The 57671-nt window shown below is 70.5% G+C and carries 39 protein-coding genes and 2 pseudogenes (1 of these 41 running past the window's edge); 17 read left to right on the top strand and 24 right to left on the bottom strand.

Annotated elements, in window-relative coordinates; genetic code table 11:
- Together HPT28_RS15160 and HPT28_RS15165 are read left to right on the top strand one after the other, a co-directional pair.
- Positions 1–556, top strand: a pseudogene (locus HPT28_RS15160) (DNA primase); the annotation flags it as partial.
- A 280-nt stretch (positions 557–836) separates the two neighbouring features.
- Positions 837–1967 carry an RNA polymerase sigma factor gene (locus HPT28_RS15165; RefSeq protein WP_374226968.1) on the top strand — a complete coding sequence of 377 codons (1131 nt, stop codon included), beginning with the start codon at positions 837–839 and terminating at the stop codon, positions 1965–1967.
- A 95-nt stretch (positions 1968–2062) separates the two neighbouring features.
- Here the strand turns inward: HPT28_RS15165 and HPT28_RS15170 are convergent, their stop codons facing one another.
- The 3 genes from HPT28_RS15170 to HPT28_RS15180 all read right to left on the bottom strand — a co-directional run bounded on the left by HPT28_RS15170 (position 2063) and on the right by HPT28_RS15180 (position 5126).
- Complete coding sequence (locus tag HPT28_RS15170; protein WP_219091609.1) at positions 2063–3514, bottom strand: FGGY family carbohydrate kinase; 1452 nt, start codon at positions 3512–3514, stop codon at positions 2063–2065.
- A gap of 184 nt (positions 3515–3698) precedes the next feature.
- Positions 3699–4106 carry a rodlin gene (locus HPT28_RS15175; protein WP_219091610.1) on the bottom strand — a complete coding sequence of 136 codons (408 nt, stop codon included), beginning with the start codon at positions 4104–4106 and terminating at the stop codon, positions 3699–3701.
- A 189-nt stretch (positions 4107–4295) separates the two neighbouring features.
- Complete coding sequence (locus HPT28_RS15180; protein WP_308119258.1) at positions 4296–5126, bottom strand: SAM-dependent methyltransferase; 831 nt, start codon at positions 5124–5126, stop codon at positions 4296–4298.
- 186 nt (positions 5127–5312) lie between these two features.
- Between HPT28_RS15180 and HPT28_RS15185 the strand changes: the two genes are divergently transcribed.
- The 3 genes from HPT28_RS15185 (at position 5313) to HPT28_RS15195 (ending at position 11858) form a co-directional block, all read left to right on the top strand.
- Positions 5313–7481: a SpoIIE family protein phosphatase gene (locus HPT28_RS15185; RefSeq protein ID WP_219091611.1), complete on the top strand. Its 2169-nt coding sequence runs from the start codon at positions 5313–5315 to the stop codon at positions 7479–7481.
- 128 nt (positions 7482–7609) lie between these two features.
- Positions 7610–9367: a SpoIIE family protein phosphatase gene (locus HPT28_RS15190; protein WP_374226969.1), complete on the top strand. Its 1758-nt coding sequence runs from the start codon at positions 7610–7612 to the stop codon at positions 9365–9367.
- 895 nt (positions 9368–10262) lie between these two features.
- A complete protein-coding gene (locus HPT28_RS15195) occupies positions 10263–11858 on the top strand; it encodes a M4 family metallopeptidase (RefSeq protein WP_308119259.1) in 1596 nt (531 codons plus the stop codon).
- A gap of 63 nt (positions 11859–11921) precedes the next feature.
- Here HPT28_RS15195 and HPT28_RS15200 read toward each other — a convergent pair whose 3' ends face one another.
- The 8 genes from HPT28_RS15200 to HPT28_RS15235 form a co-directional block, all read right to left on the bottom strand.
- A complete protein-coding gene (locus tag HPT28_RS15200; protein WP_219091614.1) occupies positions 11922–12671 on the bottom strand; it encodes an endonuclease/exonuclease/phosphatase family protein in 750 nt (249 codons plus the stop codon).
- 107 nt (positions 12672–12778) lie between these two features.
- Complete coding sequence (gene hppD / locus HPT28_RS15205) at positions 12779–13897, bottom strand: 4-hydroxyphenylpyruvate dioxygenase (protein WP_257578663.1); 1119 nt, start codon at positions 13895–13897, stop codon at positions 12779–12781.
- 61 nt (positions 13898–13958) lie between these two features.
- Positions 13959–14798, bottom strand: a complete 840-nt coding sequence (locus HPT28_RS15210) for a phytanoyl-CoA dioxygenase family protein (RefSeq protein WP_219091615.1) — start codon at positions 14796–14798, stop codon at positions 13959–13961.
- Positions 14799–14868: 70 nt separating this feature from the next.
- On the bottom strand, positions 14869–16797 hold the full coding sequence (locus tag HPT28_RS15215; protein WP_219091616.1) for a hypothetical protein: 1929 nt from the start codon (positions 16795–16797) through the stop codon (positions 14869–14871).
- On the bottom strand, positions 16794–18650 hold the full coding sequence (locus tag HPT28_RS15220) for an amino acid adenylation domain-containing protein (RefSeq protein ID WP_219091617.1): 1857 nt from the start codon (positions 18648–18650) through the stop codon (positions 16794–16796). The genes HPT28_RS15215 and HPT28_RS15220 overlap by 4 nt, the downstream gene beginning before the upstream one ends.
- A gap of 118 nt (positions 18651–18768) precedes the next feature.
- On the bottom strand, positions 18769–20256 hold the full coding sequence (locus HPT28_RS15225) for an AMP-binding protein (RefSeq protein WP_219091618.1): 1488 nt from the start codon (positions 20254–20256) through the stop codon (positions 18769–18771).
- Complete coding sequence (locus HPT28_RS15230; RefSeq protein WP_257578672.1) at positions 20253–20507, bottom strand: phosphopantetheine-binding protein; 255 nt, start codon at positions 20505–20507, stop codon at positions 20253–20255. The genes HPT28_RS15225 and HPT28_RS15230 overlap by 4 nt, the downstream gene beginning before the upstream one ends.
- A complete protein-coding gene (locus HPT28_RS15235; protein WP_219091620.1) occupies positions 20507–21475 on the bottom strand; it encodes an LD-carboxypeptidase in 969 nt (322 codons plus the stop codon). Before HPT28_RS15235 ends, HPT28_RS15230 begins: the two co-directional genes overlap by 1 nt.
- A 437-nt stretch (positions 21476–21912) precedes the next feature.
- On the opposite strand from HPT28_RS15235, the gene HPT28_RS15240 reads away from it, so the two are divergent.
- Positions 21913–22788 carry a hypothetical protein gene (locus HPT28_RS15240; protein WP_219091621.1) on the top strand — a complete coding sequence of 292 codons (876 nt, stop codon included), beginning with the start codon at positions 21913–21915 and terminating at the stop codon, positions 22786–22788.
- Positions 22789–22843: 55 nt separating this feature from the next.
- Here HPT28_RS15240 and HPT28_RS15245 read toward each other — a convergent pair whose 3' ends face one another.
- The 8 genes from HPT28_RS15245 to HPT28_RS15280 form a co-directional block, all read right to left on the bottom strand.
- Positions 22844–25060 (bottom strand): lantibiotic dehydratase, encoded by a 2217-nt coding sequence (locus HPT28_RS15245; protein WP_219091622.1) that lies wholly within the window; start codon positions 25058–25060, stop codon positions 22844–22846.
- Between the two features lie 197 nt (positions 25061–25257).
- The gene (locus tag HPT28_RS15250; protein ID WP_219091623.1) at positions 25258–26592 is read right to left on the bottom strand and encodes a PLP-dependent aminotransferase family protein; all 1335 of its coding nucleotides are present in this window, start codon (positions 26590–26592) and stop codon (positions 25258–25260) included.
- Positions 26589–27653, bottom strand: coding sequence for an alpha-hydroxy acid oxidase (locus HPT28_RS15255; protein ID WP_257578665.1), 1065 nt, complete (start codon positions 27651–27653; stop codon positions 26589–26591). Before HPT28_RS15255 ends, HPT28_RS15250 begins: the two co-directional genes overlap by 4 nt.
- A 74-nt stretch (positions 27654–27727) precedes the next feature.
- Positions 27728–29194 carry an amino acid adenylation domain-containing protein gene (locus HPT28_RS15260; RefSeq protein WP_219091625.1) on the bottom strand — a complete coding sequence of 489 codons (1467 nt, stop codon included), beginning with the start codon at positions 29192–29194 and terminating at the stop codon, positions 27728–27730.
- A gap of 170 nt (positions 29195–29364) precedes the next feature.
- Positions 29365–30543 (bottom strand): acyl-CoA dehydrogenase family protein, encoded by a 1179-nt coding sequence (locus HPT28_RS15265; protein WP_219091626.1) that lies wholly within the window; start codon positions 30541–30543, stop codon positions 29365–29367.
- Positions 30537–30821 (bottom strand): phosphopantetheine-binding protein, encoded by a 285-nt coding sequence (locus HPT28_RS15270; RefSeq protein WP_219091627.1) that lies wholly within the window; start codon positions 30819–30821, stop codon positions 30537–30539. Before HPT28_RS15270 ends, HPT28_RS15265 begins: the two co-directional genes overlap by 7 nt.
- On the bottom strand, positions 30821–32116 hold the full coding sequence (locus HPT28_RS15275) for a condensation domain-containing protein (RefSeq protein WP_219091628.1): 1296 nt from the start codon (positions 32114–32116) through the stop codon (positions 30821–30823). Before HPT28_RS15275 ends, HPT28_RS15270 begins: the two co-directional genes overlap by 1 nt.
- Complete coding sequence (locus HPT28_RS15280) at positions 32103–35264, bottom strand: condensation domain-containing protein (protein ID WP_219091629.1); 3162 nt, start codon at positions 35262–35264, stop codon at positions 32103–32105. The genes HPT28_RS15275 and HPT28_RS15280 overlap by 14 nt, the downstream gene beginning before the upstream one ends.
- A gap of 362 nt (positions 35265–35626) precedes the next feature.
- On the opposite strand from HPT28_RS15280, the gene HPT28_RS15285 reads away from it, so the two are divergent.
- The 8 genes and pseudogenes from HPT28_RS15285 to HPT28_RS26950 all read left to right on the top strand — a co-directional run.
- Positions 35627–36916 carry an MFS transporter gene (locus tag HPT28_RS15285; RefSeq protein WP_308119262.1) on the top strand — a complete coding sequence of 430 codons (1290 nt, stop codon included), beginning with the start codon at positions 35627–35629 and terminating at the stop codon, positions 36914–36916.
- 168 nt (positions 36917–37084) lie between these two features.
- Positions 37085–38095 (top strand): ROK family protein, encoded by a 1011-nt coding sequence (locus tag HPT28_RS15290; protein ID WP_308119263.1) that lies wholly within the window; start codon positions 37085–37087, stop codon positions 38093–38095.
- The gene (gene dcd / locus HPT28_RS15295) at positions 38092–38619 is read left to right on the top strand and encodes a dCTP deaminase (protein ID WP_219091630.1); all 528 of its coding nucleotides are present in this window, start codon (positions 38092–38094) and stop codon (positions 38617–38619) included. The genes HPT28_RS15290 and dcd overlap by 4 nt, the downstream gene beginning before the upstream one ends.
- Positions 38616–39140, top strand: a complete 525-nt coding sequence (locus HPT28_RS26945; RefSeq protein WP_257578666.1) for a deoxycytidine triphosphate deaminase — start codon at positions 38616–38618, stop codon at positions 39138–39140. Before dcd ends, HPT28_RS26945 begins: the two co-directional genes overlap by 4 nt.
- Complete coding sequence (locus tag HPT28_RS15300) at positions 39137–40222, top strand: glycosyltransferase family 4 protein (protein ID WP_308119265.1); 1086 nt, start codon at positions 39137–39139, stop codon at positions 40220–40222. The genes HPT28_RS26945 and HPT28_RS15300 overlap by 4 nt, the downstream gene beginning before the upstream one ends.
- Positions 40219–40653 (top strand): HIT family protein, encoded by a 435-nt coding sequence (locus tag HPT28_RS15305; RefSeq protein ID WP_219091632.1) that lies wholly within the window; start codon positions 40219–40221, stop codon positions 40651–40653. Before HPT28_RS15300 ends, HPT28_RS15305 begins: the two co-directional genes overlap by 4 nt.
- 369 nt (positions 40654–41022) lie before the next feature.
- Positions 41023–41841 carry a hypothetical protein gene (locus HPT28_RS15310; RefSeq protein WP_308119267.1) on the top strand — a complete coding sequence of 273 codons (819 nt, stop codon included), beginning with the start codon at positions 41023–41025 and terminating at the stop codon, positions 41839–41841.
- A 77-nt stretch (positions 41842–41918) separates the two neighbouring features.
- Positions 41919–42038: pseudogene (locus tag HPT28_RS26950) on the top strand (HAD family hydrolase); the annotation flags it as partial.
- An 89-nt stretch (positions 42039–42127) separates the two neighbouring features.
- Here the strand turns inward: HPT28_RS26950 and HPT28_RS15315 are convergent.
- Together HPT28_RS15315 and HPT28_RS15320 are read right to left on the bottom strand one after the other, a co-directional pair.
- Positions 42128–43492, bottom strand: a complete 1365-nt coding sequence (locus tag HPT28_RS15315; protein WP_219091633.1) for an NAD(P)/FAD-dependent oxidoreductase — start codon at positions 43490–43492, stop codon at positions 42128–42130.
- A 114-nt stretch (positions 43493–43606) separates the two neighbouring features.
- Positions 43607–44161, bottom strand: a complete 555-nt coding sequence (locus HPT28_RS15320; RefSeq protein WP_219091634.1) for a hypothetical protein — start codon at positions 44159–44161, stop codon at positions 43607–43609.
- Between the two features lie 230 nt (positions 44162–44391).
- Between HPT28_RS15320 and HPT28_RS15325 the strand changes: the two genes are divergently transcribed.
- Complete coding sequence (locus tag HPT28_RS15325) at positions 44392–45318, top strand: NADP-dependent oxidoreductase (protein ID WP_219091635.1); 927 nt, start codon at positions 44392–44394, stop codon at positions 45316–45318.
- A 40-nt stretch (positions 45319–45358) separates the two neighbouring features.
- Here the strand turns inward: HPT28_RS15325 and HPT28_RS15330 are convergent, their stop codons facing one another.
- Complete coding sequence (locus tag HPT28_RS15330; RefSeq protein ID WP_219091636.1) at positions 45359–45757, bottom strand: GNAT family N-acetyltransferase; 399 nt, start codon at positions 45755–45757, stop codon at positions 45359–45361.
- Positions 45758–45834: 77 nt separating this feature from the next.
- Between HPT28_RS15330 and HPT28_RS15335 the strand changes: the two genes are divergently transcribed.
- Positions 45835–46929, top strand: coding sequence for an AraC family transcriptional regulator (locus tag HPT28_RS15335; protein ID WP_219091637.1), 1095 nt, complete (start codon positions 45835–45837; stop codon positions 46927–46929).
- A 134-nt stretch (positions 46930–47063) separates the two neighbouring features.
- Complete coding sequence (locus HPT28_RS15340; protein WP_219091638.1) at positions 47064–47717, top strand: response regulator transcription factor; 654 nt, start codon at positions 47064–47066, stop codon at positions 47715–47717.
- A gap of 381 nt (positions 47718–48098) precedes the next feature.
- Here the strand turns inward: HPT28_RS15340 and HPT28_RS15345 are convergent, their stop codons facing one another.
- The gene (locus HPT28_RS15345; RefSeq protein WP_219091639.1) at positions 48099–55013 is read right to left on the bottom strand and encodes an RHS repeat-associated core domain-containing protein; all 6915 of its coding nucleotides are present in this window, start codon (positions 55011–55013) and stop codon (positions 48099–48101) included.
- A 112-nt stretch (positions 55014–55125) separates the two neighbouring features.
- Positions 55126–57671, bottom strand: partial view of a LamG domain-containing protein gene (locus tag HPT28_RS15350; RefSeq protein ID WP_219091640.1) — the 3' portion only. The gene runs 1039 nt beyond the window's last position; only the last 2546 of its 3585 coding nucleotides appear in the window; its start codon lies off the right edge, out of view; its stop codon occupies positions 55126–55128.

The raw sequence follows: 57671 nt of genomic DNA on the forward strand, positions 1-57671 counted from the left end.
GGGGCGCGGCGGGCCGGTGCCGCCGTCCGCTCCGGCGGCGGCGGGCCGCCCGGCCGGGCCCCGCGGCCCCGCGCTCCATCTGCGCAACCCCGCGCAGCTGGTGGAACGGGAGCTGCTCAAGCTCGCGTTGCAGCATCCGCACCTGGTGGCGCCCGCGTTCGACGCCTACGGGTCCGACGAGTTCACCGCCGAGCCGTACGCCGTCGTGCGCGGCCTCATCGAGACGGCCGGCGGCACCGAGGCGGCCGACGACGGCTATCTGGACCGGGTGCGGGAGGCCGCGCCCGACGACACCGTGCGCAAGTTGATCAACGAGCTGACGGTGGAGCCGCCGCGGAACCCGGGCAACGGGGCGCCGGACGAGGCGTACGCGGGTGAGCAGTTGGTGGCGGTGCGGCTGGCCGCCGTCCGCGCCCGGGTGGCGGAGCTGGAGGGCGGCGCCCGGCGGCTGGACGCGCAGGGCCGTGCCGAGGAGTCGGCGGCGGTCTGGCAGGAGCTGTGGGTGCTGGAGCAGTACGCGACGGCACTGCGCGCCAAGGGCGCGGCGGCCCTCTAGCTTGATCTTCAACCTGTGCGGCGGGGTCGCCCCGCTGTAGTCCTACTGCCGCGTCGCGTAGCGGAAAGCAGAAAAACTGTGCGCAGACCCCTACTGAGCGCAGTGTGTCGTACTCCACACTGTTGACGGTGTCTCAACCCGTTGTCGAGCGCGACGCACGCCGCGGACCGGTCGCGCTCTCTTCCCCGGGGACGGACGGCGGCGTTCGGGCCACCGTTGCCGTCCTCGTCTCGCACGCCGTTCCCGCAACTGGCAGCGATCACTCCTGGAGGTCGCCCTCGTGCAGACCCAGACCCTGACCGGCTCGGCGCGCCCGGCGGCGGCCGCCCGCGCCGTGTCCCCCGGCCGTCCCGCGACGCCGCCCGCGCCCGCCGAGCACGTCCCCGGGCCCGGCGCCCGGCCACCGCTGGAGCTGGTGGAGCCGGTCCCCGCGGAGAGCCCCGGCCCGCCCATGGTGCTCGCGCCGCCGGCCACGGCGGCACCGTCCGGGACGCCGGGCGGCCCGTCGGCGGACCTCTTCCGGCAGTACCTGCGCGAGATCGGGCGCATCCCGCTGCTCACCGCCGCCGAGGAGGTGGAGCTGGCCCGGCGGGTGGAGGCAGGGCTGTTCGCCGAGGAGAAGCTGGCCGACGCCGCCGCCCTGGACACCGAGCTGGCCCTCGACCTGGACCGGCTCGTCGTCCAGGGGCGGCTGGCCAAACGCCGGTTGATCGAGGCGAACCTGCGGCTGGTCGTCTCCGTCGCCAAGCGCTACGTCGGCCGGGGGCTGACCATGCTGGACCTGGTACAGGAGGGCAACCTCGGGCTGATCCGCGCGGTCGAGAAGTTCGACTACGCGCGTGGATTCAAGTTCTCCACGTACGCGACGTGGTGGATACGCCAGGCCATGTCCCGGGCCCTGGCCGACCAGGCGAGGACGATACGGGTGCCCGTGCACGTCGTGGAGCTGATCAACCGCGTGGTGCGGGCCCAGCGCACGATCCTCCAGGAGCGGGGTTACGAGCCCACGCCACAGGAGGTCGCCGCCCTGCTCGGGCTGACCGAGGAGCGGGTGAGCGAGGTGCTGCGGCTCGCACAGGACCCGATCTCCCTGCACGCGCCGGTCGGTGAGGAGGAGGACGTCCACCTCGGCGACCTCATCGAGGACGGCGACGCCCCCTCCCCGGTGGAGTCGGCCGCGTTCCTGCTGCTGCGCCAGCATCTGGAGGCGGTGCTCTCCACGCTGGGCGAGCGCGAGCGCAGGGTCGTGCAGCTCCGGTACGGACTGGTCGACGGGCGCCCGCGCACGCTGGAGGAGATCGGCCGGCTGTTCGGCGTCACCCGGGAGCGCATCCGGCAGATCGAGTCGAAGACGCTCGGGAAGCTGCGCGACCACACCTACGCCGAGCAGCTGCGCGGCTATCTGGACTGACGCGCCGACCTCCGGCGCCCGGCCGACCGGGCGGGCGTGCGGGGCGTGCGGGGCGTGCGGGGCGTGCGGCCCAGCGAAACCGCACGCCCCGGCGGTCAGGCGGGGAAGGCACCGGGGTGGGTCTCGTCCCGCACGGCGGCGTACTGCTGCCGCACGGCCTGGCCGACGGGCAGTTCGTCACCGGGGTCGCAGAGCGTCGCGACGGGGGCGGGCCACTGCGGCGGCGCGGTCGGCGCGGTGTGGCCGTTCGCGACGGCGAGTGCCCAGGCGGCCTGCCGGGCGGCGCCGAGGGTCGTGTAGTCGGCGGGCTCGGGAACGACAACCTGGGCGCCGAAGAGCGCGGGGGCGATGCTCTGCACGGCGGGCAGTTCGGCGGCCTGGCCGAGCAGGAAGACGCGGTGGACGGCCACCCCTCGTCGGCGCAGGACGTCCAGAGCGTCGGCGAGGCCGCAGAGCATGCCCTCGAAGGCGGCCCTGGCCAGGTGCTCGGGCTTCATCGACTCCCGCCGCAGTCCCGCCAGCGTGCCCGCGGTGTGCGGGAGTTCGGGGGTGCGCTCGCCCTCCAGATACGGGAGCAGGACGAGGCCGTAGGAGCCGGGGGACGACTTCAGGGCGAGCGCCGAGAGGCCCTCCAGGTCGCAGCCGAGCAGTTCGGCGGCGCCGCGCAGCACCCGCACGGCGTTGACGGTGCGCACGACGGGCAGGTGCATGCCCGTCGCGTCGGCGTAGGAGGTGATGGTGCCGCTGCCGTCGGCCAGGGGCTCGTGGTGGATGGCGGAGACGGAGCCGGAGGCGCCCAGGGAGACGACGGCGTCCCCGAGGCCGAGACCGAGACCGAAGGCCGCGGCCATGGTCTCCCCGGTGCCGGCGGAGATCAGCAGGCCCTCGGGGGTCTGGCCCGCGGCGTCGGCGGGCCCGAGCACCTCGGGCAGGGCCACGGGCCGGCCGAGGGCCAGCTCGGCGAGGTCGGGCCGCCACGCGCCGGTGGCGGCGGACCAGTAGCCGGTGCCGGAGGCGTCGCCCCGGTCCGTGGTGCGGCGGGCGGGACGGCCGAGGAGCTGCCAGGTGAGCCAGTCGTGCGGCTGGAGGACGGCGGCGGTGCGGGCCGCGGCCTCGGGCTCGGTGCGAGCCAGTCGGCGCAGCTTGGTGATCGGGGTGCCGGACTGCGGGACGAGGCCGACCGCCTGCGCCCAGGCGGCGCGGCCGCCGAGGCCGTCGACCAGGTCGGCGGCCACCGTCTGGGCGGCGGGGTCGTTGCCGATCAGGGCGGGGCGGACCACGTTCCCGGCCTCGTCGAGGAAGACGGCGCCGTGCTGCTGGGCGGAGACGCCGATGGCCTGGACGCCCTCCAGCAGGCCGCCGCCCGCCGCCTCACCCAGGGACAGCAGCCAGGACTGCGGGTCGATCTCGGTGCGGCGCCCGCCGTCCTGCGGGGGCGGGGCGGGATGCGGGGCGTACCCCTGTCGGATGACGGCACCGGTGTCGGCGTCGCAGACGATGATGCGGGTGTACTCGGACGAACTGTCCAGACCGGCTGCTATCCCCATGGGCACGATGATGCCGTATGGCCGGGCGGGCACGACCGAGCCCCCGCCCGTTCCCCGAAGGGACGGGCGGGGGCTGACGGAGGAGAGTCGCGGAGCACCGGTCAGAAGGAGGTAGACCCCGGCCTCCGCTGGTGCTGCGGCTCCGGGTGGCCGGATCTCGTCCGGCCACCCGGCGTCCGGGACCTCAGCCCCTGGCGGACAGAGAAGCGTTCTCCGACAGCAGGGACAGGTCCGACAGGATGTGCGACAGCGGGTCGTCGCCGTCGACCTGCGTGGAGTTCTCGGTGCAGGTCTGGTAGTTCTTGCTGGTGAGGATGTCCTCGACGTTGACACCGACGAGGCCGATGCCCTTGAGGGCGTCGACGTCCGGGACGGCGACACACGGCTTGTTGAGCGAGCCGTTGACCAGGCTCATGTTCGGGCTCATGTAGCCGCCCGTGGTGGTGTTGCCGTAGACCTGCTTCGAGCCGTTGCCGCTGGCGGTCTCGTGGCCCCAGTCGTCCCCGGTCGCGAGGGCGGGGGACGCGGCGACACCGGTAACGCCGACGACGGAAGCCGCCACAGCAGCCGTAGCGAGCACCTTCTTGATCACGAGTTTTCCTTCCGAATCTGGAATGCCCCGCTGCCGGAGCAAACTGGTCAACTCGCGATCCGGGCAGAAGTTCTCTTGCTTCACTCGACCAGAGGATTCATCGGATGCTCTGATTTTTCCGGGCCGTCAGGCGCGTCGCAGGTGGAAACGATTCTTCTGGCACATCCCCACCCCGCGCGCCCAAACGTGTCAGGGCTTGCGGCCTACTCCGCCGTAGGAGTCCACGGCGACCGTCGTGCCGATCTGGGCCGGGTCCGGGCGCCACAACGGGCAGGAGACGACCCCCGGCTCGACGAGCTCGAAGCCGGCGAAGAACTCGGCGATCTCCTCCGGGCTGCGCAGCTGGTACCGCACCTGGCCGCCCTCGTTGTGCTGGGCCTGGGCGGCGTTCAGCGTCTCGTCCGTGTTCGTGCCGTCGCAGACCACCAGGTAGCTGCCCGACGGCAGCGCCGACACCAGCTCGGCGACGATGCCGCGCGCCTCGTCGCCGTCGATGACGTGACCGAGGATGCCGCTGAGGATCAGCGCGATCGGCTGGTCGAAGTCGAGCGTCTCGCGGGCCTTGGCCAGGATGGCGGCGGGCTCGCGGAGGTCGGCGTCCAGGTAGGCCGTCGCACCCTCGGGTGTGCTGGTGAGCAGCGCACGGGCGTGGGCCAGCACCAGCGGGTCGTTGTCGACGTAGACGATGCGCGAGTCCGGGGCCACCCGCTGGGCGATCTCGTGGGTGTTGTCCACCGTCGGCAGGCCCGTGCCGACGTCCAGGAACTGGCGGACCCCCGCCTCCCCGGCCAGGTGGCGGATGGCCCGGGAGAGGAAGGAGCGGAACGCGCGCGCGTTGGCCGCGATGGCGGGGAAGGCCGCGGCGAACTGGTCCGCGGCGATCCGGTCGGCCTCGTAGTTGTCCTTGCCGCCGAGCCAGTAGTTCCACATCCGCGCCGAGTGCGGGACGCTGCTGTCGATGACGGGTGCCGGCTCCGCACCGGACGACTCGCCTGCGGCTATGGGTCCGCCGTCTGCCACGTTCAACTCCTGTACGCCCTGGCCAACGCCACGTGTGATCAACGGGCCCAACGTACCGTCCCGCCCCGCGCCCGGCCAGCGGTGAGACCGCTCCGGCCGGGGCGGACGGCCCCCGGGGCGCCGTGCGGACGGCCGTGATCTGGCGGATCATGGTTCCGCAGGCCGAAGGCGGCGTCAGGACGTGACATGGCACAAGCCCTGAGCGGAAAGTTCGCGGACGCGCTCGTGCGCCTGCTGTCCTGCCCCGACCCGGACAACCTGCTCGCGGAGGCGGCCATCGCGGTCGCCCCCCACCGGCGCCATGCCGCCGGAGTGCTGCACTGGCTGGACCAGGCGGGTTCCCTGACGATCGTCGCCGCGGCCGGGCTGCCCGACGCCTACCTCGACGCCTACCGGGTCGTGCCCGTGGACTCCTGGATCCCGTGCGCACGCGCCGTCCGGGAGAACCGTCCGGTCTACACGACCGTCGCCGACCACCCGCTCCCGGACGTGTACCCCGCCGACCTCGGAATCCAGCCCATGGGGGCCGACGCCGAGTTCGTCTCCGTCCCGCTGCTGCTGGACAGCGTCTGCCTGGGCGCCCTGAGCCTGCGGGTGCCCACGGGCAGCGCGCTCGACTCGGCGAACGAGCAGCGGCTCATGGCCCTGGCCAACGCCTGCGCACACCGCTGGGAGCGCATGCGCCACGGCAGCGGCGGCGTCAGCACCGAGCGCTCCGGGGAACACCGCCTCCCTCCCCCGGCGCTCGCCGTCGGCCAGCAGCGCACCACCATGCTGGAGAAGGCGCTGTCCAACGCCGGTCTCGGCATGTTCGACTGGGACTTCACCTCCGGCCGTGTCGTCTGGGACGAACGCAGCTGCCGTCTCTTCGGGGTGCGGCCCGAGGAGTTCGACGGCCGGATCGAGACCTTCGACGCCCTGGTCCACCCCGACGACCGGGCCCAGGTCGAGGCGGCCGTCGAGGAGAGCTACGAGACCGGGCGGTACGAGGTCACGTACCGGGTCGCCCGCCCCGACGGCGCCGTCCGGTGGATCCATGCCGAGAGCCGCCTCGTCTACGACAGCGAGGGCCGGCCGCTCAGGATGACCGGCATCGTCCAGGACCGGACCGACGAACACGAGCGGGCCGCGGCCCGCAGGGCGCGCAGCGAGTTCATCCTCGCCCTCACCCGCTCGCTGGCCGCCGCGCTGTCCACGGAGGACGTGGTGTCGGCCGTGGCGGCGACGACCCTGCGGGAGCTCGGCGGCGCGACGATGGCCGTGTTCCTGCGGCGGGAGAACGGCGTCATGCGGCTGGCCGGCTCCCGGGGCTACGACCGCGAGCAGGAGGAACGGCTGCGCTCCCTCGGTGAGGTGATGAGCGGCCATCCGCTCTACGACGAGGTCTGGGAGGGCAATCCGCTGTTCCTCGAGTCCCAGCGGGAGTACCGCGAGCGCTTCCCCGACACGGCGCTCGCCTCACCCCGGGGCGGGGCCACGCACGCGTGGGCGATCCTGCCACTGATCTCGGCCCAGGGTCTCGTCGGGACGTGCGTCTTCGGCTACAACCGCCCCCGCGGCTTCTCCCCGGACGACCGGACGGTCTACACCGCGGCGGCCGGCATCATGGCCCAGGCGCTGACCCGCGCCCGGCTCTACGACGCCCGCCGGGAGGACCTCACCGAACTGCAGGAGCTGATGCTCCCGGGCGCGCTGCCCGAGCTGCCGGGGCTGGACGTCGCGGTGCGCTACCGTCCGGGCGACCAGGGGCTGGACGTCGGGGGCGACTGGTACGACGTCCTGCGCCTGCCCGAGGGCCGCGCGGCCCTCATCATCGGCGACGTCCAGGGCCACAGCGCCAGGGCCGCCGCGGTGATGGGGCAGATGCGCACGGCCATGCGCACCCGCGCGACGGAGAACCACATCCCCTCCGAGCTGATGGCGGGGGCGAACCGCACCCTGTGCGAGCTGGACACCGACCTGTTCGCGACCTGCGCCATCGCGGAGGTGGACCCGGCGGCGGGGCGGCTGCGGCTGGTGCGGGCCGGTCATCCCCACCCCATGGTCGTCCGGGCGGACGGCACGGTGCGGGAGGTCGAGGTGCGAGGCGGCATGCCGCTCGGCTGCTTCCCCGACGACGAGTACCCCGTGGCCGAGACGGAGCTGGCGCCCGGGGACGCCCTGCTGCTCTACACCGACGGACTGGTCGAGGTGCCCGGCATCGACTACAGCGCCGGCGTGCGACGCCTGGCCGAGCGGCTGTCCCGCCACCACCGCGGCCCGCTGGAGGAGCTGGCCGACCGCCTGGTCGCCCCCGCCGTCGCCCGCTCCCCCAAGGACGACATCGCGGTGGTGCTGCTGCGCCTGGGCGGCTGAGGAAATCCGCCCGCACTTCCGGAGGCCGTTCCGGCTGTCCGGGGGCAGAATTGGGTAGCGCCGTATTGCGGACAGCGGATGATCGCCTCGGAGGTGGTGCGGTGGCGCACGAGCGCAGACCAGCGGCCTTGCGGAGGTTCTCCGCGACGGCGCGTGGCGCCGCGAAGGCCCTGCGCCGGGGGCGCGCCGCCCTGAGCACGACGCCGGCCTCCCGCGATCGCCTGGCCTGGCTGAACGCGGCCGGCACCAGGATCGGGACGACGCTGGACCTGGAGCGCACCTGTCAGGAGCTGGCCGACTACTGCGTGCCGGAGCTGGCCGACGGCGCCGCCGTGGACCTGCTGGACGCCGTCCTGCGCGGCGAGGACCCCACGCCGGCGCCCGACGGGGAGCTGCCCGTCCTGCGCGCCATCGCCATAGCGGAGGTCCCCGGTCTCGGTCAGCTGGAGCCGGACCCGGTGGGCGACATCGCCGTGAACCGCCCCGGCGGGCTCCTGGAGAACTGCCTGATCACCCGGGAACCCCTGCTCGTCGGCCGCATCGCCCCGCACCAGTTCGAGCTGATCGCCCCCACCCGCAGCGCGGCCCGAGCCATGCGGCGCGCGGGCGTGCACAGCTATCTGGCGGTTCCGCTGGTGGCCCGTGGCGTGCTCCTCGGCATCGCGGACTACATCCGGGTGGGCAGCCGTCCGGGCTTCACCCGGACGGACATGGCCCTGGCGGTGGAACTGGCCGCGAAGGTGGCCGTGGCCGTGGACAACGCCCGGCTCTACGGCCGCGAGCGGCAGGCTGTGGTCTCGCTCCAGCGCAGCCTGCTCCCGCGGGCCACTCCGGAGACGCCGGGGCTGCTGGTGGACACCTGCTACGCGCCCGCGAGTGAGCCGCACGGGGTCGGGGGCGACTGGTTCGACGTCATCGGGCTGCCCGGGGGGCGCACGGCCCTGGTCGTCGGGGACGTGATGAGCCACGGCCTGGCCGCGGCGGCCACCATGGGCCGGCTGCGGGCCGTGTCCCGCACTCTGATGAACCTGGACATCGAGCCCGGACGGATGTTGGCCCGGCTGGACCTGGCCGCCCGCGACCTGGAGGAGGACCAGGTCGCGACCTGCCTGGTCGCCGTCTACGACCCGGTGGAGCGCAGCTACACGATGGCCGCGGCCGGGCAGGTGCCGCCGCTGATGGTGGAGGCGGGCGGGCACACCCGCTATCTGGACCTCCCGGTGGGTGCCCCCCTGGGCTCCGGGGTGATCCCCTACGACTCGGTGACGGTGCGCGTCGAGGACGGGGACCGCCTGGTCCTGTACACCGACGGGCTGATCAAGACCCGCCAGGACGACCTGGACGAGTGCTTGGGCCTGCTGCGGAAGACGGCCGGCGATCTGCTCGCGGCCCATGAACTCGTCGCCGACCAGCTCGTGCGGGCGGCCCCGACAGGGACGCAGCGGTTCGACGAGACCGTCACCGTCGTCTCCGCCTCCCGGCACGACGGGGCCGACGTCCTGCTGCGGCAGTGGGAGCTGCCCGGTGACGGCTCGGCGGCGTCCGCGGCCCGTCGGCTGGTGCGGGATGAGCTGGCGAGCTGGCAGCTGGACGACCTGGTCGACACGATGGAGCTGGTGGTCAGCGAGCTGGTCGGCAACGCGTTGCGGTACGGGGGCGGCCCCGGCACGATGCGGCTGCTGCGGACGAGCCGGCTCGCCGTGGAGATCTCCGACACCGGGCCCGACCTGCCCCAGATCCAGCACGTGTCGTGGAGTGACGAGGGCGGGCGCGGCCTCCAGCTCGTCAACCTGCTGACCCGGCGGTGGGGCTCGTGCCGCACCGGTGGCACCGGCAAAGTGGTCTGGGCCGAGTTGGACGTGCCCCTGCCCCCGGGCGTGGACTGAGGCGGGCGGGGACGGAACCCGGGACACACGAAAGGCCCGGGGCTCCAGACCGCCCCGGACCGCAGACAAAACAGTCCTCGGTAGCCCGCCCTGACGCCATCCGCCCCAGTCGTCGCTGAGGTTCCGACGCCCACGGACTGCCGAGGGCCTAGCCAGAGTCTGCCAAGGGTCTCCTGCCGACGGACGTCTCCGCTGACGGTGCTGGCTCTCCGACTATCCGGCTTATGAACCAATCTGCACCTTTTTCCCGTTTCCGTCAAGCCCCTTCCCCACCCCGGGCGCAGCCGCCGCGCCGACCACCGGACCAGCGCCGGCACAACGCCGAACGACGCGCCGCGCGCCGTCCCGCGCCGCGCCCGCCGCCTTGACCGCCCGCACATCCGGCACCCCGCCGCGGCCACCCGGCCGCCGGCTCAGCACGCACATCCACGGGCACCACCGCACCCGCCGCGCTCGCCCGCACCGCGCGGGGACTCCCGGCCGACAGCGCACCGGCCGCGCTCACCGCCATCCCGCCGGCCACGCCTCCGCCGACCCGCTCCGGCACTCCCGGCCGGGCCCATCAGTCCGAGGACCGGGCAGCGGCCCGACGGACCGTCACTTTTGCGGACTTCCACTCACATCTTCACGACTGATGCCGATGACAGGGCAGTTGAGCTGACTCACCCGGCCTTCCGGACCGCATATCGAACGCTTTCCTTTACTGAACGGTCAAATCCTGGAGTCAACGCGCGTCACTTCGCGCTGACCTAATGACATGAACACGACTGCGTGGCAGTGTTCCCCCGCGCCCCGGACCACAGTTCGAGGGCGCGGCGCACAACCCGTTCTGCCTGGAACCGGCGGCTTCCCGTGCCTCCGGCTTTCCGGCCCCCACGCAGGAGGAGAACACCGGGTGACATTCACCAACAGGAAGCACCGGATATCCGCCCTGGCCGTCACCGCGGCCTTCGTCGCCGCCGGACTGACCGCGGGAACCGCGGGCGCGGAGCCGGGCGGGCCCAACGGGTTGAACAAGGGCGCGATGCCCGCCTCTCTGTCGGCCTCCGCCTACACGGACCTGGTCCGCGCCGCGGACTCCCCGGCCGCCAGGGCGAAGACCGCCAAGGAGATCGGCCTCGGCACGCAGGAGGGGCTCGAGGTCAAGAGCGTCGTGAAGAACCGCGACGGCTCCACCCACACCCGCTACGCCCGCACTTACGCGGGCCTGCCCGTCCTGGGCGGCGACCTCATCGTGCACCGCGACGCGGCCGGCGAGAAGAAGGGCGTGACCAAGGCCGTCTCGGCCCGCATCACGGTGCCCTCCACCCGCGCCGCCGAGGAGCACAAGCCCGCCACCCCGCAGGCCGAGGGCAGCGTCGCCCCGCGCAAGGTCGTCTGGGCCACGGACAAGAAGGCCGTCCTCGCCTGGGAGACGGTCGTCGGCGGCCTGCAGGACGACGGCGCCCCCAGCGAACTGCACGTCATCACCGACGCCCGCACCGGCAAGACGCTCGCCGAGTGGCAGGGCGTCCACAAGAGCACCGGCAGCGGCGACAGCATGTACGTCGGTGAGGTCCCCGTCGACACCGACGGCACGTCAGGCTCCTACACCATGACCGACACCGTGCGCGGCGGCCACCAGACCCAGGACGCGGACAACGGCAACCAGGTCTTCACCGACGCCGACAACCTCTGGGGCGACGGCACCCCGCAACACCCCCAGACCGCCGCCGTGGACGCCCACTACGGCGCCGCGCTCACGTGGGACTACTTCAAGCTGGTCCACGGCCGGGACGGCATCCGTGGCGACGGCGTCGGCGCCTCCAGCCGCGTCCACTACGGCGACGCCTACGTCAACGCCTTCTGGCAGGACTCCTGCTTCTGCATGACCTACGGCGACGGCGAGAACAACGAGAAGCCGCTCACCTCGCTGGACGTCGCCGCCCACGAGATGACCCACGGCGTCACCTCGCACACGGCGGGCCTCGTCTACCGCGGCGAGTCCGGCGGCATCAACGAGGCCACCTCCGACATCTTCGCCGCCGCGGTCGAGTTCTACGCCGCCAACCCCGCCGACCCCGCCGACTACCTGGTCGGCGAGAAGATCGACATCCGCGGCAACGGCACGCCCCTGCGCTACATGGACCAGCCCAGCAAGGACGGCAACTCGCTGGACTACTGGAGCCGTGACGCCAAGCGTGTGGACGTCCACTACTCCTCCGGCATCGGCAACCACTTCTTCTACCTGCTCGCCGAGGGCAGCGGGCAGAAGACCCTCAACGGCGTGACCTACGACAGCCCCACCTACGACGGCTCGACGGTGACCGGCATCGGCATCGACAAGGCCGCCACCATCTGGTTCAAGGCCCTGACCGAGCAGATGACGTCCCGCACGGACTACGCGGACGCCCGCGACGCGACCGTGACCGCCGCCACCGAGCTCTACGGCGCGGGCAGCACCGAGGTCGCCGCCGTCGAGTCCGCCTGGACCGCGGTCAACGTGACGTGACCCCCGCCTCGGGGCGGGCCGGGTCCGGCCCGCCCCGAGGGCTCCTGGCGATCTCGGCCCCGGCTACGCGCCCCGCGCGAGCGGCTGCTCTCCAACCGGGGCGACGACGGCGAGTCTGCTCAGCACCGGCACGTGGTCCGAGGCCAGGAGATCCCGGGTGACGACGCCGGTCCACACCGGTTCCACGCCCGGCCCCGCGAAGACGTAATCGATGCACACGTCCGGCGCGGCGGCTGGAAACGTGGGGATCTCCCCGCTGCCGGAGGCCGTCCAGGCGTCTGTGAAGCCTGCCCTGAGCGTGGCGATCTCGGAGGTCAGCGGGGCCGCGTTGAAATCGCCGAGGAGCACGGCGGGGCGCGTGTCACCGACCAGCTCCACGACCTGCTTCGCCTGCTGGGCTCGATCGGGTTCCGAGAACGCGTCCAGGTGGGTGTTGTAGACGTGCAGCACAACGCCGTCGACGGCGATCTGTGCGTGCAACAGGCCCCGCTGTTCCTCGCCCGGCGAGCACACCAGGTGCGTGTTGTCCCAGCACGTGATCGGATGGCGGGAGAGCAGGGCGGTACCGAACTGGGCACGCCGCCCGCCCGGGGTGGGCGGAACAAGGTCGACATTGACGCCGTAGGCGAGATCGAGGTCCAGGATCTCGGCCAGCCGGGCCGCTTGGTCCTGCCAGTCGCTGCGCGCACCGAAGTGCCGGTCGACTTCCTGCAGCCCCACGATGTCGGCATTGGCCGACTCGATCACCATGGCGATCCGCTCGAGATCGAGCACACCATCGGAACCTTCACCATGACGGATGTTGAACGTCAAGACCGAAACCGTGGCCCTCGGAGACGAGACCTGTGCTCCGCGACGCGTCGGACGCGTTCCTGGCGGGGTGCCGAGAGCGGCGTTCTGCCGTGTCCCTGATGTGGCCATCAGGCGAGACCGGCTCCCGTACGGGCTCTCGTGAGCCGTTCGGTTTCCACGGCCTCGTAGAGAGCCCTGATGTTGGAGCTGCCGAACGTCTCGGCTCCGCATCGCTCGATGACCTCGAAGAAGAGGGTGCGCCGTGCGTGCGTCGAACGCGTGAAGATCTGGAAGAGCTGCCCCCCGTGGTCCTCGTCGACGAGGATGTTCAGCTCCCGCAGCCCTTCCAGCGTGTGCTTGCTCAACGTCACACGCTCTCCGAGGCTCCGGTAGTAGGCGCCCGGCGTGGTCAGGAACTCCACCCCCCGGCCGGACAGCGTTTCCACTGCCTGAACCACGTCCTCGGCCGCGAAGGCGATGTGCTGGACGCCGGCCCCGTCGTGGTTCTTCAGGAACTCGTCGATCTGGCCCGCCTCAGCCGTCGGGTCGGGCTGGATCATCGTGAAGGTGACCGTGCCGTCCCGGCTCTGGACGACTTTCGAGAGCATCGCCTGACTCCCGATGACGATGCGTTCCTCGAAGATCTCACGGAAACCGAACACTGATGTGTAGAAGTCGACGGTCGGGTCCAGCTCGCCGATGTTCAGGCACACCGCGAAGTGATCCATCGCCAGGAGCATCCCCTTCTCACGACGCCGCCCGGCGGCAGGGGCCGCTCCCGGAAGCCAACGGAAGCCCGGCGGGAGCCCGCGGTCGGAGTCCGGCCGCTGCACGAGCGTGTGTACGACGTCTCCGAAACCCGCGACCGTGGCGGTCAGCTCCACGTCCTCGCCCTCGTGAGTCCGGGGTTCCGTCACCGGCCGACACCCCCGCTCGACGGCCTGTGCGAAAGCCCGCCGCACGTCGGAGGTGCGCAGCGTGATGTCTGCAACGCCGTCGCCGTGCGACAGCACGTAGGAAGCCGCCGGATGGCGCTCGTCCGTCGCCTCCGTCAGCACCAGCCGCATCGCGCCCTGGCTCAGCATGACGGACCGGAATCCCTGTTCGGGCGAGCCGCCGACCGCCACCTCCGCGAAGCCGTAGTGATCGCACCAGACGGCCTTCCCCGCCGTCAGGTCATCGACGTACATCTCCACGGAGTCGAGCGTGAAGTCATCTGTCGGGGCCTCATGTTGCAAGGACTTCATTCGATGGGTACCGCCTTTCGGGTCGAACCCGTTGCAGATTCAGTGCGGACGCAGTCGGCCGTTACCAGGGGGAGACCCCGAACAGCTTCCGGCCGAGCGGCGTCATGGCCGCAAGCTGGAGCTCGTTGAACGTGCGGTCCGACGGCCGGTCACCAGGCCGGCTGCCGGCGCTGTACGGCTGGTCGTCGCGCGCATAGCGGAGGAACTGGGCGACCCGGGGCGCGGAACGCCGGTTGTGCGACGCGGCGTGTGGCATGAGATGGTGCATCAGCACGAAGTCGCCGGCCGATCCCGTCACCTCGACGCTCTTGAGGTGGGGGATGTTGCGCCACTTGTCGTGGAGTTGTCGGCCACGGGGAACAGAGGTGGCCTCTGCCTCGACCATGCGGTGCCCGCCTGGCACCACATGAATGGCGCCACCGCCGGGCTCGACGTCCGTGAAGTAGAAGCAACCGCCGATCTCCACCTCCTCGGGCGTGAGGAGGAACTCGTCCACGTCCTCCGGTACCGCGGGGTCGAGGTGAAGGTCCTGGCTGAGCTCAGTCTCGTGCGGTGTGTCGTTGCGCAGCGTGATGGCGAGCGAGCCGTCTCGCACGAGAAGCCGAGGGGACTGGAGCAGCTGCGCCACGATCTCGTAGAGCCGCTCGTTCTGGAAGAGCGGAATGAACGCGGGCGTGTCGAAGGTCTGGTTTCCCGGCGTGTGGAAGGGCTTGAACCGGCCGTCAAAGGCTTCCCAGTGGTCCGGGATGCTCAGATCCCGTGGCAGAAGGTCCATGACCAGTTGAGAGAAGTGGCGAGCCTCAGCTCTCGTCAGCACCTCACGGACCACGAGATACCCCTCTGTCCAGAAGGTGTCCACCTCGTCCTGGCTCAGTGCCGTTCCGGTCTTCGTCACCTGCATGTGAACTCCAAGGGTCAAACCAGTCGCCTGGTGCGAACGGGCTCCTGCCGCGGTGCGGCTCGGGCGGCTGTCAGGCCGGGGTGACGGGACGCCGCAGCCCTCGCGCCAGTTCCCGCAAGGTGTTCATCCCGCTGACGACCGCGAAACCGGGCGGGGAGTATCCCCGTTGACGCAGCCGCCGGGCGAACTCCGGATAGCGGGCCAGGCTTGCACCAGCCCGCACGTAGCAGAGGTCCAGATCCGGCTCAGACACCAGCCGCGCCTCCTCCAGCGCGGACCGGACAGCCCTCTCCTCGTCGGTGACAGCGGGTCGCGGGCCGATGTCTCTGCCGTCACCGCTCGTGCGGCGATGCGCCTGCTTCTCGCCGTCTGCCGCACCGCTGACGATCTCGTACCACTCCGGAACTACGAGGATCTCGGCCTCCGCGACCCCCCGGAGCAACTCCTCCCGCAGGTCGAGCGGGGACAGCGGGGACCCGCAGGCCGTCATGACGCGTGCGACGAGGCCTGGCGTACCGGTGTCACCGACCGGACTGAGCGTCACCTCAGCGGCCTCCACGTCGCGCATCCGCAGCAGCCGCCTCTCGACCGCTGCGAGGTCGACCCACCGGCCGTTCGACCACGCTCCATGGCCACACTGTTCCCGCCGGTGCATTCCGACGTGATGCGCGACCTCACTCACGGCACAGTCCCGGTCCGCGCCGACACACCGCAGCATGAACTCGAGGCCACGGAGCAGGGCCCCGCACTGGACAGGGGCGAGGACATCGGAGTCGCCGTGGACGGACAGCCGTGCTGTCCGCCCGTCCGTCCACCTGACCGACAGACTGGCCCCGTACTCATAGTCGGTCTCGTTCGTCGGCGCGGAAACGATCTCAGCCGCGAGCCCACGGTCGTCCACAACGTCCCGGCGCTCGTCGGACTCGACGAGCGCCGTCCAGCCCTGGGGCGGAGGAACGAAGTTGAACGCCAGGTCACTGCTCAGGCAGAGGCCTCGACGGTGCTGGCTCCGCACCAGCTCACCGATGAGGTCGAAGGGGTCGTACCTGCCGCACACGGGGTATCCCTCGGAGAGCGTCCGCTGCACCTCGGAGGCCGCCGTGAGCAGAGACTCCCCCGGAAGCCGGAACGCCATCGGGACGCGCTGCGCGGTGGCGCACAGCACCCGGCGGAGCTGGCCGTGGTGCCGGTTGTCCATCGATACGTTGACCGACAGCGCGTCTGTCCCGCTCCGCCAGCACATCAGCTGGGAGAAGGCCGCAAGAACCACCGTGGAGGGCAGCAGTCCCGTGCTCGACAGGATGCGGGAGAAGAGATGGTCGGCACCGTGCAGGGTGAGCGTGCTCCGGTAGTACCGGCCTTCGTTCCTGCCGCTGGAAGGGCGTGTGGGATGCAGCCGAGGGGGCGCGGTCGCGAAGTGACGGCGCAGGTAGTCCTCCGCCTCGGCGCGTTCCCGTTCGCCTTCCGGGCCGGTCTCCAGCGCGGCGGCAGCGCTCGGCTGAATGCCGTCCGCCCCTCCCAGCAAGCCCGCGGCTGATTTCGGCTCTCCGGCAAGGAGCCTGGTGGTCTCCTCGTCCAGTACTCGGTGAAATCCTGCGTCCACCGCGACGTTGTCGGCGACGAGCGCCAGCCACTGACGCCCTTCCGTGCGTAGCACCCGGAACTGCACCAGCAGGGCACCGACCCGGCCATGACGATGCTGTCTGAAGTCCTCGACGAACCGGGCCACGTGTTGCGGGAGGTCCGACTCGCTGCCCATCTGGACCGTCGAGAGAGGCGATCCCGAGTCGTGCAGCCTCTGGCACAGGGCACCGTCCACCACGTCGATCGAGGTGCGCAGGATCTCGAATCGTTTCTCCAGCGCCCCCACCAGTCGATGGACCGCTGTCTCGTCCATCGGCTCCGGGAGTGGCCGCACTCCCTCGGCAAGCCCCTTCTCCACGTACCACTGAAACTTCTGTGCCCTCGTCATGGGCGCGGTGGCAGCCGCCTCGGTCATCCGTCACACCTCACTGTGTCCCCGGCGTGGCGCTCCGCGGCTTCGTGCTCGCTGAGCAACCGTGACAGCTGGCGAATCGTGGGGTACTTGAACATGTCCCGCACCGTGATGCGCAGGCCGAGTGTCGTCGTGGTCGCCGCAGCAAGCTGCACGGCCGATATGGAGTCGCCGCCGAGTGCGAAGAAGTCGTCGTCCAGGCCGACCTCGACCGCACCGAGCTTGGCACTCCACAGCTCTGCGAGCGCCGTCTCCAGGTGGGTGGTGGGCCGGACGACAGCTCCCAGTGACGGTCGGCGGTCGGCGACCGGCTCAGGCAGCCTCTCCTGGTCCAGTTTGAGGTTCGCCGTGAGAGGAACGGCCGGGATGACGGTAAGCGACGCGGGGTGCTGATGTTCCGGCAGCACCCCGGACATGTGCTCGCGCAGCCCGGCCACGAGTCGCTGCCGGTCGGCCTCGTCCTGTGCCCGCCTGCCGGAGGCCGGGACCACGTAGGCGTCTAGCCGCTTATCACCGTCACCGTCCTCACGAGCCACGACCACCGCGTCGCTCACCTGCGGGTGTCGGGTCAGCACCGACTCGACCGCGCCGGGCTCGACCCGGTAGCCCCGCACCTTGACCTGACGATCTCCACGCCCCAGGAAGTGCAGGACCCCAAAGTCATCACGGCGTACGAGGTCGCCGGTCCGGTACCACATGGCCCCGGTGCCGTCCGTCTGCGAAACGAACCGCTCGCCCGTCAGTCCGGGCTGGTTCAGATAGCCCCGTGCCACCCCGCGGCCGCCGATGTACAGCTCACCCTGTTCTCCGGGTCCGACGGCGCTTCCGTCCGGCCCGAGAATCCGTACGACGACGTTGTTGACCGGTCTTCCGATCGGTATCACCGCGGCGTTCTCGGCCGTGGAGCCGGCCACGTGGAAGGTGGCGAATCCCGTCGTCTCCGTCGGACCGTACAGATGCACCAGCTCCCCTTGGAACGATTCCCGGGCCAGGGTTTCGAGATCCGACCGCACGGAGTCCCCGCCGAACAGCAGGGTGCGCACCCCGTTGAGGGCCCGGAAGTGCTCCGCCGCCAGCTGCCGGAAGACCGGACTGGTCAGGTGCAGCACCGTGACGCCGTCATCCCGCACTTTCGCGCACAGGCCGGCGAGGTCGTCACCCACGAACGTGTACACAACACAGGTCGCCCCGTTCGCCAGGGGCCCCCAGATCTCGAACGTCGACGCGTCGAAGGCCAGTGTGGCTAGCGCCGCTACCCGGTCCTCCGGCCCGACGGACACGTAGTCCTGCCCCGTGACCAGATTCACCACGCCGTCGTGAGTGACGAGTACCCCTTTGGGCCTGCCGGTGGAGCCGGAGGTGTAGAGGACATAGGCGAGATTACCGGCACCGCACACGGCCGGAGGATTGCCCGTCGGGCATCCGCCGAAGGGATCGGAGTCATCGTCCAGCAGGACGGTGACGGCGTCGTGCTCCGGCAGCGCCGACTCCAGGTCGCGCTGGGTGACCACCACGGACACCCTGCTGTCCCGCAGCATGAACGTCAGCCGGTCAGCCGGGTATCCGGGGTCGAGCGGGACGTAGGCACCACCCGCCTTGAGCACGGCGAGCAGCCCGACGAACATGTCCGGCGAACGTTCGACGCAGATGCCCACCATCGTGTCCGCTCCGACACCCAGCTCCCGCAACCGCCATGCCACCTGGTTCGAGCGGCTGTTCAGTTCGCCGTAGGTCAGGGAGCGGCCCGCCGCGACCACCGCCGTCCTCCCTGGGTCCAGCTCGGCATGCCGCTCGAACAGGGAGTGGACCGTGGCTCCCGGATCAGAGCCGTCGCGTCCGTCGTTCTGCTGCATCATCACCAACTCCGTTTGCACATGGCTTCAGTCCCGATACCGGAGGACACCGCGTCCGGGGGCGCCACCGAACCGCGTACGCGCGCCGTGAGCGGCCCGGGCCGGGGCACCGTCACAGGTCTCAGGTGGAGGTAAGACCGGACCGGGGCCGCCTGAAGAGCCCCGCCAGGACGGCACGATCGGCCTTGCCCGAAGGCGTGCGCGGCAGTTGCGCCTCGACGCTGATGCGTGTCGGAACGAGGGCACGGGGGAGGCGGGCGCCCGCCGAGGCACGCAGCTCGCGGACGGTTACCGGGGAGTCCGGGCCAGCGACGACGGAAACCGCGAGCTCCGCCGGCAGCCCCCGGGCCTCATCCTCGGCCAGAACGACCGCGACAGCTTCGCGGACCTTCGGGTGCGCTTCGAAGGCGGCTTCCACGTCTCCGAGTTCGACGCGATGGCCGCGGATCTTCACCTGCTGGTCGACACGGCCCAGGAACTCGAGGGTGCCGTCGGCCAGCCGCCGGACGCGGTCGCCGGTGCGGTAGCAGCGCCTCACTTCACCCAGGACGACATGGTCGACGAAGTGCGCCGAGGTGAGGCTCTCCCGGTCGAGGTATCCCTCGGCCAGCGTCGGTCCGTACAACAGGACCTCACCCTCCGTCTCCCCTTCACGCAGGGAACCGGGGTCGACGTGGGGATCGGGTTCCAGGTGTATCCGGGTGCCGGGCACGGCCTCGCCCAGGCCCACGGCCGAGGAGTCGCTGACGAGCTGGGCCGTCGACCAGATCGTGGTCTCGGTGGGCCCGTACACGTTCCACAGCTCCTTCGACCGTGACAGCAGTACCTCCGCGAGGGGGCCGGTCATCGCCTCGCCTCCCGACCAGATCCGGCCCGCGGGCAGCCCGCGCCACCCGGCGGCCGTCACCAGCCGCCAGAAACTGGGCGTCGCCTGCACCACATCGGGCCGAAGACGCTCGACGGCTTCGGCGAAGAGGTCCGGGTCGCTGCGGGCCTCTGGGTCGGTGGCGAGTACGGTGCCGCCCACTCGGAGCGGGAGGAGGAGTTCCGCCAGCGAGGGATCGAAGGAGAGGGCCGTGAGCGCCAGCATGGATTCGCCTTCGGCCAGCCCCGGACGCTGGGTCAGCCCGTCAATACGCACCTCAAGGGCCCGGTGCGAGACCGCCACGCCCTTGGGCGTCCCCGTCGAGCCTGACGTGTACATCACGTAGGCCACCTGGTCGAGACCGGTCCTGGGAGGCAGTCCGGCCAGCAGCTCCGCTGGTTCGGTCGCGACCAGCTCGCGGCCCTCGTCCTCCCGCAGGACGACCGCGGGACGTGCGTCACGCAGCACCGCTGCGCGTCTGGTGTCCGGATAGCTGAGATCCACCGGCAGCAGCGCGCGCCGGGAGGCGCCGGCCGCCAGTACGGCGAGCAGCCCGGCCAGCCTGCTGGAGGCCTCCAGCGCGACCAGCGATCCCGCCGGGGACAGTTCCGTGAACCGCGCGGCCAGCCGGTCCACCTGGCTGGCGAGCTCACGGTAGGTGAGGGATCCGCTCGGTGCGACGACCGCGAGGTCGTCGCCGTGCCGGGCTGCTCGTTCTTTGAACTTCGCTGCTATATCGCTCACTTCGGTGCCCCGGGAAGCTCCGCCGAACGTTCCTCTATCACCCCGGCCAGAGCCTCGGGAGTCGGCGCGCGCACCACGTCACGCAACCGCAGTGTGACACCGGCGGCCTTGTTCAGACGCGCGACGAGGGTCAGGCCGGTCAGCGAGGTGCCTCCGATCTCGAACCAGTCGTCGTCCTCGCGCACGTCATCATGGTCGAGCAGTTCACGGAAGACGTCCGCGACGTGTTCCGCAGTAAAGATGGCCGTCATCACCGCACTCCGCTTCGGGGGAAGACCAGGCCCGCGGCCGGGTCCAGGGTCACTTGCTCGCCGAACGGCACGGTCCACGAGGGCGCCGCGTGACTGAGGTCGGCATTGACGAGCACCGGATACGAGGCACCGGGCAGCACCCGGGCCAGCACTGTCCCGACCAGATCCGCCCAGTCCTCCGGGTCCATGTACGGGTTCGCTGCGACGACCATGCCGGCCAGCCGGTTCAGGTCGGTGACGGAGTGGAGCCGCGTCAGCATGTCACCGATGGGCGGATCGCCCCCGGTGTCCCAGTCCAGATCCCAGAAGAGAACCGCGCCGTCGTAGTCCAGGCCGAACTCGTCGACGACGCTGGGAAGCGACCTGATCTCGCCGCCGTAGAAGGGTCCCTCGGCGGAGCCCTCCCTCACCCAGGTCCACCCTCCCGGGTAGTCGCGGTCACGGGGAGCGGCTTCGATCGCGGGGTCGTGCCACGTCGCGAGCGGGCGGGCGCGCCGTCCGACAGGACGGCACTCCAGCGGCCCTTCGGCCGCCAGCGCCCGCCTCAGGTAGCCTGCCGTCTCCGGGAACGGCCCCGGCACGTCGCCGAGATGGACGATCAGCGAACTTCCGTAGTAGCTGCCCACGCCGTGCACGAGCGCGAGATAGTGGTGCAGGTACAGGGTGTCGCAGAAGCCGATCAGGGGCTTACGGACGGCGGTCGGCACCTCGGAGTCCAGCAGCGGCAGCAGTTCCTGGCTGCCGATACCTGAGTCGGAGATGAGCAGCGCGTCCACGCCCGGGTCCGCGAAGGCGTCCCGCAGGTCGCCGGCGCGCTCCTCCGGGCTCCCGGAGGTCAGGCCGTCGTCCGCCATGCCGAAGGCGTGCTTCGAAAAGCTCACCCGGTAGCCGAGGTGCCGCAGTGCCGCCTCCGCCCGCTCACCACGTTCCGGGAGGTGGGCCAGCGTCGGTGCTCCTGGGCTGACCACTCGGATGTGCCCCCCAGGACCTACGGGGTCAGGCGGACGTACTGCGCGTGGCATCTCTCTCCTCGTCGGCTCGATGCGTACCGCCGGTTGCGGTTCATCTTGCATGGCCAGATCAGAGGTAGTGCCCTGACATCTGTGAGGGCCCTGACGCGTCGCCGGACCCGCGGTTCGCCCGACTGAGCCCCCGGCGGTCTCCCCGGCGCCCGCAAAGACCCGGCCGCAGCCACCGCCCGCACCCTGCCCGAGCAGCACGGATCACCGGACGTCGAGGGGTGAGGAACCTTCCGCGTCGTGATATTGGTTTAACTGGCTGGACCCGGACACGGGGGTCCGCACGTAAGCCAGGCATATCCCGAGCCGGTTTACCTTGACAGCCGATTCAGGCCTCAGAGCCGCCAGCGCACAGCGTGCGGCTCAGCACCATCAGCTAAGCGGGGGTGGGCTACACAGTGAATATTGCTATCGCAAACAAGATTAATGACAGGGTCATAGCCTGGAAGAGAAACGGGCAGGTGGGGGCCGCCCTGGGCGATCGATTCCTGAGTCACCCCCCGGAGCCGGACTCCACCGTGATCGTGGCCTGGTCCCAGGCCCGGCCCGATCATTTCGAGGGCCGCACCCACGGAAACCAGTTCAAGATTCCTTTTGGCGAGCACCTGCTCTTCAAGATCAGCGACAACACGGGACTCCTCCAGACCAGGGAGTCAGACGCGGTCGGCCGGATCGACGTCATGTCCGACCACTGGTCCATGTCGAACTTCACCACCACCACGACATTCGTCATCGAGAATCTCGAGGGAGGAGCCGAACTCATCAAAGTGGCACCCCGCCGGATCGGTGCCGTCATTCCCTTCGAGATGTCCAGAGTCCTGATCCCTTCCAGTCAGGGCATGACAGAGCTCAAGATATTCGGCAATCCGCCGACCCTTCTGAATTCCGCGACACACCAGCAGGAGGCGGATGACGGGGTTGGCCGGCTCAACGAGCAGAGCAAGTATTTCCTGGTGCTCGTGGCGTTGTGTGAACCGCGGCTTCGTCTGTCCTCCATGGCCGCCGTCCCTTCGGTCCGGGAGGTGGTGGATCGCCTCAAAACAGTCCCCGGGTTCGCGAACATCAACCGCAGTAGCGTTAATTACCACATAGACTATCTCCGCGAGAGCAAGCTGGCACTGGACGAATGGTCGATGTCAGCGCACGGCGGTCGCATGCACTCCAAGCGGGAAGCGCTGGTGTCCTACGCTCTGCGCTATGACCTCGTCCGGGAGGAGCACCTCGCGCTGCTTCCGCCCTGGAGCGGACAACACGCCGCCTGAACCGTCCGGCCTGGAGCGGCGCCAGTGCACTGCTCCAGGCCGAACCGTCCGCGGGTCATTCGCTCGCGCGCATGTCCTGGACGACGAAGCGGAACTCGCTGGTCACCGGGTTGCCGTCGGCACCGCGCAGCCACAGGTGTTCGACATCGGGAATCATCTCCTGCACCTGGACCAGGGCGTCCGGGTCGGAGACCTTCCGCAGCAGGCGGATGATGCCGTCCACCATCATCGAGCTGTGCGCGTCGCAGAAGACCGGCTTGAGTTCGCCGGGCACACGCACGAACGTGTAGCGGGGAACCCCCCGCGACTCGAACAGTTTCCGGAGGCTCGCGCCCTTCCCGGCGGCCGGCGGCAGCTGCCGGACCGGGAACTGCCACGTCCGACGCTGTACGACGACGTCATCGAGGCTGAGGCGCCTTTGGTGTTCCCCTTTCGGACTCAGGGAGAAGGTGCTGGCGAACGCCAGGGACAGGAACTCCCCGATGAAGTCGCAGAGACGGGCCAGCGGCTCCCCGGTGGCGTCGACGACGAGCACCTCGCCGTCCCGGTCTGCCACGGTCATGCCCACGCAGCTCAGCTTCGGTATCGCGTGGGCCACCACGGAACGGGACCACAGGGTCCAGTACTTCTGCTTGTCTGCGATGTAATGGGCTGGCGGTGGCGCCGTCCGGGGGGTCTTGCGGGGCCAGTAGGCCGGGAAAGCGGGAATGTAGCGCTCGGACGTCGATGCTTCGATCAACTCCTCGATCCTCCCCGGCCTGGGTTGGGTGTCGAGGCAGAACCGGTAGTCGAGCGGGTTGGCCGCCATGTGCAGTTCGCCCAGGACCCACGTGTGCCGCTCACCGTCGCTCGCCAGCATGAAGTCCGGGCTGTGGAGCCGGGCGGCCGACCAGCCGTACCGAGGTGTGGCGAAGACCTCCAGCCAGCGCTCCCGCAGGGCCTGGGTCCGGTAGGTGACGGCTGCGGCCGTGGACTCCCGCGGCTCCGATTCCTCCAGAACGCGCTGGACCTTCGCGTGGACGTCAGCCATCACGCGTCGGGAGAGGACGCTGCTGCCGTCCGGGGCGAGAACGGGGGCCAGCTCGTCGAACACCGCCTCGAAGGAGTGATCGCCCTCGGCGAGTGCCTCTCGTGCCAGGCCGTCGATCTCTTCGGCCACCTTCCACGTCACATACCGGCTGACCGCCATCAGGAGTTCGAGCGGGCCGCTGAGCTCGGCCACGGCCCGGGCTCCCACGACCGCGTCCCAGTCGACCGCGACATCGTGGTACAACAGCGTCCTGCTGTCCGGGTCGACCTCCTTGAGGACCCGTCGCTCGTGGCCGGTGGCTTCTTCGAATGCCTCACCGAGCCGGTTCATCGCCTCGATGGTCTTTCCAGCGTCCCCCAGAACAACGGACACCTCGTCGCGCAGGAGCTGAAGCTTCCGCAAGCTGGCCGTGAGCCGCGAACGGAGTTCGCCCTCCGGAAAGCGGGAGAGCTGAGCCATGACATGGGCCTCAAGACCACGCTCGTTGGGGAGCTCGAACCCCCACCACAGGCAGTCGGCCTTGTGGAGCTGCCGCAGCACCGGCTCGAGACGCTCACGCGTCCAGGGCTCCCCGTCACCCGATGATTCCCGGAGCACCTCCAGCAGCTCCGTAGCGTGGTCCGGGCCGGTGGCGAGGCCCTCCAGCACACTCTTCTGATCCGGTGTCAACCGGAGCGGACGCCGACGCGGTCGGAGAAAGAAGTCCCCGTCGAGCACGCCCACTTCGCTCTCGATGACCGGCAGGTACCACCGCACTTCGGGGTCCGCGGTCCAGCTCTCGGTCAGCGCCGCGATCGCCCAGGGCTCGAACTCCTCGTAGTGGCCGACCCGGGTACCGGTTCCCTCGGCCCGGGCGGTCGTGTCCACGGTTGGGTCGATCTCCGCCCAGCCGGAAGGCCCGTAGAAACCCACCGTCTCGTTCTTCGTGGCGTACCGCTGGACGTACGCGCCGAGAGCGAGCAGCTTGTCACGGTAACGGGCGGGTTTGCGCCGTGCGGGACCGACGCCCTCCACCCCGTACCTGAGCAGCCAAGAGTTGACGATGGTGGGGTTCTGCCAGCTCAGCGCCTCTAGGAGCCAGGGGTCAGCGGAGACGTCCTCCAGCAGCGCACACAGCTTGTCCACGTCACGTCCGGCCTCCTCGGCCGCTTTGATGAACTCCAGGAGCCGGGTCACGGGCAGGCCCGCGGAGCGGAGCATCGCGACCGGCCACAGAGCCCAGTCTTCACTGAGTCTGACCAACGGAATTCCATCGCCCGCACGTGTGTAGCCGTCCGTGCCGTCAGTCTCGGCTGTCATCATCACCCACCTGTGAGAGGTTCATTGAGTTGGCCACGGTCCGAGCTCTGCCGTGTCGGCACAACGCGCCCGTCCCACGGGGACGGGCAGGGGTCCGGCCCGCCGTGCGCAGCCGGAACCGACGAGATCGCCGGTGCTCGCTACCGCTCTTCCACCTGGGCCTGGACCAGGCCGGCGAAGCGATCCAGCCCCTCTTCGATCTGGTCCGTCGTGACGCTGCTCCAGGAGAACCTGATCTGACGATGCCCTCCGCCCCCGGCGTAGAAGTGACGCATCGGCACCCAGGAGATCCCGAACTCGGCGGCGGAACGGCGCAGGAGATCGTCGTCCACCGTGAAGGGCATCGTCAGCACGGCGAAGAAGCCGCCGGCCGGGATGTTCCACGTCACCGGTGCCGGTCCGGCGGCGGAGAACCTCGCCGCCAGCCCCTGAAGCATGCACTCACGGTTGTCGGCGTATCGACGGTTCTCCGCCGCGACCGCGGTCGCCAGGCTGAAGTCGTTCTCGATCAGCTTGCCCGCCACCACCGCCTGCGTGATGGAGGACGTGTTCACGCTGACCATGCTCTTGACGACGGACAGTCTGTCCGCGAGGAGGCCGTCGGGCCGGCCCGCGCGCCAGACCGGCTGGTCCGCCACGACGTAGCCGACGCGTGCCGAGGGCATCACCGTCTTGGCGAAGGAGCCGAAATACACGACGCGCTGGGCCCGGTCCAGACTCTTGAGTGTCGGCAGCCGGGTGTCCGTGCCGAACAGTCCATAGGGGTTGTCCTCCAGAAGGAGCATGTCCTCCGACTCCGCCAAAGCGAGCAGCTCATGGCGCGTTGCAAGGCCGAGGCGCGTACCCGTCGGATTGGAGTAGTCCGGAACCAGATAGCAGCCACGCGGCCGGAGCCCCCGCGATCTCGCTTCCCGTATTCGACGCCGCAGATCCTCCAGGTCGATGCCGTCACTGCCGGTACGCACCGGGAGGACCGGCACGTCCAGGAGCCCTGCCGCACCCGCGAACCCGACGTAGTAGGGCGACGCGGCGAGCATGACGTCCTGCGGGCCGACGCACAGAGTGCGGATGACCAGCAGCATCGCCTCCTGGCAGCCGACGGTGACGACGATCGCCTCCGGGTCGGCCTCGATCTCCTCGTCCACCGCCAGATGCCGGGCGACGATGTCGTGGATCACGCCCTTCGTCCGTCCGTACTGGAAGAGCGTCCGCTGGATCCGTTCAGCCCCGTTCCCGTGGCCCCGCGCTGTCGCAAACCGCCGGTAGGCGGCCAGGTAGCGCTCGATCTGCTCCGGCTCCACGAAGGCGTCGGTCGGACGCCCGGCAGCGAAGGAGATCGCCTCCGGATAGCGTTCCGACACCTCGTTCAGCAGTTCCATGGACGCCATCACCGGGTCCCGCAGGGAGCCGTGCAGGTCCTCCGCGTCGAGCCGGAGCCCGAGCCGGTCGACGGCCTCGGGCGTGCCGGCCGTCATGCGACGACCTTCAGACCGCGGGCGGCGCCGACATCCTTACAGCCGGCCAGGATCATGGTCTCCTCCAGTTCTGTGCGCAGCAGCCCGAGCACCTCCCGCACGCCCGGTGCACCGCCGACACCGAGGCCCCACAGGACCGGTCGGCCCACGAGCACCGCGTCGGCCCCCAGAGCGAGAGCCTTGAGAACGTCTGCACCATGCCGTATCCCGCCGTCCATGAGGACCGCACAGCGGTCCCCCAGGGCCTGGCGGACGGCGGGCAGGGCGGTCGCCGTGGCCACCGCACCGTCGAGCTGACGGCCACCGTGGTTCGACACGACGACGGCGTCCACGCCGGCCTCGGCCGCCCGCACCGCGTCTTCCGGGGCCAGCACCCCCTTCACCACCAGGGGGAGAGACGTACGGGACCGCAGCCAGGCAACATCGTCGAACGACAGGGAGCCGTCGAAGAGGGTCTCGGACTCGGCACGCAGCGGCCCGCCACCCGGCACGCTCCCCTGGTCCCCGGGCGGGAGGTTGACAGCGGAGAGGTGGCCGGGGACCGTCAGACCACGGCGCAGATCACGTAGCCGGCGGGCCATGACCGGCAGGTCGACCGTCAGCATCAGAGCAGCCACGCCGGCGGCCTCGGCCCGCCGCACCAGGTCGAGAGTCACCTCCCGGTCGCGCAACCAGTAGAGCTGAAGCCATGTCGTCGCCCCGGTCTCCGTCACCTCCTCGATCGTCCTGGACCCCATCATGCTGAGAACGAACGGGACGCCGTGCGCGGCCGCCGCCCGGGCGACGGCCAGTTCGCCGTCGGGGTGGAACCACCGCTGGTACGCCATCGGGGCGGTCGCCAGCGGCAAGTCCGCGGGCGAGCCGAGCAGACTGACCGTCATCGCCGGCTCGGTCGAACCGGCCAGGACACGCGGCACGATCCGCACCCGGTCGAGCGCCGTCCGGTTCGCCGCGACGGTCAGCTCCCGGCCGCTGCCTCCGGAGACGAAGTCCCAGGCGTCCGACGCCATCCGCTCTTCGGCCGCACGCTCGAAGTCGTCGAGGGAGTGCATCGAAGCCATCGTCTGTTCCTCACCCATGTCTTTGATCACGGCAAACCCGGCCCGAGCACGTTCCGCGGCTGGCCTGTTGGCCTTCAGGGACGATGCCCGGCTGACAGCCGCGCTCGGTCCACCTTGCCGTTGGCGTTCAACGGCAGCTCGGGGCAGGGACGGATCACGCGCGGAAGCATGTACCCGGGCAGCTTCTCCTCCAGTTCCCGCCGAAGCGCGTTCACGTCGGCTTCCGCCCCGTGGAAGACGACGTGGGCCTCCAGCCGCCGCCCCTCCGCCTCCCCCACGGTGAACACGGCACAGTCGGCGACGGCATCGGACCGGCGGATGACCGTCTCGACCTCACCGAGTTCCACCCGCATCCCGTGCAGCTTCACCTGGTCGTCCAGTCGGCCGAGGAAGTCGATCGTGCCGTCGGCGAGCCAGCGGCCCCGGTCTCCGGTCCGGTAGAACCGTCCGGCCCGACCGGGCAGTTCCACGAAACGCTCACGGTCGAGAGCGGGGCGGTTGTGGTAGCCGATCGCCACCCGCGGCCCACCGATGAAGATCTCCCCGGCACCGCCGCCCTCCACCGGGCGGAACCGCTCGTCCAGGATCAGCACCACGGCTCCGGCGACCGGACGTCCGACAGGGACTCGGGAACCGGAGACCGACTCCTCGTCGATCTCCTGTGCCGTGGAGAACGTCGTGCACTCCGTCGGACCGTACATGTGGAGGACGCGCCGTGGCGCCCCTGCTTCGAGGACCCGCCGCACCAGGGCCGGATCGGCCGCCTCGCCTCCGGTCAGGAGCTGGTCGACACCGCTGAAGACGGCCGGACTGAGCCTCGCGTGGAGATGGAAGACCGCCATGGGCACATGCATGACCGTCACCGAGGCCGCTGCGATGAACTTCTCGAGCTCCGGGGCCGAGAGGAGCTGGTCCTTCGAGATCCCGACGAGACAGGCGCCGTTGGCCAGCGCGCCCCACACCTCGAACGTGGCGGCGTCGAACGCCGTGTTGGCGGCCAGGGGTATGACGTCGCCGGCACCGATCCGACAGTAGTCCTGATCACTCACCAGCCGACGGATCGCCTCGTGGGCCACGACGACGCCCTTGGGTGCTCCAGTCGAACCGGAGGTGTACATGATGTACGCGGCCCGTTGCCCGCTCTCCACCCTGGACAGGCCACCGCGCTCCGAACCCCGCGGGCGCAGCGCGGTGAACTCCAGCGCGGAGGGAAAGAGCTCGTGCGCGGCCTCGTCCCGGACGACGAGCTTCGCACCGGAATCCTCGAGGAGGAACGCGTTCCTGCCCGGCGGATTGTCCAGTGCGAGCGGCAGGTACACAGCGCCGGCCTTGAGTACCCCGAGCATCGCCGTGACCAACGCCGCCGAGGGTGCCATCGCCAGACCGACCACGTCTTCCGCCGCGACGCCCCGCTCCCGGAGCGCCCGGCCGAGGGAATCGGCCTGCTCATCGAGCTCCCCGTAGCTGAGTTCGCCGTCGTGGAAGCGCAGTGCCGGGGCGTCGGGTGCGCGACGGACCTGCTCGTCGAAGACGTCGGTCATGGTCCGTCCGTCCGCCCCCGACATCGCCGAAGACACCGCCGAAGTCCGCTCGGCTCTCATCTGTCGTGCCCTCCTTGGTCTGCTGCACCCCGGTCGGCCGCCTCACATGGCCCGGTGCGGTCATCGGTGCCGGACGCCTGTCGTGCCGTCACACACATCGGACACGCCCATCAGCCCAGCCCGAGGGAGTTGGCGACGATGACCTTCTGGATCTCGGTCGTCCCCTCCACGATCGTGTAGGCACGGACCCGCCGGTACAGGTACTCCAGCGGATGGCCCCGGACCCAGGCCGTGCCACCGTGGACCTGGAACACGTCGTTGACCGTGCGCACAGCGTTCTCCGTGGCGATCCACTTGGCCTGGGCGGCCTCGGCGACGACGTCGGCCCCCTCGTCGAAGGCCTGGGTTGCCGAGTGCGTCAGCAGCCGTGCGGCCTCCAGCATCGCCTGCCCGCGGACGAGGTGCTGCTGCACGTGCTGATGTGCGCCGATGGTTCCCCCGAACGTCTGCCGGGTCTTGGCGAACTCCAGGCCGGCCGCCAGGGCCTGCTGGGCGATCCCGTTCGCGGTCGCGGCCACCATGAGCCGCCCCTTGGCCAGCATTCTGGACGTCAGGAAACCGGCTTCCGCCCATCCGTCGGAACCGCCGAGCAGCGCGCCCTCGTCGAGCTGGACGTCGTCCAGGATCACGTCGTACACAGCGCCGTCGGCCATGCCCTCGTAGCGGTGTCCCACGACGAAGCCGGGCGTGTCCGTCCGCACGATGAAGACGCCCGTGCGCTCCTCGCCGTCGGCGACCGCCACGGAGGCCAGGACCAGCGCGATCCGAGCGTCAGCTGCGTTACTCACGAAGGTCTTGCGGCCGGACAGGGACCATCCGCCCGCTCCGCGGCGCCGCGCCCTGGTCGCGGGGCGCAGCATGTTCGACCCGCCCTCGGGCTCCGTCATGGCAAGACAACGCGTGGTCTCGCCTGCGATCAGCGGGCGCAGGTACCGCTCCTTCTGCTCAGCGGTACCGTGCAGAAGCAGTTCGCTGGGTCCTTCCGCCTGGCACAGCGCGACCGGCGCCAGACGGCAGCCACTGGCTTCGGCCCGCTCGTAGAGAAGCGCCTTGGCCGCGAGGGGAGCCGACTGGCCACCGTACTCGGCAGGGTAATCGCAGGCGTAGAATCCCAGTTCGGCAGATCTGCGGCGAACCATCGCCGCGACCGAGGCCGGTGGTTCGTCCCGCATGCTGTCGCAGGTCTCCGACTCCAGGGGAACCAGCTCTCGTCTGACGAACGACGCGAACGACTCCGCGAAGGGCGCATGCTCGCGGGCATAGCGGTCTCGCAGGGATCCGCTCAGCATTCGGCCTGCTCAGCGTTGCGGTCCCCGCCCTCCTCGGCGGTCTGCGACAGCCGGGCCAGTTCCGTGCGGAGGGCCTCGGACAGTGACCGGCGGGTCGGATGATCCACCAGTGTCCTGAGTCCGACGGCCAGGCCGAGCTCCTCGTTGAGCTCGGCGATCAGGCGAGCCGCCAGGAGCGACGTACCGCCGAGGACGAAGAAGTCGTCATCGTCCCCGATCGCCCCGGTTTCCAGAGCTCGCTCCCAGGCGCTGCGGACCGAGCCGCTGACGTCGACCATCAGGTGTCTCCGATTCTGCTGTAGGACAGGATCTCGCCCAGCCAGTGCCGCCACCGTCTGCCGAGTGCCTCCACGCGGTCGTCCGGCGTCTCACGGCTGGCGGCGATCCGGAGGCGCAGTTCGCCCTCCCTGGCCACGACCGCCGCGGCCACCGGGGCGTTGGGCACCGCGTGTTCCGGTTCGATCTCCTCGGCCGGCACACCCGCGACCGTCCAGCCCGGGTCCGCGGGGGCGTGTTCGAAGATGAGCACGGTGTCGATGTGCCCGCCCCAGGGGCGGCCCGCGAGCGTCGCACCGGAGGCGACGACGGTGGAGAAGGGGACGGCCGCGTGGTCGATTTCCCGCCACCAGCCCCTGCGGAACGCGCGGATGCCGGCGCCAACCGTGCTCCACTCACCGGTCGTGTCAACGGAGAGAACCGTGTTCATGAAGCAGCCGACGACGTCGGCGAACTCGGTGTTGCGCTGTCCCCAGGTGTAGCCGACGACGGTGGGTCCGTCTCCGTCGAGATCGCGCAGGGCCCGATGGAGAGCGGCCAGGACGAGCTGGTAGACCGAGCCCCGGAGATCGTCGGGGATCTCGACCGGCTCGGGTGTGTGCACGGCCGCGACCGTCAGCTGGGCTTCCGACCGGCGCGGAAGGTGCTCACCGGCCTCCTCCAGCCGCGCCCTCCAGAAGGCGGGCCCACCGCCGCGTGACGCCTCGGCCTCGGCCTGTACCCGATCCCGTACGGCGGCCTCGTACCGTCGTAGGCGGGCCGAAGGGTCCGATGTGCGGAATGTACTCGGCGGTGGATCCGAGAGTTGCCGTTTCACCAGCCCCAGTGACTGTTCGTCCACCACCGTGTGGTCGAACATGAGCAGGAGAAGGTCGCCGTCGGCGACGCGGATGAGCCGCGCGGCCATGGGGTCCGGTTCGGTCGACTCCTCAAAGGCCTCGACCGCGTCGGCTACGAGCCGGGACGCTCGCTCGGCGGACGGAGCTTCGCACGTCTCGAACCCGCATCCGCCTCCGTGCCACCGCTGGACCGGGGTGCCGTGGGCGAGATCCACGCGGCAGGACAGGGCGGGGTTGCCCGTCACCATGGCGTCGAGGACGTCCTGGAGAACCGCGGTGGCCACCGCACCCGGCGGCATCCGGAACAACAGCGGGACGCATACCCGGCGCCCGGTGCTCTCCGCGATCACGGCGAAGCGCAGCTGGGCGTCCGTGAGAGGAAACGCCTCATCGCCACCGGGGACCGTGTCCTCTCCTCCGGATCCGTCCGTCAACCGCAGGCCGTCAGGGGTGCTCATCCGGTCCCGATTCCACGGCGGCTGCCTCACGCAGACGCGCTGTCTCGGCCTGTAGTCCGCCCGGCGACGGGTACTCGAACACCAGGCTGGTCGGCGGCCGCCAGCCGGTCAGCTCCTCGTAGCGCGAGAGCAGCCGGAAGACGAGCAGGGAGTGCCCGCCCATCCGGAAGAAGTCCGAGTCAGGTGTGATGTCGTCCCGGCCCAGCACCTCGCGAAACGCCCGCAACCACGGGAACTCGGCCGCTGCCGTCGCGAGCGGCGGCCCCTCGGCCGGCTCCGGTGGGACGGTCAGGGCGGTGAAGTCCACCTTGCCCGTCGCGGCGTGCCGGGGGATGAGGGGCACGGACACCCAACGGCGCGGTACCGCGTAGCGCGGGAGAAGGGCGGCCAGGGCACGTTCCAGCCCGTCGGCCGCATCGTCCTGACCACCGGCCACGAAGCCGACCAGGATGTCGGCCCCGCCTGCGGGCATCACGGTCACGGCACAGTCGCTCCCCGGCCGCACGGTCTTGACCGCGAGCTCGATCTCCTCCAGCTCGATGCGGTGGCCGTTCACCTTCACCTGGCGGTCCAGCCGCCCGAGGAAGTGGAACATGCCGTCGCCATCCTGGAACCCGCGGTCACCCGTGAGGTAGTACAGGCGGTCGGATCGCGAGGGGAGACGCGTGAACCGGTGCTCGTTCGCCTCGGGGTCTTCGACGTACCGCGCGGCCCCGCCCGGGACGGCGATCGCGATGTTGCCGACCATGCCATGCGGCAGGGCGATGCCGCGGGTGTCGACGACGCACACGTCCACCCCGTCCAGCGGCCGTCCGATCGGCACACCGGCCCCGTCCGGTCCGGAACCGTCCGGGGTCGCGTCCTCACCCCACGCGAAGCAGGTTGAGGTGATCACCGCCTCGGTGACGCCGTACGCGTTGAGGACGCGCGGCCCACCGGGAAGTCCGGCAAGGCGCCCCATGTCCGCCGCGGACAACCGTTCGCCCCCCACGACGAGGAGGCGCAGCCGCTGATCGCGTCCCGCCAGCAGCGCGTCCAGCGCGTCGGCCACCGACAGGGCGTAGCTCGTCGGGATGTTGAGCACGCTGATCCCCCGAGCCAGCATGAGCGCCGCGAGCTCCTCGCCGGTCGGCGCTTCGTGACGCGGGATGACGAGCGAGGCTCCCACGCGGAGGGTCGGCAGTACCTCCTCGATGAACACGTCGAAGGCCGGATCGGCGAACTGGAGGACGTGGTCGTCGCCGTCGAGCCGGTACCTCCCGGTCACCGCGGCGACGATCCGGCTCAGGGAATCGGAGGGTACGGCGACCGCCTTGGGCACACCGGTCGATCCGGAGGTGTGGATGACGTACGCCGCCCCCGGCCGCGGCACCCCCTCGCCCCCAGGCCTCAGCACCCGGTCGGGCTGCGAGATGTCACACACCATGCGGTCGGTGTCGGCCAGGTCGACGATGTCTTCCGGCTGCGTCACCACGGCTGCGGGCCTGAGCCGGTCGAGGACCGTGTTCAACAGGTTCCGCGGCAGCGCGGTCGACAGCGGCGCGAAGACGATCCCGCTCCGCAGGCAGGCGAGCAGGTACACGATCGCCTCCACGCCCCGCGGGATGCGGAGCGCGAGCACGTCGCCCTCGCCGAGCCCGGCGCGGTGCAGCTGCCTGATGCGTGCCTCGACCCGTTCGTCCAGGTCCTGGTAGGTGAGGGCCTCAGCCCCGTGGAGCACGGCGGCAGCCGAGGAGTCGGTGGGCAACTCAGCGACCAGGGGTTCGAGGGGCGGGAGCGGGCCAGGGCCGGACGTCGTCGGCGAGGTCGCCGCGTCCACGCCCTCCAGCGACCCGAGCGGCTGGTCGGGGTCGCTCGCGTAGTTCCGCAGCAGGCACGCGAACCGTGCGGCCAACGTCCTGATGTCGTCCTCGGAGAACCGCTGCGTGGAGTAGTCCCACACGACGGTGTACTCCTGGCGTCCGGCGCCCCCGTAGACGGCGTCGGGCGGGAGGACCACGACATCGATGTCAAAGCGGGCGCTGCGCTCGTTCAACCCACCGTGCACCTCCACCGCCAGCCCGGACGGGCCCGTCGTCGGGAGCGGCCGGTCGTGCATGCTGAACATGACGTTGAACAGCTGGTTGTCCAGATCAGCGGAGCTGAGCCCGAGCGCCCGCACCATGTCCTGGACCGGCGCCGACTGGTGGTCCATGGCGTCGTAGACGGAGGCCATCGCCGCCCACGCGCTCTGGTGGCCGGAGGCTCCGGGGGCGGCCGGCATCCGCAACGGGACGCTGTTCACCAGCATGCCGACCGTGTGCTCGAACCGGGGCGGCCGGTTGGGCAGCGCGGTCCCGATCACCAGGTCCTCCTGGCCGCTGTGACGCCTGCACGTCTCGGCGAAGGCGGCCAGCAGGGCCGGGAAGACCGTGTAGCCGCCACCGCGCGCGGTCGACGTCACGGCCGCCATGAGCTCAGCGGGCAGCTTCTGACGATACTGCGCTCCGGTGAAGTCACGACGGTCCGCCCGCTTCGACCCCAGGCCGGGGAAGTCGATTCCGTACGTCGCTCCCTTGAGGGTGTCCACCCACCAGTCCACGGCACGGGACGCATCGGCGACGTACTCGGGGGAACGGGTGAAGGCCACATACTCCTCGTACGTGGGAGCCACCGGAGGCTGATAGGTCGTGCCGTCGAGCCGCGCGGCATACCTGCTGAACACGTCGTCCAGAAAGCCTCCGAAGGACCGGCCGTCGTGGATCAGGTGGTGTTCCGCGTGAACGAGCTGCCAGTGGTCGTCGGCGAGCCGCAGCAGAACCCAGCGTGCCAGCGGTGCCGTGCCCAGGTCGAACTCCCGGGCCGCGTGAACTCTCACCGCGTCGAGCCGACGTTCTTCGCGGTCCGGTACGTGCCGGAGGTCGTGTTCGGGGATCTCGACAGCGACGTCCGGGGCGACTTCCTGAACGGGCATCGTGTCAGGGCCATCACACAGGCGGAGCCGCATCGCGTCATGGTGCCCGACCGCTTCGACGAGAGCGTCGCGCAGGAACCCGACGTCGAGGGTTCCGCGGAGGTCGACGACCGCTGTGAAGTAGTAGGCGCGGCTGCCCGGGGCTATCTGCTCGTGCAGCCAGACCAGTTCTTGCTGCTTGCTGAGTGGGAACACGTGACTCCTCGTGGGCACGACTTCGGTTCATGGTGCACGTCAAGGCCCCCTGTGGCGTCCTGACACCTGTGAGGCTGACAGCCGGCCAGCGGGTCTTGATCATTGCTCCCATGTCTCCCGCGCTCCCCCGACGCCTTCCGATAGGAGTCCGCCGAAGCTGCCACTGCGTTCTTGACTCACCTCAGGTCCGCGTCATCGGCGAACGGCGTCCCGCCCCCGGCTCCCCACGTGCCGCGTTCGTGCCCGCGTGACGACCGGACAGCTGCCGGACGTCTCCGGTTCGGCTTTGACCGTCGGGCCCTTGGACGCCGCGTTCGGACACCCGGCGGTCCTGACCACCTCTCAGAACGGAACGCAAGCCCGTGCCCAAGCAGCGCACCGACCGGCCCAAGTTGCCCGCCGCGTTTCACCGTGTATGGGCCGCCGCCGCCGTGTCCTCGCTCGGCGACGGCGTGTACTACGCGGCGCTGCCCCTGCTCGCGCTCACCCTGACGCGTGACCCCACCATCTTCGGGATCATGGAGGCTGTCACCCTCCTGCCCTGGCTGCTCTTCGGTCTGATCGGCGGCGCGCTCGTGGACCGCTGGGACCGCCGCCGCACGATGATCATCGCCGATCTGTGCCGCTTCGCGCTGCTGGTGCTCGCCCTGTTCGCCCTCGTCGGCGGGTTCCTGAACATCGGTGTCCTGATCGCGATCGGCTTCCTGCTCGGGGTCGGTGGCGTCCTGTTCGAGACCGCGTCGAACGCCTACCTCCCGGAGCTCCTGGACCGTGACCCCGAGTCCCTCCAGCGCGCCAACGCCCGCTTGCAGGGCACCCAGCGCGCACTGGACGGCTTCGTCGGACCGCCTGTCGGCAGCCTCCTGTTCTCCCTCAGCCGCATCGCACCGTTCGTAGCCGAGGCCGTGTCCTTCCTCGTCAGCTCACTGCTGATCCGGTCACTGCCCGTGCGCCCGAAGAAGAAGGCGGAGCCTCAGTCCTCGCTGCTCAAGGAGGCATGGACCGGGGCCTCGTACCTGCTGCACCACAGGCTGCTGCTCGGGCTGGCACTGCGCCCGGCGATCGGCAACTTCGCGTTCTGCGGCGTGGGCGCCGTGCTGGCGCTCTTCGCCCACGAGACGCTACAGCTGGGCTCGGTCGGCTACGGGGTGTTCCTCACCATGGAAGCGGTCGGCGGCCTGACGGGCGCGATCCTTGCCGGATGGCTCAGCGCACGTCTGGGCACCGGTGCGACGCTCACCTTGACCGCGATCGTCGAAGCCGTGGCGCTGTTCGGCATCGGGATGTCGGCGAACCCGTACTTCGCCGGGGCCGGGTTCGCGGTACTGGGAGCGGCCATGGCCACGACGATGACGCTCGGGCCGTCGGTGCGGCAGGCCATCGTGCCGGACGAGCTCATGGGCCGTGTCGGCGCCGCGACACGGCTGACCGCGATGAGCGCGGGCCCGATCGGCGCACTGGCCGGCGGGTGGCTGGCGCACGTCGCCGGGCTGCGCGCACCCTTCCTCGTCGGTTCCGGCGTCCTCGTGGTGATGACGCTGTTCGCAGCCCGCCTGACCAGCAACAAGCGGATCAACGCCGCCCTGGCGGAGGCCGCCCGGATGCGCGAGACGGAGACCGCTGAGGCCGAACTCCAGCCGAAGAGCCCGTGATCCCGCCCCGGGGACGCCCGCGACCCGGCTCGGGCCCGGCGACCCCGTCACCGGCAGCTCCGAGCACCACGGGTGACGCCTCGTCGGACGCAGCGTCGCGCAGCGCGGACCGCGGCCCCGCGCACAGGCCAGCCATCAGCACAGTCACCTGACAGAACCGGAGTCCCCGTGGCGTCAGACACCAGGATCCACCCGACGCCGCACGTCCTTGCCCTGGACGTCGGCGGTACCCGGGTCAAGGCCGCGCTGACGGGGGCCGACGGGAAGGTCCTTCACAGCGTCACCCGGGCCACCGGGCGCGAGCGCGGGCCCGAAGCCGTCGTGGAGTCGATCGTCTCCTCCGCGGCAGCACTGCAGGCCCTCGGCGAACAACGCTTCGGCGAGCCCGCGTCGGCGGCCGGCATCGCGGTTCCCGGCATCGTCGACACGGACAGCGGCACCGCGGTGTACGCCGCCAACCTCGGCTGGCGCGACGTCCCGCTACGCTCGCTCCTCGCGCGGCGGCTCGACGGCATCCCCGTGACCCTGCACCACGACGTGCGCGCCGGGGGGCTCGCTGAGAGCCGGATCGGGGCCGCGAGAGGCGTCGACCGTTTCCTCTTCGTCGCACTCGGTACCGGCATCGCGGGCGCCATCGGGATCGCGGGGCACGTCGAGGCGGGTGCTCATGGTTCCGCCGGCGAGATCGGACACGTCGTCATACGGCCCGGAGGCCCCCGGTGCGCGTGCGGCCAGTTGGGCTGTCTGGAGCAGTTCGCGTCAGCGGCCGCCGTCGGCCGGGCCTGGGCCGAAGCCTGCGGCGCCCCGGGCGCCGACGCGGCGGACTGCGTTGCGGCGATGGCCGCGGGAGACCCCAAGGCACAGCACGTCTGGCAGGACGCCGTGGCCGCGCTCGCTGACGGGCTCCTCACCGTGCTGACGTTGCTGGACCCGCACACGTTGGTCATCGGCGGCGGCCTCGCCGCGGCAGGCGACGCCCTCTTCGCTCCACTGCACGCCGCTCTGGCCCGCCGTGTCACCTTTCAGCAGCTTCCGGAGATCGTCCCGGCAGCTCTGGGCGACACGGCGAGCTGTCTGGGGGCGGGGCTGCTGGCCTGGGACCTCCTCAAGACCGACGACGCGGTGGAACGGCATGTACGCACAGTTCCGCCCAGGGCAGGAAGGCGGTTTCTCCTGTGATCCTCACAGGCCCTGAAATCATCAAGTCAACGAACTCCGGACGCATACGCATCTCCCCCTTCAACACGGATCAGGTGAATCCGAACAGTTACAACGTGTGCCTCGGGGAGGCGCTGGTAACCTATTCCGACCCAGTGATCGACGCGTACCACCCAAATGCCACCGAAGCCGTCAAGATCGACGCCGACGGCTATGTTCTCCAGCCCGGCGAACTCTATCTCGGCCACACGGTCGAGGAAGTGGGTTCCGACCACTACGTCCCCTTGATCTTCGGGCGTTCCTCGGTCGGGCGGCTGGGTCTCTTCGTCGAGATAACCGCTCCCATCGGAGACATCGGGTTCCACGGTCAGTGGACCCTCATGCTCTCCGCCGTTCGGCCGTTGCGCGTCTACCCCGGCATGAAGATCGGTCAGATCATGTTCTTCGACACACTGGGCGACGTCGAACTCTACTCTGGGAAATACCAGGGAGCGGTCGGCCCACAGGAGTCCCGCTACTGGCGAGACAGGCCGGAGCACCCATGATCCTCACCGGGCCGGAAATCGCCAGAGCAATCGAAGTCGGCGACATATCCATCACCCCCTTCGAAGTCCGCAGACTCTCCCCGAACGCATACGACTGGCGACTCGGCGACTCCATACGGGTCTGCGACACCGATCTCGACGCCGCGCGCTCGTCGAAGTTCACCCAGCGCTCCATCCCGCCCACCGGAATGGTCCTGGAACCGGGCAAGCTGTACCTCGGCGTCACGCATGAGCGGACACACTCCGAACGCTACGCACAAATGCTCAACGGCGACCACACGGTGGGGTCGCTCGGCGTGTGGGTGCATGTCTCGGCTCCCCTGGGACATGTGGGCCACGCCATCAGATGGACACTCGAGATCCGCGTGGTCCGCCCCGTCCGGGTCTACGCAGGAATGACGTTCGGCAAGATCATCTTCCTGAGAACCCGCGGAACCGCGGCGAGCTACCAGCATATGGGGCAGAAGTACATGCACAGCAACGGTATCGACACGTCACGCCTCTACGAGGAGCTCACGTGAGGATCCTCACGGGAATCGACCTTCCGTACGGCAGCCCCGGCGGCAGCGTGGAGCTTCTCCGGGACCTCTACCTCGAACCCGGCCCGCTCGTCCCGGCCGACACCTTCATGCTGGCCCCGGCAGACGGCACCGCGGTCCGGACGGACAGCCGTCTGTCCCTCCTCTCCGTGGACGGCAAGGCTCTGTCCGGCGCTGCCTTCCGCGCGTACGTCGACACCCTGAGCACGGCCATCGCCACAACGTTCGGCGACACCGGCTACGACGTCCTTCACCTTCAGCATCTGACGTTCGGTGCCACGCCCGCGCTGGCACGCGCCTTCCCCCGAGCAGCGACCATCGCGCTCGTCCACGGAACGGATCTGCTGTTCGCCGCCGAACACCAGACCCAGGCCCGCGTGCTGCGGGAAACCGCGGCGTCAGCCGACGCCGTCGTGGTGCCCACCACCGCGATGGCGGACCGGCTGCGCCGGATCGCCCCCGTCACAACGGAGCGGATCGTCCACATCCCCTGGGGCGTACCCGATCACCTTCTCGAACAGCCACCGGCCCGATCCGGGGGGCGGCCGGACGCGCTCAGGGTCCTGTACGCCGGACGGCTGACGGCTGAGAAGGCCACGGCGGGCCTCCTCTCCGCGGTAGCCGGACTCGACGGGATCGAACTCGGCGTGGCCGCACCACCTCACGAGTACGCGAAGCTCTCCGAACGCACGGACCTCTCTCACATCCACTACCTCGGCTGGCTCTCACGTGAGCGGCTCTGGCACGAGTTCGGCCGTCACGACCTCCTGATCGCGCCGTCGCTCAAGCTGGAGGCCTTCGGCCTCGTGACGATCGAAGCGCAGGCGTGCGGCCTGCCCGTCGCCTACCAACCGGTTCCCGGCCTGGCCGAGGTTCTGGGAGAGTCGGCGCTCCCGGTGGACTTCGCGGATCTCACGGGGCTCGCGGCCCGGCTGGAGGAACTCCACAGGACGCGAACGCTCCTGGACGATCTGACGGCTGCCGGCCGGGTGAACTCCAGGCGCTTCCCCCTGTCCAGAACGGCCCGGGAACTCACGGAGCTGTCCTCGGAGGTGGCACGTTGACCGAGCCGCCGCGCGCCGGATGCGTCTTCTGCGCCATCGTCGAACGGACACAGCCGGCTCCCATCGTCTTCGAAGACGAGCTGACCGTCGCGTTCCTCGACATCACCGCGGTCATGGACGGGCACACGCTGGTGATCCCGAAGCGACACGCCACCGACCTCTGGGACGTCGCGGTGGAGGACGCGGTAGCTGTGATGAACACGGCTCACCGCATGGCGCGGCGGATCCGGGAGGTGCTGGAGCCGGACGGACTCACGCTCTTCCAGGCCAACCGGGAAGCCGGCTGGCAGGACGTGTTCCACCTCCACCTCCACGTGGTACCCCGGCTGGCCGGAGACCATCTCCACCGGCCGTGGACGGCCGAACCGGTCGCCCTGAGCGAGCTTGAGGCGACTCGTGCTCGGCTCTCCCTGCTGCCCGGAGACGCGTAGGCCCCAGCACTCCGCCGCGACAGTGCCTCCCGCCGGGCCACGCGGCGAGGGCGACCACCGCAACCGGCTCCACAGCACGTGCGGCACGGGGACCGAGCGCACCGAATCCGCCTGGACCGCCGTCACCGGGCAGTGAACCGTGAGGCCCGCGGCCAGGGGAACCTGCGGGCCACGGGGCACCCCTGGCGTCCGGTCCGGTCGCCCGGCCGGAGCACCAGGGGTGGCCCATGCGTCCGCCCCGGCCGAGGATGCCGAGCAGAGCACGGCGGTCACGCGCCTGTGCCACCGCTTCCCCCGAAGGCAGGAGCGCATGCGGGCCAAACCTCCCCTCCCCGCCGACACCGCCCACCGGCCCGGAGCGGCGTTCCGGTGAACCAGGGACACGCCTCGACGCCGGCCGATCCCGCCACGCTCACCGGCGGCCACGGCACGCCCCGTTCCGCAGGCCACAACGGACACAGGGTCAGCTCCGCGCACATCGTGCTGATGTCCCTGGTCGTCGTCGTGCCGATCGTCAAGGTGGCCTACACGATCGGCGGCGGCGACGCGGTCCGCGAGGCGTTCACCGGCATGGAGCTCGGCAACTGGACCGACGTCCTGATCGGCATGGTCCTCACCGATCCGCTCCTGGCGTCCGGGCTCGCCGTCGTGCTCTCGCGCCTCGTGTTCGTCCTCTTCATGGCCCGCGGCACGGTCCCGCTGAGCGGCGGACGGGGACAGGCCGCCCAGCGGAGAACCCTGACCGTCCTCGGCCCCGCGGCCGTCGCGATCGTCATCACGTCCCTGTTCGGCCCCTGGTGGGGCCTGGCCACCGGGCTCGTCGCCTACGCCCTCAACCTCGGCGTCCTGCTCGGACACCGCGTCAGACACGGCGACAGCGGCCGCCGTCCACCCACCTGGCAGCGCCGCACCGCCGCCCTCGAACACCGGGCCGTCCTCGCCCTGGCCCTCGTCGCGCTGCCCCTGCTGGCCTTCGGCTCGGCCCTCGACGGCAGGGCATGGACCACCATCGTCCAGTGCCGGGTCACCGACGGCACCCGGACCGAGAGCGACCGGCTCATCGAGCTGGGCCGCAAGGGCAACGGCGTCGTCGGCTGGAACCTGGACTCCGAGCAGGTCTCCAACGGCACCGGCTGCACCACCGAGGAAAGCCTCCACGTCCGCGACCCCTGGTGGCGCGGCGGCTGAACGCCCCCGCCGCGCGGCGGTCAGAGTACGGCTTCGGCCGAGCCCGACTGCCCAGGACCCGGCGTTAGGGTGCACGAGTGCTCCGTGCCATTGCCCTCGACGTCGGCGAGACCATCGTCCGCGATGACCGCACCTGGGCCTCGTGGGCCGACTGGCTCGACGTCCCCCGGCATACCCTCGCCGCCCACGGCGGCAGTCCGCCAGGAGCCACGGGGGCGCTGTGCTGCGCCGTCTGGCGCACACGGCGCCGGCGGCCGTCCCGTCGTCCCGTCGACGACTCGGCCGCTCAGGAGCCGCGGAGGTCCGCCAGAGCGTCCTCCACCGCGCGGTGGAAGGTGGGGTAGGCGTAGATCATGTGCCGCAGCCGCTCGGTGGGCACCTCGGCCTGGACGGCGACCTGGAGGCCGTAGAGCACCTCGCCCCCGTCGGGCCCGGCGGAGGTTGCGCCCACCAACACCCCGCGGTCGGCGTCCTCCACCAGCTTGATCAGACCCTCGTTGCCCGCCTTGTGGATCCAGCCCCGGGCCGAGGAGGGCACCTGGGCGACCCCGGTACGTACCCGCAGCCCCTCGTCGCGGGCGCGCTGCTCGGTCAGTCCGACCGAGCCGACCTCCGGGTCGGTGAAGGTGACCCGGGGCAGCGCACGGTAGTCCGCCTCCGGGCCCGGTTCACCGAGGATGTCCCGGGCCACGATCTCGGCCTGGTACATCGCCACGTGGGTGAACAGCCCCTTGGCCGTCACGTCGCCCACGCCCCAGACGCCCGGCGCCGCGCGCAGCCGCCCGTCGACGTCCAGCGCCCGGGCCTCGGGGTCGAGGCCCACGCTCTCCAGGCCCAGCCCGGTCAGGACGGGCCGCCGCCCGGTGGCGACCAGCAGCCGCCGCGCGGACACCTCGTCCCCGCCCTCCAGGCCGAGGAGGAACACGTCGTCCGTGTGCCGGACGCCGGTGGCCTTCGCGCCGGTGCGGACCACCACGCCCTCGGCGCCCAGCACCCCGGCGAGCAGCCCACCGACCTCGGGCTCCTCGGCGGGCGCGAGCCGGTCCATCGCCTCCACGACGGTGACCTCGGAGCCGAAGCGGGCGAACACCTGCGCCAGTTCCAGCCCGACGGCCCCGCCGCCCAGCACGATCAGGGACTCTGGGGCCTCCTCCGCCGCGACCGCGTCCCGGTTCGTCCAGTACGGCACCTCGTCCAGCCCGGGGATCGGCGGCGGCTGCGGACGGCTCCCGGTGGCGAGGACCACCCCGGTCCGGACTGCGAACTCCTCCCCGTTCACCTCCACCCGCCCGGGCCCCGCCAGCCGTCCCCTCCCCCGGACAAAGCTGCCGCCCTTGCCGGTGAACCGGTCGACGGCAATCTGGTCGTCCCAGTCCGCGGTGGCCTCCTCGCGGATGCGGGCGGCCACCGGTCCGAAGTCGGCGTCCACGCTGGAGCGCCCGGCCATCCCGGGCACCCGCCGCGCCTCCGCCAGCAGGTCCGCGCCCCGGACCATCATCTTGCTGGGGATGCAGGCCCAGTACGGGCACTCCCCGCCCACCAGCTCGGCCTCGACGCCGACCACGTCCAGCCCCGCCTCGGCCAGCCGCCCGGCGACGTGCTCGCCGCCGACGCCCATCCCGAGCACCACGACATCCGTCTCGCGCGCCATTCCACGGCCTCCGTCCGCTCGTCTCCCGGGGTCCCTCCGGTCCGTACCCCGTGGGCGGTCCGGACCCCGCATCGGCTCCGCCGGACGAGTTGACGACCGACAGGCGCCGTGTGGTCAGACCCGGCGGTGGCGCCGCACCGCCTGATAGCCGTTCCAGAGCAGCATGCCGAGCGGGATGCCTCCGAGCGTCATGACGGCGATGGCGATGAAGACGTTCTGCACGCGCTCGCTGTCCGCGTCGGACGCGTCGGCCTCGCCGACGACCCGACCGTCGATGAGAACGTTGCACCGCACCGTCTCCGAGGGCACGCAGTCCGGCTCGGTCTGCCCCAGCAGGTTCACGCCGAAGCCGACCACCGCCGCCGCCGCGACGGTGCCGAGAATCCACCCGACGACCATGGCCGACCGTTTCAGCCCATGCCGTCCGCGCAGCACCGGGCCCACCACCTCGAACAGCCACTGGCCGAGAACGACGACGGGAAAGAGGAGCAGGGGGCGCCAGTCCATGAGCGCGAGGCACGCCGGCGCCCCGATCATCAGCGTGGCCAGCCCGGCACAGCCGAGGTTCTCCTTGGCCCGCGCCCACCCCGTCTTCCGTTCCGGCCCGGATCCGGGCCCCGGTACCCGACCGCCGTCCCCGGACGCCCCTGCCCCCGCCCGTGCAGCCACGAGCCCTCCCCTCGCCGCCAACCACACTGGCGGCACAGGGTAGTTGCCGGGCCGGGGGCTCCCCAACACCCGCTCGGGCATCAGGTAGACGATGAGACATCTTCTCGCGGTCTATGGATATTCATCCGCTCAACGGATCTTCCTAGAGTCGAAGACGTCAACGACCCCCGGTGTGGGGCCCGGAGACTCCGTGGAACCCAACCCGTCAGACCTCCTGAGGAGACGTCGTCATGCGTGCTGTTGTGCAGAAGTCCTTCGGCGGACCGGAAGTCCTTCAGGTCGCCGAGGCCGACAAGCCCGCCCCGCTGGGCGGCGAGGTGCTCGTGCGCGTCCACGCCGCCGGGGTGAATCCGGTCGACCTGGCCGTGCGCGCCGGAGTGCTTCCCCTGCTGGGCGAGCCGCCGTTCGGCGTGGGCTGGGACATCTCCGGCGTGGTCGAAGCCGTCGGCCCGGGTGCCCGGTTCCGTCCCGGGGACGAGGTGTTCGGCATGCCCTTCTTCCCGCGTGCCGCCACCGCCTACGCCGACTACGTCGCCGTCCCCTCCCGCCAGGTCGCCCGCAAGCCCGCCTCGCTCGACCACGTGGCCGCCGCCTCGGTGCCGCTGGCCGCCCTCACCGCCTGGCAGGGCCTGGTCGACGCGGCGGCCCTGGGCGAGGGGCAGCGCGTCCTCATCCACCGCGCGGCGGGCGGCGTCGGCCACTTCGCCATCCAGATCGCCAAGGCCCACGGCGCCCACGTCATCGCGCTGACCAGCGCCGCCAACGCGGACTTCGTCCGGGAGCTGGGCGCCGACGAAGTCATCGACTACCGCACCACCGACTTCACCGAAGCGGTCTCCGGCCTCGACGCCGTCCTCGACTCCAACTCCGAGGGCGAGCGCTCGCTGAGTGTCCTCAGGCCGGGCGGGACGCTCGTCAGCATCATGGAGCACTGGAACACCGAGCTGGCCGCGCGCGTCGAGGCCGAGGGGCGCCGGTTCGCCGGAATCAGCGTCGAGCCGGACTACGCCTCCCTGGAGGCGATCGCCGCCCTGATCGACAAGGGCCTCGTCCGCCCCCACGTCTCGGAGACCGTACCGCTGGAGGAGGCCGCCCGGGCCCACGAGCTGGTCGGCTCCGGCCGCACCCGCGGCAAGGTGGTCCTGACCGTGGCGTGACGGCTCCCGAGGGAGCCCTGGCGGGCCCGGCGGAGGCCAGTCAGAGGGCGATGAGGCCGGCGGCGGTCGGCCGGAAGCCGCAGGCGTCGAGGTAGAACGGCGTCAGGTGTTCCTCGAAGTCGACGTGCAGCCACGTGCATCCGGCTGCCCGGGCCTGCCGGGCGGCCTCGGCGACCAGCCCGGCTCCGATCCCCAAGCGGCGGTGGCCCTGCGCGACCACCGTGTCCAGCACGAACGCGTGGGCGCCACCGTCCCAGGCGACGTTCACGAAACCGAGGAGGTCCTCGCCGTCACGGCGGGCGCACACCCAGCCCAGGCTGTGACGGTGCACCCGATCCCGCCAGTCGACGCCTTGGGAGGGGTGGCCGAAGCCCGCCGCGTGCAGCGCGTTGACGGCGGCGTTGTCGAAGTCGCCGCGCCACGTGTAGGTGATCTTCATGACGGGAGCGTAGCCAGGCGTGTCCTATCGTGGCGCCTGCGCCGACGAAGGGCGGCGGGGGCGAAGGGGGCGGACGGGTGGACATCCTGACCGAGGCACTGGGGTCGATGCGAACGGGGTCGCCCGCCGCCGTCCGGACGATGGGCCACGCCCCCTGGGGGCTCCGGCTTCCCCCGGTGATCGGCGCGGGATTCCACGTCGTCCTGTCGGGAGCCTGCTGGCTGGTACCCGTGCACGGCCCACGCCGTTCCGACGCCATCCGCCTCGACACCGGCGACGTCGTCTTCCTGCGCGACGGCCGCGCTCACATCCTGGCCGACCAGCCCGGTACCCCGCCCCAGGACGAACAGGACTGCCGGTTCACTCCCGGCTCGCCGCTCGGCACGGTCACCGTCGGCGGCGAGGGCCCGCGCACCAGCCTGCTGTGCGGCAGCTACCACCTCGACCAGGCCCGCCCGCACCCGCTCGTGCGCCAACTCCCCGAACTCGTCCACCTCTCCACCGCGGACGGCGGCCACGCCGACCTCGCCGCCGCCGTCGGCCTGCTGCGCGCCGAGCTGGACCGGTCGCGCATCGGGGCGGCCGGGATCGTCCCGGCCCTGATCGACTCGCTGCTCCTGTACATCCTGCGGGCCTGGTACGAGGGCCAGCCGCCCGAGTCCGCCGAGGGCTGGACCGCCGCCCTGCGGGACGCGGCCATCGCCCCGGCGCTCGCCGCGCTCCACGCGGACCCAGCGGCCGCGTGGACCGTGGAGGAGCTGGCCGCCCGGGTGGGCCTGTCCCGCGCCGGCTTCGCCCGCCGCTTCACCGCCCTCGTCGGCGAGCCGCCCATGGCGTACCTGACGCGCTGGCGCATGACCCGCGCCGCGCAGCTTCTCCGCGAGTCCCCGGCCCCGCTGTCCACCATCGCCGCCCGCATCGGCTACGGCTCCGAGTACGCCTTCGCCAAGGCCTTCAAGCGCGAGCACGGCCAACCCCCCGGCGCCTACCGCCGCGCGGCACGCGGCAGCGTCACGCGGCACGGCAGCCCGACCCCCCAGGCACCGGCGACCGGCGCGGCCTTCCGCCCGCAGCCGACCACCCCGGTCGGAAACACCGGCCTGCCAGAACTCGACCTACCCGACCTCACCAACGAGGAGATCGGCGAGACGCTCAGGGGAATGGGAGCGTAGACGCCTCACACACATCCACGTGGCCGCGGTATCCCCCGACCTCGCGCCTCCACCCTCAGCTCCACCGCAGAGCTGGGAGTAGGTAGGTTCCCCTGCGAAACGTGGGGCTCACAGCAAGATGAAGGGGTGTCATGATGCCCGGTGAGACAGTGCAGGTGGCCCTTGTCGACGCGCACCCCGTGGTACTCGCGGGCATCGAGACCTGGTACGCGGCCTCCGGGAAGCCGATTACGGTGTGCGCCAAGGGCGACGACGTATCGGTGGCCCTGGCGGGGCCGGGCCGCGCGGCAGACGTCGTTGTACTCGACCTCCACCTCTCCCCAGGGCGTTTCGCCTACGAGGAGTTGAAGACCCTGGTCGCTCAGCAGCGCCAAGTGGTCGTTTACGCCCCGCAGGACAGTCAGACTGCGGCACAAACCAGCCTCGACCTCGGCGCGTTCACCTTCCTCACCAAGGCCGAGGGAGAACGCCACCTGGTCTCTGCCACCCTCGCGGCGGCCGGGGGCGCCCCCTACACCTCACCGGCTCTTGCCGCCACACTCGGCGGCGACTTCCCCCCAAGGCGACCGATGCTCGCGCCCCGCGAGGCGGAAGTCCTCCTGGAATGGTTCCAGTCCGACTCGAAGGCCGAGGTGGCGGCCAGCCTCGGCATATCCGTACGTACGGTCAACACGTACCTGGACCGCATCCGCGTCAAGTACGGCGATGCGGGCCGCCCCGCCCGCACCAAGGCCCACCTCGTAGCCCGTGCCGTCCAGGACGGCTTGGTAGCGCTCGACGATCTCTGATTTGATCCCGTGAGATTTGCGTCAGGAATCGCGCACCATTGCGGAGAATACATGGAAGCCCTACCGAATCGGCAGGGCTTCCATGTGCGCGAAAACGAGACGCCGCAATAACTGACTTAACTTGCGGTCAATTATTCAGACTCACCCATCAGCTCATCCCGAATTCTCGCGGCTTCAGTACGAGCTGAAGCTGCTTCGGCACGAGCTTTCTGGCGATCCTTCGGGTAGGTCAGTACTGCAGCCAGCCAATCCAGAGCACACGCAGCCTCTTCCCACCATTCCGCCAAATGTTTAGGATTTCCGTCTTCACATGGCTTCCTTGAACGTACCTCCCTCAGTTTTCGCAGTGCAGCGCGAGATTGACTGAAGGAAGACACCAGTTCACCCACGTCCACCAATCAGGGGAAGGAATCTCTGGCAAGCTGGACACGGCCCCAACAATTCACCGTGCTCCATCACAGAGAATGGATTCCCTCGTGCGCCGCCGCCAATTTTAACAGATTGGAAAATCGCACCCTCCAACGGGATTTCGGATTCCTCGAATTGAATAGCGCAGCCGATTTCCCCACAGCCACCATGATGCCGGGAATTAACCACCGCCCTGGCAACCTGGGGGGTCATCGGACCGGTACGCCTGTCCTCCGCATAGGCGAGCCTGGAATGCTCACCATCCGCAGAGGTAATCTTCGTGGCTACATTGGGGCGTTCCTCAGGAGGAATCTTGGTCAGCGCTTCGTCCGCGTAGTCCAGCAGATCATCATCGGCGTCGCCACAATTGTGAACGAGGACCGAGGCAGTGCCTGCCAAAGCATAGTACGTGTGGAGGTCGCTGACGGTGAGGTTGTGGACCGTGGCCTGCTGGGTCCAGCGCTGGACCGCGGTGATCTGGACGTAGGTGCCCGCGCTGGTCTGGAGCCACTGGCCGCGCTGGAGGTCGGTGGCGTCGAGCCACTCGTCCAGCTCGGGGACCCAGAACGGGTGACCGTCGGTCGCGGTGACGGAGGCCGTCTCCTCGCCCTGGTCGCCGTCGAGGTCGATGGTGACCTTGACGAGGTTCTTGGCTCCCGAGCCGGTGATCTCGGCGGTGACCGTCTCGACCTCGGTTACGCCCGTCTCCGGGTCGGTGGCGAGGACCTTGTCGCCGAGATCGACGTCCTGAATCGGCTTGGTGGAGCCATCGGCCATCAGAACCCGGGTGCCGGGGACGAAGCTGTTACTGACGGGGCAGCTCGCCGGACTGTCGGAACCTTCTGGTTCGTCACCTCTGGAGGACCGGTTGTCCCTCGCCCTCTTGCGAGCGGCAGCAAGCTTGTCCTTGGCCTTGCTGAGCGTCTTGGAGTGCTTCCACATCCCCTTGACGCCGGCCGTCAGGTCGTCGAGCAGGCCCCAGACGCGCTTGACCATGCGGGCGCCCTTGGCCCACTGCCAGGGGGCGCCGTATTTGGCGAGGATCTTGCCCGCCAGGCCGCCGACGAAGCTGCCCGCGATGTTGAGCGCGGTCTCACCGCACGCCGCCAGGTCACCGGTGGAGAAGCAGTCCATCGCGGCGTTGATGCCGAGGATGTCCTTGGCGATCTCGACCAGTTCCTTGGCCGCGTCGATGGTCTGCTGGCGGGCCGCGTTGTACTGGTTCTGGGCTCGGTCAACCTCTTCCTGAGCCTTTGTCTCTTCCCGCGACTGACCCCACGTCGACTTACTCATTATGTACTTGGGGTCGATCATGATGGCCAACAGCCCCGACGGGTCGGAGTTGGTGACCGGGCTGTTGTTGGCGTAGGCGTAGCCGTTGACCTGTTGCGGGTCGGTGTAGTCGATGATCGGGTCGACCGAGATGAACTTGCCCAGCTCGGCGTCGTACTGGCGTGCCCCGATGTGGGTCAGGCCGGTCTGGCTGTCGATCGTGCCGCCGACGTAGCCCTTCTCGCCGGGCCAGGTGCCCGTGGGGGCACCCCGCTTCTGGCCGTAGGGGTTGAAGCGGCGCTGCGCGACCTGGCCGGTCTCGGAGTCGACCGCGAGCTGGGCCGTGCCCTGGTGGTCGGAGGCGAGGAAGGACAGCTTGCCGTCGTCCGTGCGGACGGCGACGGTCTGGCCGCCGTAGGAGTAGTAGCGGGTGGCCTCGACCGTGGTGGAGCCGTTGGCCAGCCGCAGCTCCATGCCGGGCAGGTAGACCGTGGTGGAGGTGGCGTCGCGCCGCAGGACGCGGTCGCCGCCGGCGTTGTAGACGTAGGTCGCCTCGTCGCCGCTCGCCTCGGTGGACTTACTCAGCTTGCCCTCGGCGTTCCACTCCAGGGTCTGGGCGTTGCCGCCGATGACGCGCTGCGTGGTGTTGCCGGTCGCGTCGTAGCCGTAGGTGAACTGCTGGTCGACCGTGGGGCCGTCCTCGACGACCTTGGTGACGGCGTGCGGACCGGCGTCGCCTTCCCCGTACGTGTAGGTGCGGGTGACGTCCTGGGCCGAGTCGAGGCCGGTGTCGTGGTGGATCTCCTGGGTGCGGTTGCCGATGGAGTCGACGGTGTAGGACGTCCAGTAGGGCGCCGGGCCGCCGAGGGCGGCGGTGCCGGGGGACGCGTCACAGGCGGTCGGGCTGGTGCCGCCCAGCTGGCCGCCGACGGTGCCGGAGCCCGTCGCCGTCTGCGCGTCGGCCGACGGGGTCCACGCCTCGGTGAGGCGTCGCCCGGTGTCGTAGGCGAAACACTGGACGTCGGGGAAGGCACCCGCGGCGTCCGCGATGGACAGGATGTTGCCCACCTGGTCGTAGGCGTAGTCCGCCGAGCGGACCGGGGGCTCCTGCGAGCCCAGGTCGAGCTGCGAACGGGTCAGCCGGTCGGTGCCCTTCTCGTAGGAGAAGGTCTGCCACAGCGTCTCGTCGCCCGCCATGTTGAGGCTGAGCTGCTGGAGCAGGCTGGTCGGCGAGTACTTGGTCTCCTCGACCAGGGGGGTGTTGTTCACCGACATGCTGCTGGCGCGCTGGAGCTCGTCGTACCCGTAGGTGAGCGTCTCCGCTTCCAGGCCGCCTGCGGCGGGCATCCCCGAGCTCTGGAGGGTGCCGTCGCGGTTGTAGTTCTCGGTGAAGGTGTAGACGCCGCCCAGGGCGCCCTCGGAGTCGGGGACCTGGTAGGCGGTCTTCAACGGCCGGTAGTACTCGTCCATCGACTGGACGACGGAGGCGAAGTAGTCGCTGCCGCCGTTGACGTAGCGCAGCGACGCGTACGGCTTGCCGAGCCAGCCCGCCTTGTCGTAGCGGGTCTCGGTCAGCTTGGTGCCGGTGCCGGGGTCGCCCTCCCAGGTGGAGAGGGCTCGGCCCAGCTTGTCGTAGACCGTGGAGGTCTTGGTGCCCCGGGCATCGGTGGTGGAGACGAGCTGGTCCAGCTCGTCGTAGACCATCGTGGACGTGCCCGCGTCGGGGTCAACGCTCTTCACCTTGCGGCCGAGCTGGTCGTACTCGTAGCTCCAGCTGTTGCCCTGGGCGTCGGTGACCGTCTCCAGGCGCCCGGCCGGGGTGAAGGTGTAGGCCGTGAGGTCGTAGCCGTTGCCGGGGCCGGCCGCGCCGCCCGGGTTCGGGGTGTCGCCGTCCCAGTGCCAGATCTCGGTGGTCTGGCCCGCCGCGTTGGTGACGGTCGTGGTGGGGACGCCGCCCTCGGGCGGGTCGACGTGGGTGTACTCGCCGTCGTAGGTGGTGGTGGAGCTCCACTGCTCCGCTCCGGCCACGGCAAACGTCTGCTTCGTCGGGCGGCCGAGACCGTCGTATTCGGACAGCGTCTGGGCGCCGACCTCACCGTCGTCGACGATCAGCAGCTCCGAGGACGGGGCGCCGAGGGCGTTGTAGGTGGCGGTGGTCTTCCAGACCTTGCCGGTGCCGTCGTAGTGGGCGTCGGCGACCATGCGGGTGCCGTCGGGCCCCTCGGTCTGCTTCTGCCGCGGACGCAGCAACCCGTCGTAGAGCTGGTACTCGACGCCGTAGGTGCCGCCGATCTCCAGCTTCTCGGTCTTCACCGCGACGGGCTTGTCGGCCCGGACGTCGTAGGAGTACTTGATGCTCGGGCTCTGGGTCTTGGCCCGGTCCGGCATCCACACCGAGACCAGCCGGCCCATCGGGTCGTAGGCGAGGTCGGTGCGCTTGCCGTTGGGGTCGGTCTGGCCGCTGGACTGGCCCCAGGCGGGGGCGTAGTCCGTGGTGGTGACGTGCCCGAGGGCGTTGGTGACCTTGGTCTGGGAGATCAGGCCATTGACGTCGATGTACTCGGTTGTGGTCGTCGCGCCGCCCGCGTCCGTCTGGGAGGTGGGGCGGCCGAAGGCGTCGTAGGCGGTGGTGCCGGTTTCCTGGTAGGTGGCGGTGGTGCCGTCGTGGGCCGTCATCCGCTCGGTCGTCGTGGGGTCGCCCTTGGTGGGGGCGTCACCGAAGGCGCCGCCGTCGTAGGCGGTGCGCTCGTCCGCGAGGACCTGGGTCGCACGGTCCGGGGTGGCCGAGCAGGCGACGGACACCTTCTCGCTGCGCGACGGCAGCTCGTACATGTTCTGCGCGGGGTTGTCCGCGTACCACATACGGGTGCAGGTGTCGTCCTCGGCCGTGGAGACGTCGCCGAGTTCCTCGATCTCCGTCGCACGGCCGGTGCGGACGGAGGTGTCGAAGGTGGTGGTGGCCTTTGTCTCGCGCCAGGCGCCGTCCGAGAGCAGCTTGTAGCCGCGGTTGACGCGCGGGCGGACGATGGTCGCGTCGGTCGTCTTCCACGGCTTGGTCTGGGTGGCGGTGACGTGCTTCCACGGCTCGGTGATGGTCTTGGCCACCACCTCGCCGCCGTCGTACGTGGCCGCCTCCAGCTCGAAGCCGGTGTACTCCTTGTGCCCGGTGTAGGTCTTGCCGGTGGAGTCGGTGACGGTCTCGGTGCGGGTGCCGCCGGCCGGGTCCTTGTCGCCGTCGAGGCCCTGGAGGAACGTGTAGTCGATCCGGGTGGGCATCGTCTGGCCGTCGCCGCTGGTGACGGTGACCTTGCCGTAGCCCTGCCACTGGTCCCAGGTCAGCATCTCCTCGTCGGTGATGCCGTCCTTCTCGCCGTGCCGCCAGCCGGCCGGGCCCTGGTAGTCGTACCGGGTGACCAGGTCGCGGGCGCCGCCGGTGCGGTCACTCTGGATGATCTCGGCGACGACGTACTTGTGGAACCAGTCGGTGGTCGGGTCGATGTAGCCGGGCGGGGTCCAGCGCATGGGGTAGCAGCGCTTGGTCTGCTCACCGGGCGCGGGCAGGGCGTCGGCGGTGCACTCGGTGGGCGCGTAGTTGACGTCGAGCTGGGTTCCGGTCTCCGTCAGGACGGTGGCGAGCCGGAAGCGGTGGAAGGGGGCGATGTTGTCGCCGTCCTTGTCCACGCGGTTGACGAGCTGCTCGCCCTGGAGCTCCAGGGAGGGCAGCGCGGCCTCGCCGCCGACCTTGCCCGCGTGGTCGATCTTCGAGAGCCACAGCGTCTTGGAGTCGTCGCCGTTGTCGGTGAACAGGTGGGTGAACGTCCAGGCGTCGACGTCCTGGTAGGAGCCGTCGCCGGTGTGCATCTGGGTGGTGATGCCGGTCAGCCGCTTGCGGGTCCAGAAGGTGGCCGCGGCCTGGCTGGCGTCGCACTTGGTGTCGGCCTTGCAGTAGCGGTCCACCGGGGTGTCCGGCCAGTGCTTGGCGTTCTCTTCCTTGAACTTGCTCGCCGCGCAGTCGAAGTCGGCCGTGGGCAGGCAGCGTTCGGCGGTGGTGAAGACGACGCGGGCCGCGGGGTCGCTGGTGAAGACCTGGCCCTCGCGCTGGCCGTAGTCGATGCGCTTGAGGTAGCCGCCGCGGGTGTAGGCGGTGCCGTTGACGTCGGTCTTGCCGTTCAGCGCGTAGTGGTTGGTCTCCTTGCCGTACACGTACGACATCACGTTGCCGTGCGTGTCCTTGACGTAGTCCAGGTTCCAGCGCCACGCCTGCTTGCAGTGGGCGTCGGCGAAGGTGGAGTCGTAGCAGGGCTCGCCGGAGTCGTCGCCGAAGACGGGCGTCGTCCAGGTGGAGTTGGTCACCTCGTCGCCGGAGGACCAGCCGGGGCGGCGGTTGAGGCCGAAGTAGTACTCGGTGCCGTCGGTGGTGGTGACCTTCCAGTGCTCACCGTTGTCGTCGCCGTTGGTGGCGCCGGTGAGCTTCTCGATCCGGGCGCCGTTCTCGCCGGTGAGGTGCCACTTGCCGGTGTCGTCGTCCTTGATCAGCTCACCGGAGGCGCCGTCGAGCATGATGGTCGCGTTGTCGAACGCCCAGCACTGCTCGGCCGAGTTGTCGTGCCCGTCGTCCTTGCAGGGCTTGTAGCGGCGCTCGATGTAGCCGGGCTCGTAGGAGAAGCCCTCACCGATCCAGGAACCCTGGTTGTTGGTGGTCGAGGTGCGGCCGTCGACGGCCTGGGAGGAGTAGCTGAGGCCGATGGTCGGCCCCAGTCCGCCCGGGGTCGGGACCGTCCGGAAGGGGTAGTTCCAGGAGAACCCGCCGGAGGACTTGGCCACCGACCACTCCGCCGACGGCGACAGCGGGGTGGCCTTGTAGTCGCCCTGCGCGGAGGAGTCACCCGCGCTGACGGCCAGCAGGGGCGTGGGCTCGACGGCCTGGGTGGAGAGGCCGTCCTCGGCACCCTGCGCCTCGACGGTCGCGGTGAGCGTCTGCTCTTCGGTGTCGTTGCGGGTCGGGAGGGGCTTGGGCAGATCCGGGCACTTCTCGCTGCCCGGGGTGGCGAACACGGCGCACTCGGGGAGTTCGACGAGCCGCAGCCGGGCGCCGTAGCCGCCGCCGTAGCCCTCGGCGAACTCGCCGTAGTCGAGGGAGAGTTCGACGGGGGCGGGGTCCGTCCCGCCGTCGGTGCGCTCAACCTTCAGCACGGCCGCGCTGCCCGTCTCCGCGGCCTCCTCGCGGCCCAGGGAGGAGACGCGGACGCTGGCCGGGTCGGCCGCGTCCTCGTCGGCGGTGGTGACGGTGACGGGGAGGCCGCCGATCACGGTGGGGTCACCGTTCTCGGCACCGACCCGGACGGTGGCGCTGGCGGCCTCCGGCCAGTCGGCCTCGCCCAGGGTCGTGACCGCGGCTTCCTTCGCCGGGTCGGACCCTCGCGGTTTCGCCTCGGCGTTGCGGCCCTCGGCCGGGTCGCCGAGGTCCTGGACGTCGGGCCGGCCGTCGCCGGAGTCGTCGAAGTAGACGAGTTGCACCAGCCCCGTCGTCACCGCGAGGCTCAGCCCGATCGCGATCGGGCCCACCGCGCGGCGCGGTATGCGCCGGGTGAGCAATCGTCCTCTGAAGGACTTCACTGGGTTTCTCTCCCTGAGTCTGCCTGTGCAGGGCATTGCGGAGGGCGGAGGGGGACGGCGGCCGGCCGGGCCGGGAACCGTCGGGTGACGGCCCCGGCCCGACCGGGCCGCGTCAGAGGTCCGGCGTGGCCGTCAGCGACGCCATGTGCCGGATGGCGACCGGATCGGCGGCGCCCGCGTAGACCCGGACCTCGTCCAGGGCTCCCGCGAAGTACTCGCTGCCGCCACCGGTGGCCGAACGGCCGACCTGCAGCGCGCCGGTGGCCGCCCACAGCGTGTCGTCGGTGGCGATCGCCGTGTCGGCGAGCTGGCCCTGGACGTACAGCCGCAGCTCGTTGGCGAACGCGTCGTAGACGACGGCGAGATGGTGGCCGGAGCCGCCGGTGGTGGGCAGCTGCTGGTCGTCGGTGACCTTCACCGTCGACGCCGTGGCCGCGTCCTCCTCGGCCACCTCCAGCTCCCACTGGCCGGTGGCCGCCTGGTAGCGCACCGCGAACCGGTCGGCCGCGGCGCCGGGCAGCGAGATCACCGTCTGGGACTGGGCCGGATCCAGCGTGGTGGGCTGGGCCCGGACGGCGACGGTGAAGCTGGAGTCGCCGCCGACGGGCGGGGTGGCCGTGGCCGCGTAGGCCCCGGCGCCGTCCAGCTCCAGGTGTCCGTCACCCACCAGCGCCGCCTCGTCGAACAGCGGGTCGGCGGGCTGGTAGATCGCCGCGTTCCCGGTCAGGCTCAGCGGTTCGCCGCCCTCGTGGACGTTGGGTGACGTGCCGTCGGTGGCGCCGTCGAGCATCCAGTAGCCCTTGCGCTGCGCCTTGACCGTCATCAGCTCGGCCACCTGGGCGGCGGGCAGCACCCGGGTGAAGGCCCGCACCTCGGCGAGGTCGCCGTGGAAGTGGTCCCGGTAGCCGACGCGGTCGAGGGACCGGCCGATCTGCAGCGGCCCGTAGGAGGACCAGGCCGAGTGTCGCCTGGCGCTGCCGCGGTCCTGGTCGTTCACGTAGAGCCGCAGTTCGGGGCCGTCGGCGGCGTGGGCGTCGTAGACGCCGGTCAGCAGGACCCACTGGTCCGGGACCGGGGTGACCCCCGCGCTGACCTCCCACCGGCCGAGCGAGTCGACGTCGGAGACGGGGACGGAGAAGGCCCAGCTCCCGGCGGCCGCGTCGTAGCCGAGGACGAAGCCGGGCTCGCCGGTGCCGTCCTGGCTGACGACCGTCATGTCCCGGTCGAGAGAGGCCGGGCGGACCCAGGCGCTGACGGTGAAGCCCTCGGCGGTGTCGACCACCGAGTTGCCCGCGTCCAGGTAGGCGCCCGCGGTGCCGTCCAGCCGGGCGGCGTAGTCCGCGTGGCTGCCGGGGCCGGAGACGCCGAAGGTCACGCCGTCGCCCGCGGTGGCGGGGTGGCGGCCGGACTCGTCGTGCGCGTCGGGCGTGCCCGGCGCGTCGGCCAGGTTCCACTGCCCGGCGGCCGGCTCGCCGTCGGTCACCAGGAACTCGTGCTGGGCCCGGGTGCTGGAGTTGTTGGCCTTGTCGTACGCCTCCACCGTCACCCAGTGCCGTCCGGCGGACTGCGGGGTCCACGTCACCGAGGCGGCGCCTCCGGCCTGCGGCGGGGCGAGGCTCTGCATCGGCTCGCCGTCGAAGGCGTAGCGGTACTCGACCACGTCGCTGTCGGGGCCCGCGTCGTCGGGGTTGGGACGGAAGGTGAACGTCCCCGCGGTGCCGACGCCGTGGTGCCAGATCCCGTCGTCCGGGTACTGCTCGGAGTCCACGAGCGGGGCGCCGGGGCGGGTGGTGTCGTAGACGAACTCGCAGCGCTGTGGTGTGCCGTCGCTGCTCCATCCACCCCACGCGTCACCGTCGTAGGCCCGTGCGGACCAGTAGATGACGGTGTTCTCCGGGATCGTCTCCTTCACCTCGTGGGCGAAGGTCGTCCCGGGGTTGGGTGCCTTGTAGGTGGTGTCGTAGGTGTACGACTGGTCGGTGCCGGACGCGTCCTGCCAGGTCAGCTTGAACTGGACCTTCACCTTGTCCGTGTGGGACGAGTTGTGGTCCGGGTCGCGGGCCTCGGCCCGCAGCACCGGGGGCCGCTCGACGTACGGCCGGTCCTCGCCCCAGACGCACGCCCCGCCGGGGTCGGACGACATCAGCGTGTGGTCGACCTGCTGGGGCACGGTGTTGTACTGCACGGACAGATACGCGTTGCCGCAGATCCGCTTCCACTCCTCGACTCGGCTCTCGCTCTCGGCGCGTAGTCCGAGCGAGAGCGAGGACCAGTCGCCGTCGGCCGCGGCCTGCACCTCGTCGGTCAGCTCGCCACCCTCGAAATGCAGGTTGGCCTGGCTGGAGCAGGAGGTGGGAGAGATCTTCTTGTCCACCGTCGCCAGGTAGTCGTCCCAGTCGTCCTTGGTGTTGGACCAGTCGCTGGACGAGGTGACCTTGTAGTTCTTCCCGCCGATCCGGTAGAGCCGGATCGGCTCGGCCTTCGCGTCGGCCCAGTACACGTGGGCGACCCGGGCGGAGAAGGTGGCCTTGATGATCTGCTTGCCCTGGAACGCGGACACCGGCAGGGTGAACAGCCCCCGGCGCACGCCGACGCCGTTGCAACCCACCGGGTTGTAGTCCGTGGGGCACTTGCCGACACCCTGGCTCCCGGAGTACT

This window comes from Streptomyces sp. JJ38 (genome assembly GCF_019303475.1).
GTDB lineage: Bacteria > Actinomycetota > Actinomycetes > Streptomycetales > Streptomycetaceae > Streptomyces.

Bases quoted from the DNA above. Each gene is read 5' to 3' on its own strand.
- HPT28_RS15170 (WP_219091609.1), bottom strand. From the start codon at position 3,514: ATGGGGATAGCAGCCGGTCTGGACAGTTCGTCCGAGTACACCCGCATC.
- HPT28_RS15185 (WP_219091611.1), top strand. From the start codon at position 5,313: ATGGCACAAGCCCTGAGCGGAAAGTTCGCGGACGCGCTCGTGCGCCTG.
- hppD (WP_257578663.1), bottom strand. From the start codon at position 13,897: ATGAAGTCCTTGCAACATGAGGCCCCGACAGATGACTTCACGCTCGAC.
- HPT28_RS15210 (WP_219091615.1), bottom strand. From the start codon at position 14,798: ATGCAGGTGACGAAGACCGGAACGGCACTGAGCCAGGACGAGGTGGAC.
- HPT28_RS15215 (WP_219091616.1), bottom strand. From the start codon at position 16,797: ATGACCGAGGCGGCTGCCACCGCGCCCATGACGAGGGCACAGAAGTTT.
- HPT28_RS15220 (WP_219091617.1), bottom strand. From the start codon at position 18,650: ATGATGCAGCAGAACGACGGACGCGACGGCTCTGATCCGGGAGCCACG.
- HPT28_RS15230 (WP_257578672.1), bottom strand. From the start codon at position 20,507: ATGACGGCCATCTTTACTGCGGAACACGTCGCGGACGTCTTCCGTGAA.
- HPT28_RS15250 (WP_219091623.1), bottom strand. From the start codon at position 26,592: ATGACGGCCGGCACGCCCGAGGCCGTCGACCGGCTCGGGCTCCGGCTC.
- HPT28_RS15255 (WP_257578665.1), bottom strand. From the start codon at position 27,653: ATGGCTTCGATGCACTCCCTCGACGACTTCGAGCGTGCGGCCGAAGAG.
- HPT28_RS15260 (WP_219091625.1), bottom strand. From the start codon at position 29,194: ATGACCGACGTCTTCGACGAGCAGGTCCGTCGCGCACCCGACGCCCCG.
- HPT28_RS15265 (WP_219091626.1), bottom strand. From the start codon at position 30,543: ATGCTGAGCGGATCCCTGCGAGACCGCTATGCCCGCGAGCATGCGCCC.
- HPT28_RS15270 (WP_219091627.1), bottom strand. From the start codon at position 30,821: ATGGTCGACGTCAGCGGCTCGGTCCGCAGCGCCTGGGAGCGAGCTCTG.
- HPT28_RS15275 (WP_219091628.1), bottom strand. From the start codon at position 32,116: ATGAGCACCCCTGACGGCCTGCGGTTGACGGACGGATCCGGAGGAGAG.
- HPT28_RS26945 (WP_257578666.1), top strand. From the start codon at position 38,616: ATGATCCTCACCGGGCCGGAAATCGCCAGAGCAATCGAAGTCGGCGAC.
- HPT28_RS15315 (WP_219091633.1), bottom strand. From the start codon at position 43,492: ATGGCGCGCGAGACGGATGTCGTGGTGCTCGGGATGGGCGTCGGCGGC.
- HPT28_RS15325 (WP_219091635.1), top strand. From the start codon at position 44,392: ATGCGTGCTGTTGTGCAGAAGTCCTTCGGCGGACCGGAAGTCCTTCAG.
- HPT28_RS15330 (WP_219091636.1), bottom strand. From the start codon at position 45,757: ATGAAGATCACCTACACGTGGCGCGGCGACTTCGACAACGCCGCCGTC.
- HPT28_RS15340 (WP_219091638.1), top strand. From the start codon at position 47,064: ATGCCCGGTGAGACAGTGCAGGTGGCCCTTGTCGACGCGCACCCCGTG.